The organism is Streptomyces sp. NPDC059957 (assembly GCF_042730015.1).
Taxonomy (GTDB): domain Bacteria; phylum Actinomycetota; class Actinomycetes; order Streptomycetales; family Streptomycetaceae; genus Streptomyces.
In genome coordinates this window covers 1-45782 of the sequence record NZ_JBHWMB010000055.1, presented here as the reverse complement: position 1 = coordinate 45782, position 45782 = coordinate 1, and the positions used below count along the sequence as shown (strand labels likewise).

General features: G+C 71.0%; 29 protein-coding genes, 1 pseudogene and 1 riboswitch. Of the genes and pseudogenes, 7 read left to right on the top strand and 23 right to left on the bottom strand.

Going from position 1 to position 45782, the window contains the following annotated elements; all coding sequences use genetic code 11:
• A pseudogene (locus ACFWBW_RS29915) lies at nucleotides 1-324 on the bottom strand (SAM-dependent methyltransferase); the annotation flags it as partial.
• Nucleotides 325-540: 216 nt separating this feature from the next.
• The gene (locus ACFWBW_RS29910; RefSeq protein ID WP_385378862.1) at nucleotides 541-1923 is read right to left on the bottom strand and encodes an NAD(P)/FAD-dependent oxidoreductase; all 1383 of its coding nucleotides are present in this window, start codon (nucleotides 1921-1923) and stop codon (nucleotides 541-543) included.
• Between the two features lie 474 nt (nucleotides 1924-2397).
• On the opposite strand from ACFWBW_RS29910, the gene ACFWBW_RS29905 reads away from it, so the two are divergent.
• Nucleotides 2398-3540 (top strand): MerR family transcriptional regulator, encoded by a 1143-nt coding sequence (locus ACFWBW_RS29905; protein ID WP_385378859.1) that lies wholly within the window; start codon nucleotides 2398-2400, stop codon nucleotides 3538-3540.
• A gap of 66 nt (nucleotides 3541-3606) precedes the next feature.
• Here ACFWBW_RS29905 and ACFWBW_RS29900 read toward each other — a convergent pair whose 3' ends face one another.
• The 7 genes from ACFWBW_RS29900 to ACFWBW_RS29870 all read right to left on the bottom strand — a co-directional run bounded on the left by ACFWBW_RS29900 (nucleotide 3607) and on the right by ACFWBW_RS29870 (nucleotide 10973).
• The gene (locus ACFWBW_RS29900) at nucleotides 3607-4548 is read right to left on the bottom strand and encodes an exopolyphosphatase (protein WP_385378856.1); all 942 of its coding nucleotides are present in this window, start codon (nucleotides 4546-4548) and stop codon (nucleotides 3607-3609) included.
• Nucleotides 4545-5105 carry a DUF501 domain-containing protein gene (locus ACFWBW_RS29895; protein ID WP_385378853.1) on the bottom strand — a complete coding sequence of 187 codons (561 nt, stop codon included), beginning with the start codon at nucleotides 5103-5105 and terminating at the stop codon, nucleotides 4545-4547. The genes ACFWBW_RS29900 and ACFWBW_RS29895 overlap by 4 nt, the downstream gene beginning before the upstream one ends.
• Before the next feature lie 40 nt (nucleotides 5106-5145).
• Nucleotides 5146-5634: a septum formation initiator family protein gene (locus ACFWBW_RS29890; RefSeq protein WP_385378850.1), complete on the bottom strand. Its 489-nt coding sequence runs from the start codon at nucleotides 5632-5634 to the stop codon at nucleotides 5146-5148.
• A 99-nt stretch (nucleotides 5635-5733) separates the two neighbouring features.
• The gene (gene eno, locus ACFWBW_RS29885; RefSeq protein ID WP_243335222.1) at nucleotides 5734-7020 is read right to left on the bottom strand and encodes a phosphopyruvate hydratase; all 1287 of its coding nucleotides are present in this window, start codon (nucleotides 7018-7020) and stop codon (nucleotides 5734-5736) included.
• A gap of 336 nt (nucleotides 7021-7356) precedes the next feature.
• Nucleotides 7357-8046, bottom strand: a complete 690-nt coding sequence (locus ACFWBW_RS29880; RefSeq protein ID WP_385378847.1) for a transglycosylase family protein — start codon at nucleotides 8044-8046, stop codon at nucleotides 7357-7359.
• A 2-nt stretch (nucleotides 8047-8048) separates the two neighbouring features.
• Nucleotides 8049-8220: riboswitch (cyclic di-AMP (ydaO/yuaA leader) on the bottom strand.
• A gap of 276 nt (nucleotides 8221-8496) precedes the next feature.
• Nucleotides 8497-9600, bottom strand: a complete 1104-nt coding sequence (locus ACFWBW_RS29875; protein ID WP_385378844.1) for a transglycosylase family protein — start codon at nucleotides 9598-9600, stop codon at nucleotides 8497-8499.
• 143 nt (nucleotides 9601-9743) lie between these two features.
• A complete protein-coding gene (locus ACFWBW_RS29870) occupies nucleotides 9744-10973 on the bottom strand; it encodes a cytochrome P450 (protein WP_385378898.1) in 1230 nt (409 codons plus the stop codon).
• A 247-nt stretch (nucleotides 10974-11220) separates the two neighbouring features.
• Between ACFWBW_RS29870 and ACFWBW_RS29865 the strand changes: the two genes are divergently transcribed.
• Nucleotides 11221-12432, top strand: a complete 1212-nt coding sequence (locus ACFWBW_RS29865; protein WP_385378842.1) for a globin domain-containing protein — start codon at nucleotides 11221-11223, stop codon at nucleotides 12430-12432.
• A gap of 44 nt (nucleotides 12433-12476) precedes the next feature.
• Here the strand turns inward: ACFWBW_RS29865 and ACFWBW_RS29860 are convergent, their stop codons facing one another.
• Nucleotides 12477-13466 carry a nucleoside triphosphate pyrophosphohydrolase gene (locus tag ACFWBW_RS29860; protein WP_385378839.1) on the bottom strand — a complete coding sequence of 330 codons (990 nt, stop codon included), beginning with the start codon at nucleotides 13464-13466 and terminating at the stop codon, nucleotides 12477-12479.
• A gap of 23 nt (nucleotides 13467-13489) precedes the next feature.
• Nucleotides 13490-14110 carry a SurA N-terminal domain-containing protein gene (locus tag ACFWBW_RS29855; protein WP_385378836.1) on the bottom strand — a complete coding sequence of 207 codons (621 nt, stop codon included), beginning with the start codon at nucleotides 14108-14110 and terminating at the stop codon, nucleotides 13490-13492.
• 176 nt (nucleotides 14111-14286) lie between these two features.
• Here ACFWBW_RS29855 and ACFWBW_RS29850 point away from each other — a divergent pair, with 176 nt between their 5' ends.
• On the top strand, nucleotides 14287-16761 hold the full coding sequence (locus ACFWBW_RS29850) for a YfhO family protein (RefSeq protein ID WP_385378834.1): 2475 nt from the start codon (nucleotides 14287-14289) through the stop codon (nucleotides 16759-16761).
• On the opposite strand, the gene ACFWBW_RS29845 is transcribed toward ACFWBW_RS29850, so the two are convergent.
• The 8 genes from ACFWBW_RS29845 to ACFWBW_RS29810 form a co-directional block, all read right to left on the bottom strand.
• Nucleotides 16700-16984, bottom strand: a complete 285-nt coding sequence (locus tag ACFWBW_RS29845; RefSeq protein ID WP_385378831.1) for a hypothetical protein — start codon at nucleotides 16982-16984, stop codon at nucleotides 16700-16702. The two genes, ACFWBW_RS29850 and ACFWBW_RS29845, sit on opposite strands and share 62 nt — an antisense overlap.
• Nucleotides 16984-24672: a LamG-like jellyroll fold domain-containing protein gene (locus tag ACFWBW_RS29840; RefSeq protein WP_385378895.1), complete on the bottom strand. Its 7689-nt coding sequence runs from the start codon at nucleotides 24670-24672 to the stop codon at nucleotides 16984-16986. The genes ACFWBW_RS29845 and ACFWBW_RS29840 overlap by 1 nt, the downstream gene beginning before the upstream one ends.
• Nucleotides 24673-24687: 15 nt before the next feature.
• On the bottom strand, nucleotides 24688-27504 hold the full coding sequence (locus ACFWBW_RS29835; RefSeq protein ID WP_385378828.1) for a DUF6531 domain-containing protein: 2817 nt from the start codon (nucleotides 27502-27504) through the stop codon (nucleotides 24688-24690).
• 233 nt (nucleotides 27505-27737) lie between these two features.
• Nucleotides 27738-28343, bottom strand: coding sequence for a BMP family ABC transporter substrate-binding protein (locus ACFWBW_RS29830; protein ID WP_385378825.1), 606 nt, complete (start codon nucleotides 28341-28343; stop codon nucleotides 27738-27740).
• Nucleotides 28340-28693: a hypothetical protein gene (locus tag ACFWBW_RS29825; protein ID WP_385378822.1), complete on the bottom strand. Its 354-nt coding sequence runs from the start codon at nucleotides 28691-28693 to the stop codon at nucleotides 28340-28342. Before ACFWBW_RS29825 ends, ACFWBW_RS29830 begins: the two co-directional genes overlap by 4 nt.
• Nucleotides 28694-28809: 116 nt before the next feature.
• Nucleotides 28810-30318: a protein kinase gene (locus tag ACFWBW_RS29820; RefSeq protein ID WP_385378819.1), complete on the bottom strand. Its 1509-nt coding sequence runs from the start codon at nucleotides 30316-30318 to the stop codon at nucleotides 28810-28812.
• Nucleotides 30315-30908, bottom strand: a complete 594-nt coding sequence (locus ACFWBW_RS29815; RefSeq protein WP_385378817.1) for a hypothetical protein — start codon at nucleotides 30906-30908, stop codon at nucleotides 30315-30317. The genes ACFWBW_RS29820 and ACFWBW_RS29815 overlap by 4 nt, the downstream gene beginning before the upstream one ends.
• A gap of 211 nt (nucleotides 30909-31119) precedes the next feature.
• Nucleotides 31120-33270, bottom strand: coding sequence for an N-6 DNA methylase (locus ACFWBW_RS29810; protein ID WP_385378814.1), 2151 nt, complete (start codon nucleotides 33268-33270; stop codon nucleotides 31120-31122).
• A gap of 146 nt (nucleotides 33271-33416) precedes the next feature.
• Here ACFWBW_RS29810 and ACFWBW_RS29805 point away from each other — a divergent pair, with 146 nt between their 5' ends.
• Nucleotides 33417-34160: a hypothetical protein gene (locus ACFWBW_RS29805; RefSeq protein ID WP_385378811.1), complete on the top strand. Its 744-nt coding sequence runs from the start codon at nucleotides 33417-33419 to the stop codon at nucleotides 34158-34160.
• Nucleotides 34161-34356: 196 nt separating this feature from the next.
• Here the strand turns inward: ACFWBW_RS29805 and ACFWBW_RS29800 are convergent, their stop codons facing one another.
• Nucleotides 34357-35073, bottom strand: coding sequence for an HNH endonuclease family protein (locus ACFWBW_RS29800; RefSeq protein WP_385378809.1), 717 nt, complete (start codon nucleotides 35071-35073; stop codon nucleotides 34357-34359).
• Nucleotides 35074-35183: 110 nt separating this feature from the next.
• Between ACFWBW_RS29800 and ACFWBW_RS29795 the strand changes: the two genes are divergently transcribed.
• The gene (locus ACFWBW_RS29795) at nucleotides 35184-35345 is read left to right on the top strand and encodes an Rv0909 family putative TA system antitoxin (RefSeq protein WP_250737350.1); all 162 of its coding nucleotides are present in this window, start codon (nucleotides 35184-35186) and stop codon (nucleotides 35343-35345) included.
• 111 nt (nucleotides 35346-35456) lie between these two features.
• On the opposite strand, the gene mfd is transcribed toward ACFWBW_RS29795, so the two are convergent.
• The 3 genes from mfd to ACFWBW_RS29780 form a co-directional block, all read right to left on the bottom strand.
• Entirely contained in the window at nucleotides 35457-38993 is a 3537-nt protein-coding gene (gene mfd, locus ACFWBW_RS29790; protein WP_385378806.1) for a transcription-repair coupling factor, read from the bottom strand.
• Between the two features lie 245 nt (nucleotides 38994-39238).
• On the bottom strand, nucleotides 39239-41812 hold the full coding sequence (locus ACFWBW_RS29785) for an ABC transporter permease (protein ID WP_385378803.1): 2574 nt from the start codon (nucleotides 41810-41812) through the stop codon (nucleotides 39239-39241).
• The gene (locus tag ACFWBW_RS29780; RefSeq protein WP_385378800.1) at nucleotides 41809-42585 is read right to left on the bottom strand and encodes an ABC transporter ATP-binding protein; all 777 of its coding nucleotides are present in this window, start codon (nucleotides 42583-42585) and stop codon (nucleotides 41809-41811) included. Before ACFWBW_RS29780 ends, ACFWBW_RS29785 begins: the two co-directional genes overlap by 4 nt.
• Before the next feature lie 344 nt (nucleotides 42586-42929).
• Here ACFWBW_RS29780 and ACFWBW_RS29775 point away from each other — a divergent pair, with 344 nt between their 5' ends.
• Both ACFWBW_RS29775 and ACFWBW_RS29770 read left to right on the top strand, forming a co-directional pair.
• Entirely contained in the window at nucleotides 42930-44552 is a 1623-nt protein-coding gene (locus tag ACFWBW_RS29775; protein WP_385378797.1) for an MFS transporter, read from the top strand.
• Between the two features lie 71 nt (nucleotides 44553-44623).
• Entirely contained in the window at nucleotides 44624-45463 is an 840-nt protein-coding gene (locus tag ACFWBW_RS29770) for an IPT/TIG domain-containing protein (protein WP_385378795.1), read from the top strand.
• Nucleotides 45464-45782 lie beyond the last annotated feature (319 nt).

Genomic DNA, 45782 nt, shown 5'->3' with positions numbered 1-45782 from the left:
GTTTTTTTGGGTGGTCGGGGTTGTTTGGGCGTCTGGCGGGGGAAGGGTCCCGCGTCCCCCCCCCAAAAACACCCCCCCGACCCGGTCCAGGAGCTCGAACAGGTCCCCGTCCGAGGTGATGTCCCCGGCCACCCAGGCGCGGGCCAGACCGAGTTCGCCCGGCTTCCACAGGACCCGGCGCAGGGCGCGCCGGTTGTTCAGGACCAGGACGGGTCCACCGAGCGGGCCGGCCTCGCTGCCGTCCCAGGCCCGGATCCGGACGGGGAGAGGGGCTCCCAGCAAGATTTCGGCTGAAGCGGCGAGCCGCGGCGCGGCATCGTTCATGCAGGACCCTCCAACAGGCGCTCCGATAAGTTCCGACCGCACGGCATACCCGGATCCGGTCCCGAGTATGCCGAAGGGGCCGCCCGCACCACGGATGGCGGGCGGCCCCTTCGGGGACACACTGGGTCGTACCGGTCCTGCTGGTCCTACTGTCCTACTGGTCCTGCTGGTGCTGCCTGTACCGCTGGTCCTGCCGGTCCTACGGGTCCTACCGGGTCAGGAGGCCTTGGCCTTCTCGGCCGGGGCCGCGGAGACGGCGGCCGGAGCCGGCTTGGCGGCCTCGTAGAACTCCTCGCGGGGGGTTTCCAGGGCGCCGAGGGAGACGACCTCGCGCTTGAGGAACATGCCGAGGGTCCAGTCGGCGAAGACGCGGATCTTGCGGTTCCAGGTCGGCATGGCCATGCCGTGGTAGCCACGGTGCATGTACCAGGCGAGCCGGCCCTTGAGCTTGATCTTCATCTTGCCCATGACGATCATCGCCACGCCCTTGTGGAGGCCGAGGCCCGCCACCGCACCCTTGTTGGAGTGCGAGTACTCGGTCTGCGGGAAGCCCCGCATGCCCGAGATGACGTTGTCGCCGAGGACCTTGGCCTGGCGCAGCGCGTGCTGGGCGTTCGGCGGGCACCAGGCGTTCTCCACGCCGGCCTTGCGGGCGGCGAGGTCGGGCACCTGGGCGTTGTCGCCGGCGGTCCAGATGTAGTCCGTGCCCTTGACCTGGAGGGTCGGCTCGGCGTCCACGTGGCCGCGGGGGCCCAGCGGCAGGCCGTAGCGGGCCAGCACCGGGTTGGGCTTGACGCCGGCGGTCCACACGAGGGTGTTGGAGTCGACCTCGAGGCCGTTCTTCAGCACCACGTGGCCGTCCACGCAGGAGTCCATGGAGGTGTTCAGGTAGATCTCGATGCCGCGCGACTCGAGGTGCTCCTTGCCCCAGGTGCCGAGCTTGGGCCCGACCTCGGGAAGGATCTTGTCGGCCGCGTCGACCAGGATGAAGCGCATGTCCTCGCGCTTGATGCTGGTGTAGTACTTCGCGGCGTCGCGGGCCATGTCCTCGACCTCGCCGATCGTCTCGGCGCCGGCGAAGCCGCCGCCGACGAAGACGAAGGTGAGGGCCTTGCGGCGGACGTCCTCGTCCGTCGTGGACTCGGCCTTGTCGAGCTGCTCGAGTACGTGGTTGCGCAGGCCGATGCCCTCTTCGACGCCCTTCATGCCGATGCCCTGTTCGGCGAGGCCGGGGATCGGGAAGGTGCGGGAGATGGCGCCGAGCGCGATCACCAGGTAGTCGAAGGGCAGCTCGTACGCCTCGCCGACCAGCGGCGTGACGACGGCGACCTTGCGGTCCTGGTCGATGTTCGTGACCCGGCCGGTGAGAACCTCAGCCTTGGGCAGCACGCGTCGCAGCGGTACGACGACGTGCCGAGGCGAGATGCTGCCTGCGGCCACTTCAGGGAGGAAGGGCTGGTAGGTCATGTACGAGCGCGGGTCGACGACCGTGACGGTCGCCTCGCCGTAACGCATCTTCTTCATGATGCGCTTGGCTGCGTACAGGCCTACGTACCCACCTCCTACAACGAGGATCCTGGGACGCTCCGTGGTGCTCATGGAACGAGTATCCAGCACCCCAAGGGGTGACGCTCGTGAGCCCCTTCACAAGGACCTCTGGACCCTCTGCTACACTCCGCGGCCCACGTGACCGAGGTCATGGCGCGAAATGGGAACCAGGGTGTAACGGGAGTCGTTGAACACCAGTCCCGACCTGGCCTCCATGCCCTCAAGCGGAGTAGACCACAGCCTTCGTGGATACCTACCGCCAGAGGCTCGCGGCGTCCGCCAATCGCACGAACGCGAGCGAAAAGAAGGCCCGGGGCGCTCGAGACTCGCCCAAAAGGCTCCTCCGGAGCCCTCACAGGCACCTTTTCCTTGTGAAGAACTTCACGAAGTTCATGTGGACGACGGGACCTAAGCCCCCCGAACGGCCCCCCGGGACGGCCCTCGGCCCCCTGCCGACCCCTGCCGACCCCGCTGTTTGACCCTCGACCTGGTCGAGGGACCAGTGTTCGGAACGTGGAGAACGAGATGCGCAGTATCGGCGAGACGGCCCGCGAGAGCGGCCTGAGCGTGAGCGCCCTGCGGTTCTACGACGGGGCCGGCGTACTGGTGCCCGTCGTGGTCGACCCGGCGAGCGGGTACCGCTGGTACGGGCCCGAGCAGGTCGAGGAGGCACGGCTGCTGGCCCGGCTCCGGCGGGCCGGGATGCCGGTGGCGGACATCCGGCTGGTCCTGGCCGGCTGGGCCGGCGCGGACACCGATCTGGTGCGCGGCCTGCTCCGGGCGCACCTGCTCCGGCTCGAACGGGGCCTGTCCGATACCCGCGGCGAGTTCTCCGCGATCCGCGCGCTACTCGAACGCAGGGAGAACCCCATGATCAGCTCCATCGGCACGCCCAACGACACGTCCCACGGCGCGTCCGCGAGCACGCCCCGTCCCGGCGCCGCCCCGACCGCCCGGCTCACCGTGTCCGGGCCCGAGCTGGCCGCCGCGCTGGACGCCGTCCGGTTCGCCGTCGCCGCCGATCCCGAGCTGCCGGTGCTCGGCGGCATCCTGTTCGACATCGAGGGCGGGGCGCTGCGCGTGGTGGCCACCGACCGGTACCGCCTGGCCGTCGCCCGCGCGGGCGCCACCGGACACACCGGGCCCCGTCTGCAGCTCCTCGTACCCGCCCCGCTCGCCGACGCGATGCGGGCGCTGCTGAGCGATGACGCTCCGGTCCTGCTCACCGTGGACGGCGACCGCGTGGTCCTGGAGACGGAGACGGCGGACCGCCAGGCGGCCGGCCGGTGCCTGGACCACGAGTTCCCCGACTACCGCCGCCTGGTCAGCCTGCCCGCGGGGCGCCGGGTCCCCGTCGACGTACCGGCCTTCCGCGATGCCCTGGAAACGGGCCCCGTCCGCCCGGCCGAGCGCGAACAGGACGGCGTGACCGGCGACGTCAGCGTGCTCAAGGTGACCGACGGGGGCGCGGTGTCACTCGGCGACGACGATGACGACGACCCGGCTGCCGTCGGCCTGAACCGCGCGTTCCTGCTGGACGCCCTCGCCGCCGGCGCCCGGGACCGGCTGATCCTGGAACTCGGCGCCCCCAAGGCCCCCGTGGTGATCCGCCGCCCCGACGACGAGGAGTCCTTCTCCCTCCTGATGCCGGTCCGGCTGGACGGGTGACCCGCACGACACGGTGCCCCCGGCGGGATCCGCCGGGGGCACCGTGTCGTGCGGTCGAGGCTGTCGTCAGGCGATGGACCAGGCGATGCCGTCGAGGATGTCGTGCTCCGAGACCAGGACCTCCGAGGCGCCGATCCGTTCCATGATCGCCAGCAGGACCAGGGCGCCCGCGCCGATCACGTCGACCCGTCCCGGGTGCATCACCGGGATGGCCGCGCGCTCGGCGTGCGTCAGCGTCAGCATCCGCCCGCTGATCTCGCGGACCGTCTCGTACGGGATCCGGGAGTGGTGGATCCGCGCCGAGTCGTACGCCTGGAGGCCCAGCGCGATCGCGGCGACCGTGGTCACCGAGCCGGCCAGCCCCACCAGGGTGCGCGCCTCGGCCAGCGGGACGCTCTCGCCGGCCAGGTCCAGCGCCGCCTCGATGTCGGCCCGTATCGCGGCGATCTGCTCCGCGGTCGGCGGGTCGGTGACGACCCCGTCCACCGTCAGGTGGCGCTCGGTCATCCGGACACAGCCCACGTCGACGGAGCGGGCCGCCCGGACGTGTTCGGTGCCGACCACGAACTCCGTGGAGCCGCCGCCGATGTCCACCACCAGGAAGGGCCGCTCCAGGTCGGTGTGGCCGGTCAGCTCACCGGTGGCGCCGGTGAAGGAGAACTCGGCCTCCTGGTCACCGCTGATCACCTCGGGCTCGACGCCCAGGATGTCCAGCACGCCCCGGACGAACTCGTCCCGGTTCTCCGCGTCCCGGGAGGCCGAGGTCGCCACGAAGCGCACCCGCTCGGCGCCGAGCTCCTTGATGACCGCCGCGTACTCGCGGCAGGCCGCGAAGGTGCGCTCCAGGGCCTCCGGAGCCAGCCGGCCCGTCTTGTCGACGCCCTGGCCGAGCCGGACGACGATCATCCGGCGGTCCAGCTCGATCAGCTCGCCGGTGGCGCGGTCGAGGTCCGCGACGAGGAGCCGGATGGAGTTCGTACCGCAGTCGACGGCCGCGACGCGGGTCACGCGCCGGCCTCCTCTGCTGCGTTCTCTTCGGTCTTCTTCTCACCGCACGGGGTGACGCAGGCGCCCTTGGCCCACCACTCGGGCAGCATCGCCAGGGCCTCGTCACCGAACGGGTTCACGCCCGGGCCCGCGGCCAGGGAGTGGCCGACCAGCACGTGCAGGCACTTCACCCGGTCCGGCATGCCGCCGGCGCTCGGGAAGCCCTGGAGCACCTCGATGGCGTCGCGGCGGGTGATGTAGTCCTCGTGCGCGGCCCGGTAGGCGTCGGCCAGCTCCGGGTCCACGGCGAGGCGGGCCTGCATCTCCTTCATCACGCCGTTGGCCTCCAGCGTGCCGATCGCACCGGCGGCCCGCGGGCAGGTCAGGTAGTACAGCGTCGGGAAGGGGGTGCCGTCGGGGAGCCGCGGGGCGGTCTCCACCACGTCCGGCTGCCCGCAGGGGCAACGGTGCGCGATGGCGCGCAGCCCGCGCGGGGGGCGGCCGAGCTGCTGTTCGAACGCCTCGATGTCGGCGGCGGTCGGCTCGGTCCGGTCGGTCTGGGGCGGGGGCGTCTGCATGCCTGGAGGAAGTCTTTTCGTTCTCGTGGATGGGTGGGACTCAGTCGCCCGGGCGGTCGGCCTTGTCGACGCCGTCCCAGACGTTGGAGTACCAGGGCCGGTCGGTGGCGGCCTGTCCGCCGCGGCGCTGCTCGGCGCCGCCGGCACCGGGGTCGGTCATGATGTAGCTGATCTCCCCCGGCCGGACGAAGTGCAGGTGCTTGCGCGCCTGCTGCTCGGCGTACGCGTTGTCCTGCCAGCGGGCCTTCTCGTCGCGCAGCCGTTCCAGCCGGTCCCGCGCGGCGACGGCGTCCTTCTGCTGCTTCGCGATCTCCGAGCGCTGGGACACGTACTGGCGCATCGGATACGCGAGCGCGACGACCAGGGTACAGAGGACGAGCACCAGCAGGGCTGCCCGGCCGGTGAGCCGGCTGCGGCGGACCTGCCGGCGGGACTGCGAGCGGTACACGTGCGCCGCGGTCCGCTCACCGAGCTGCTTGAGCCTGGTCGCGGTCGAGAACGTGGCGAACCGGTCCCGGTTCCCGGCCATTGATCCGCCTCCCCTATATGCGCACGACGCACTACGTCCCCGCACACGGTACGGGACCGAGTGCGGGGACGTAGGGAGGCTTGCGCCCTGAAGGACTGATCAGCCCTTGAAGCGCGGGAAGGCGGAGCGACCCGCGTACACGGCCGCGTCGTCGAGGATCTCCTCGATGCGCAGGAGCTGGTTGTACTTGGCGACGCGGTCCGAGCGGGCCGGGGCGCCGGTCTTGATCTGGCCGCAGTTCACGGCGACGGCGAGGTCGGCGATGGTGACGTCCTCGGTCTCACCGGAACGGTGCGACATCATGCACTTGAAACCGTTGCGCTGGGCCATCTCGACGGCGTCCAGGGTCTCGGTCAGCGAACCGATCTGGTTCACCTTGACGAGCAGGGCGTTCGCCGAGCCCTCTTCGATGCCGCGGGCGAGACGCTCGGGGTTGGTGACGAAGAGGTCGTCGCCGACGATCTGGACCTTGGAGCCCAGGCGGTCGGTGAGGGTCTTCCAGCCGGCCCAGTCGTCCTCGAACAGCGGGTCCTCGATGGAGACGAGCGGGTACGCCTCGACGAGCTCGGCGTAGTAGTCGGTCATCTCGGCGGCCGAGCGGGACTTGCCCTCGAACTCGTAGTTGCCGTCCTTGTAGAACTCGGACGCGGCGACGTCGAGCGCGAGCGCGATCTGGGTGCCCGGGACGTAGCCGGCCTGCTTGATGGCCTCGACGATGAGGTCCAGCGCGGCGCGGTTCGACTCGAGGTTCGGCGCGAAACCGCCCTCGTCGCCCAGACCGGTGGAGAGGCCCTTGGTGTGCAGGACCTTCTTGAGGGTGTGGTAGACCTCGGCACCCCAGCGAAGGGCCTCGGAGAAGGACTCCGCGCCGATCGGGGCGATCATGAACTCCTGGATGTCGACGTTGGAGTCGGCGTGCGACCCACCGTTCAGGATGTTCATCATCGGAACGGGCAGCAGGTGCGCGTTCGGGCCGCCGAGGTAGCGGAAGAGCGGGAGGTCCGAGGCCTCGGACGCGGCGTGCGCGACGGCGAGGGAGACGCCCAGGATGGCGTTGGCGCCGAGGGAGCCCTTGTTCTCGGTGGCGTCCAGGTCGATCATCGCCTGGTCGATCAGGCGCTGCTCGGTGGCGTCGTAGCCGACGAGCTCCGGGCCGAGCTGCTCGATGACGGCGAGGACGGCCTTCTCTACGCCCTTGCCCATGTAGCGGTTGGGGTCACCGTCACGGAGCTCGACGGCTTCGAACGCTCCGGTGGAGGCGCCGGACGGGACTGCAGCACGGCCGGTGCTGCCATCGTCGAGGCCCACCTCGACCTCGACCGTGGGGTTGCCTCGGGAGTCCAGGATTTCCCGGGCTACGACGACGTCGATGGACGGCACGAGCATCTCCTTCTGGGATGTGACGCTGGGTGTGCGGTGGCATGTCAGGCCGTGGGATGGCCTTGCCGCTTAGAGCCTAACCGCCTCCGGGCACTCGGCCGGCCGACCGCCCGGGGGCTGGGACGAAAAAGGGCCTGAATGCCCCTCTTACAGGACATAGGACCCTTGATCATCGGCCTTTCGGAGGCCCCGTCAGACCGTCGGCACCCGCACACAGCACCGCCCGGCGCGAAGGGGGTTGCGCGCCGGGCGGTGGAATTACGCGGTGGAACTACTGCGTGTCGCGAAAGCGGACACGACCGTTCTCACAGGTTTCAGCTGGGGTTCAGCTTCAGCTGAGCTTCAGCTGAGCTTCAGCTTCTGGCCCGGGAAGATCAGGTTGGCGTCCGTGACGATGTCCTTGTTGAGCTCGAAGAGCTTCTCCCAGCCACCGGACACGTTGTTCGCGTCGGCGATCGCACCCAGCGTGTCGCCGGACTTGACCGCGTAGGAGCCGTTGCCCGTCTTGGGGGCCTCGGCCTTCGGGGCGGCGGCCGGACGCTCGGAGCGGGTGGTCGGAGCCTCGACGCGCTTGGTCTCCTTCTTCGCCTCGGTCTTCTTCTCCTGCTTCGGCTGCGTCTTCGGCTTGGCGGGTGCCTGCGCCGATCCGCCGGTGTAGGAGGAGTTCGACAGGCCGACGCCGCAGTGCGGCCAGGCGCCCTTGCCCTGGCCCTTGAGGACCTTCTCGGCGATGGCTATCTGCTGCGACTTGGAGGCCTGGTTGGCCTGCGAGGCGTACGCCTTGCCGCCGTACGCGGCCCACGTGGAGGACGAGAACTGCAGGCCGCCGTAGTAGCCGTTGCCCGTGTTGATGGACCAGTTGCCGCCGGACTCGCACGAGGCGACGCGGTCCCACTCGGAAGCGGTCGCGGCCGAGGCGGTGCCCGCGGCCATCAGCGGAGCCGCGACGGCGACACCGGCGACACCGGCGAGCGTGACGATGCGGACGGCCTTGGAACCGCGACGGTGCTTGCCCTTGCCCGAAAGCAGCATGGAGTTCTCCTCACCGACGCCTACGAGGTGAGCTGTCGGGTTCGGGCGAGTGAGTGCCCGGCCGAGCGACCTAGCGCTTGGCTTAACCCCTAGCCGGTTCCGTGACCGTCTCTCAACGGCCCTTCCCGGCGCCTACCTTGGTTCCCCCGCTCCTGCCTTCGGCGCTTTACGCGACGAGTGTTCCCTCCGTCCGCCGGCAGGATTCGGCGATGCGGTCGAAGGAGCCCGCGGTGGCGGGCGATTCAGAAGGTAGACAGGTCTCCCCCCGATGTTCAACGAGCGACATCGGGGGGAAACGGTGCCTACTTGCGCTCCCCGAAAGGGCGTTTGCGCAGGTGAGGGCGGGGTTTGCGGAACCCTCCGGGCCGGACACGCCAGTTGACCTGAAGAGACACATGTCTCACTTACAGAAAACGGACAATCAGCTGGTTCCGGGCGCCTCAAGTGTCCTTATTGATGCGTTAGATCCAGGTTCTGACCGGGCTTGATCAGGTCCGCGTCGTCGCCGATGACCTGCTCGTTGGCCTCGTAGAGGCCCTTCCAGCCGCCCTTCACTCCGTTGGCGTCCGCGATCGCGATCAGACTGTCGCCCGCCTTCACGGTGTACGTCGGCTCCGACGCGGCGTCAGACGCGGCGGGCGTCTCGACGGCGGCCGGGCCGCGGTGCTTGCCGCCGCCCTCGCTCGCGCCGGGGGCCGCCGGAGCGGTCGGGGAGGCGGACTCGCCGGGTGCGGCCGGAGCCGTCGGGGCCGTGGGATCAATCGGGTTGACCGGGTTTGCCGGGTTCTCCGAATTACCCGGGTTCGTCGGCTTCGCCCCGTTCCCAGGGTCGGACGGGGTCCCAGGGCCTGACGGGGTCTCCGGAGACGACGGGGCCACCGGAAGGGTCGGGCCCACCGGAAGGGTCGCGTCCGCGGACGGCGGTGCGGGAGTGGCGGGGTCCGTCGGGCTCGTGGGAGGCGTCGGGTCGCCCGGGAGGCCGGGAGGCGGCGTCTGGGCGTCCGGCGGGGGCATGACGGGCAGTTCGCCGGGCACGCCGATCGGATAGTCGGGCAGCACCGAGGCCGGCGGGGACGTCGGGCCCCCCTGCGACGGAGCCCCGAAGTCCGTGGACGTGCCCGAGCCCGTGTGGGGCACGGAGTCGTCGGGGCGGGACGGGGCGGGGGTCGCGGACGCGGAACCACCGGGCAGGCCCGGGTTCACCTCGGCGGCGGGCGCGTCCTGCGTCAGACCGGCCTGCACCGCGCACAGCGGCCACGCCACGGGGCCCTGGGAGGCCAGGACCCGTTCGGCCACGGCGATCTGCTGGGAGCGGCTGGCGAGGTCGGCGCGCTCGGCGAAGTCGAGCCCGCCGGCGCCCTTCCACTGCTCCTGGCTGAACTGCAGCCCGCCGTACGCGCCGCCGCCGAAGTTGGCGCTCCATGTACCGCCGCTCTCACACTCGGCGACCCTGTCCCAAGTCGAGGTCTCCGCGGCGCTCGCGCCGGTGGCGGCGAGCAGGGGCAGGGCGAGTGCGGTGCCGGTGACTCCGGCGGTGACGACAAGTGCGGGCACTTGTCGGGGGCGTCTGTGGCGGCCGTTCCCGGAACGCATGAGGCTGCACCTTTCGCATAACGGCGGGGTAACGGCAGAACCTAGCGGCCTTCGAACGCCAGTCACAAGTTTGGGCAGCGAACTGACTTCCGGTCAGGGTGGTTTCAGGTGTTTTGGGACTTTGATTCGACGGTGAAGCGGACCGGAAGCGTCCGCAGCCCCCGCATGATGAGCCCGCCGCGCCAGCGCAGCTCCTCGGGAGCCACGGCCAGTTCCAGATCGGGCAGCCGCGTCAGCAGGGTCGCGAGCGCGGTCTGCCCTTCGAGCCTCGCGAGCGGGGCGCCCAGGCAGTAGTGGATGCCGTGCCCGTAACCGAGGTGCTGATTGTCGGCCCGGGAGAGGTCCAGGGTGTCCGGTTCGTCGAACCGTTCGGGGTCCCGGTCGGCGGCCGCCAGGACCACCAGTACGGGATCGCCGGCCGCGATGCCCCGACCGCAGAGCTCGAAGGGCTCGGTGGCGAACCGCCAGGTGGCCAGCTCCACGGGGCCGTCGTAGCGCAGCAGCTCCTCCACTCCGGTGGCCAGCAGGCCGCTCTCGCCGGCGGCGAGGGATCGCTGGAGGCGCTCGCGCTGCTCCGGGTTCATGAAGAGGGAGTGGACCCCGTTGCCGATCAGGTTCACCGTGGTTTCGAACCCCGCGAACAGCAGGATGAAGGCCATCGCGGTGGCCTCGGCCTCGGTCAGGTGGTCACCGTGGTCGCTGGCCCGGATCAGATCGGAGATCAGGTCGTCGCCGAGGTCGTCGCGCTTGCGGTGGATGAGGTCCCCGAGATAGGTGCGCATCTGCTTCACGGACCGCGCCACCCCGCCGCGCGGACCGCCGCCGTGCCGGATCATCATGCCCGCCCAGTCGCGGAAGTCGTCCTGGTCCTCTCGCGGTACGCCGAGCATCTCGCAGATGGCGTAGATGGGGAGCGGGAAGGCGAACTCGTGGATGAGGTCGGCCTCCCCCTTCTCGCAGAACCGGTCGATGAGGTGGTCGGTCAGCTCCTGCACCCTCGGGGTGAACTCGGCGACCCTGCGCGGGGTGAACGCCTTCGACACCAGGCGGCGCAGCCGGGTGTGGTCCGGCGGGTCGATGTTGAGGAGGTGGGTCATCAGCTCGGCCTTGCGCTCGCCCGGGATCCCGGTCCGGCCCTTGGCGTGCGCGGAGCCTTCGTGGTGGGCCGGGTTCTTGCTGAGCCGCTGGTCGGCGAGGGCCTGGCGGGCGTCGGCGTACCGGGTGACGAGCCAGGCCTCGACCCCGCTGGGGAGCGTGGTGCGGTGCACGGGCGCGTGCTCGCGCAACCAGGCGTACGCCGGGTACGGGTCGGTCGCGAACTCCCAGTCGAACAGGGTCGGCGGTGGGGCGGATCCGGTGGGGGATCCGGTTGCGGATCCGCCCGTGGATCCGCCCGTGGATCCTTCCACGGACGGGTCGGCGGCGGTCTCTTCGGGGGCTGCGGGGGTCTGCTCGTGCACCCGGAGACCGTATCCCGCCCGCCGCCCATCACCCCATATGGACCATTTATCGCGGCTGTCCGTAGATCGGCCCTGGCTTGACCTCACGTTCTCCGGCGTTCCTACTTTCGGTTTTGTGGATGTGAGGATCTTGAAAAGCAGCTTCGCGGTGGTGGAGAGACGGGCCGAGCACGCGGTCAAGTTCTTCTACTCCCACCTCTTCTGGCACAACCCCGGAGTCCGTGAGCTCTTCCCGGCCTCCTTCGAAGACATGGAACGACAGCGGGACCGGCTCTTCGCCGCGCTCACCCATGTGATCGCCCACCTGGAGAACGAAACGCTCGTCCCCTATCTCCGCGACCTCGGCCGCGACCACCGCAAGTTCCTGGCGGGGCCCGAGCACTACGCGGCCGTGGGCACGAGCCTCATCGCCGCGCTCGCCGAAGCCTCCGGGTCCGCCTGGCACCCCCAGGCCGAGAAGGCCTGGTCAGAGGCGTACCAGGTGATCGCCGACGCGATGATGGCCGGCGCCGCCGACAGCGAGGACCCGCCCTGGTGGGACGCGGAGGTCGTACGCCACCTGCTGTACGGACAGGACATCGGCGTCCTCACCCTCCGCCCGCACGCCCCCTTCCCCCATCTCCCCGGCCAGTACGCGAGCGTGAGCAGCGACCGGGTGCCGACGACCTGGCGCACGTACTCCCTGGGGAACGCGCCCCGCGCCGACGGGACGCTCGACCTGCACGTCAGCCGGATCGAGGGGGGCCGCCTCAGCACCGCCCTGATCCGTGAGACGCAGCCCGGGGACGTGCTGCGGCTCGGTGCGGCCGGCGGGCAGATGACCTTCCGCCGCGAGGACCGCCCGGTCAGCTTCATAGCCGCCGGCACCGGCTGGGCACCGGTCCGCGCCATGCTGGAGGACCTGGCGGACCACCCTCCCGATCAGGACGTACGGCTCTTCGTGGTCGCGCGGGACGCCGCCCACCTCTACGACCGCCCACTGATCGACGAGTACGCGGCCTCCCTGGCCTGGCTGAGCGTCACGTACATCACCCCCGCCCCCGGTCAGCACCGCAACCAGGCCACCGACCGGCTGGCGACCGCGCTCAGCAACCGCGGGCTCTGGCCCGACCAGGACGTCTACCTCAGCGGTCCGCCGCAGTTCATTCGGGAGACCTCGGAGCTCCTGGAGGGGCTCGGCGCGCTCCCGGACCGGATCTTCCACGACTCCGTACCTGCCGGTGGCAAGGGCCCGGACCAGGGGAACCGGCCGATGGGCTTCGGCGAATGGTTCCTGAACCGCCCGGACCCGCACTGGCACAACCCGTCGGGCCGCGCGCCCCGCGGGTATTGAAAACATCGCCGCCTGACGCAGTCGCGGCCTCCCGCCGCTGAGGGCTACTCTCCGACGCCCTCGGCCGCACGGATCGCGTCCCGGTAGGTCCGGGCCGCCGCGCGCAGCGCGGTCTCGGGGTCGGTCCCCGCCGCCTCGGCACGCGCCGCCAGGTCCAGCAGTTCGTACCCGACGCCCTCTCCGCGGGGCAGTTCCACGGGCACCTCCCCCGCACGGGCGCGGCCCGCCAGCTTGGCCGCGAGCGCGAGACCGGGCTGGCCGAGCGGGATCCCGTCGGTCACCGACTCCCGCTGCTTCTCCACCTGCTTGGTGCGCTGCCAGTGTGCGTTCACGTCCTCCGGGGTTTCCGCGGTCGCGTCGCCGAAGACGTGCGGGTGGCGGTGGATCAGCTTCTCGACGAGGGCCCCGGCCACGTCGTCGATGGAGAACGGCTCGTCCTCTTCACCGGGGCCGCCCTCCTCCGCGATGCGCGCGTGGAAGACCACCTGGAGCAGGACGTCCCCGAGTTCCTCGCGCAGTTCTTCGCGGTCCCCGGCCTCGATGGCCTCGACCAGCTCGTAGGCCTCTTCGATGGCGTACTTCGCCAGTCCCTCGTGCGTCTGCTCCGAGGTCCAGGGGCATTCGCGCCGGACCCGGTCCATGACCTGGACGAGGTCGAGCAGGCGTGCGCCCGGCAGGTCGTACGAGCCCGGCAGCAGCTCCAGGTCCGGTACGGCGACCCGGCCCGAGCCGGCGAAGCGGGCCAGCCCGTCCGTGAGCCGCCGGTCTCCCTCGCCGCTCAGCAGGACGACGACCGTGTGCCCGCCGGCGCACTCCTCGATCAGCGCCTGGGCGTCGGGGGTCTCCAGCGCCACGTCGACGCCCGCCTCGCGCAGGTACGGGAGCTGGACGTGGCCCGGGTCGGCGCACAGCACCCGGTCCGCGGCGTGCAGGGTCTGCCAGGCCGGCCAGGACAGCATGCCGGGGGCGACCCGGTGGCTCGTGGTCAGCAGCACGATGCGGCCGGTGGGCTCGGAGGACACGTCGTCAGTCACCCTCCGAACCTACCTCCCCCGGCCTAGGCGCCGGCCGGGGGCTGCTCGGGCCGGGTGACCTGGGTGATCCACGGGGTGGAGTGCTCGCCGAGGGTGACCCGCTGGGGGTCCCAGACGCCGTAGCGCGGGTTGACCTCGATGCCGAGCGCGGCCGCGGCCTTCGCGGCGGGCTCGGCGAGCTTGCCCTCGCCGAACTTGGCGTTCAGCTTCTCGAAGAGCACCTGGTCGCGGACCCAGCGCTCGATCTGGTCGGGGGCGACGGCGGCCTTCTGCAAGATCGCCTCCTCGAACGCCGCGGCCCCGCGGTTGCCCTCGTCGTAGGCCTTGCGGGCCTCCTGGAGCTCCTTGGGGGTGACCTCGAGGCCGGCGTCCTTCGCCATCCGGTCGAGGATCCGGCTCTGCAGCATGGTGCTGAGCTTGACCCGGTCGAGCTGCGGGACGGCCGCGATGAGCTCGGCCGCGTGGTCGGAGCGGTTCTGCGCGGTGCGGACGTCGTTCACCTGGGCCTGGAGCGCGGAGGTGGTGATCCGTTCGCCGCCGATCACGGCCGCGGTGCCGGGGCGGGCTTCGCCCGAGCACGCGGACAGCAGAGGGGCCGCCAGGAGCAGGGCGGCGGAAACGGAGAGCGCTGTGCGACGGTGCAAAGGAGCCTCCAGGGCCGGGAGATTGTGCTTCGGTGCACAAGGGCCGTGCGGTGATCGATGTTATGCAGTCGAGGTGATCAGAGCCACCGGTTCGACCAACGATTCCGAGGGTGTTGGGGTTCGCGTCCACCGATGGCCACCCTTCGGCCCACCGGGAGTGCCAGGGTCGGCCCACCATGTCGACACCGCACCGCTCCCCGCGCCGCCCCGGTCTGCTCGGCTCGGCGCTCGCCGCCCTGGTCACGGTGGTGGCCGTGTGCGCCGGAGACGCCGTGGCGCGCGTCTTCCCGTACGGGCCGCGCCACCGCAGCATCAACGACCTCGGCAACCAGTTCGTGCCCTTCCACGCGCACCTGTGGGACCTGCTGCACGGGCGCGCCGGGGGCGGGCTGCTGCTGAACTGGCAGTCCGGGTACGGGACCAGCTTCCTGCCCGACTTCGGGACCTACCTGGCCAGCCCGTTCGCCGTCCTGGTGGGGCTGTTCCCGCGCCAGGACATCGACCTCGCGGTGTACGTGGTCACCGTGCTCAAGACGGCGGCCGCGGCGGCGGCGATGGCCTGGCTGCTGCGCACGCAGCGGCGCGGGCCGGCGTGGGCGGCGGGGCTGCTCGGGGCCTCGTACGCGCTGTGCGGCTGGTCGGTGATCGAGGCCTCGTACAACCCGATGTGGCTGGACGGACTGATCGCCTTCCCGCTCCTGTGTCTGACGGGTGAGTGGGCGCTGCGCGCGCGCCGGCCGGTGGCGGCCGTCGTGGTGGTGGCGCTCTGCTGGACGGCGAACTTCTACACCGCCTACATGGCGACGCTGGGCGCGGTCCTGGTGCTGCTGGTCCGACTGCTGCTGATCCGCTCGGGCACGGCCCGGTCGCTACGGGCCCTGGCGCGGGCGGCCCTGACCACGGTGTTGGGCGTCGCCCTGTCGATGCCGGTGCTCCTCCCCCTCTTCCTCAGCTCGAAGCAGGCCTACCCGGGGTGGTTCAAGCCGTTCGTGCCGGTGGCGACCGAGGACCTGCTGGCCCGGCTGCTGCCCGCCACCTACTCCTTCTCCTCCCCCGCCCTGTTCATCGGCACCGGGGCCCTGCTGCTCGCGGCGGCCCTGCCCTTCCACCGGACGGTGGCGGGGCGGGAGCGGCTGCTGTGGACGGGGCTGGTCCTGCTGGTGCTGCTGTCCTTCCAATGGATGCCGACGCACCTGGCCTGGCACCTCTTCGCGACGCCCAACGGCAGCCCGTACCGGCAGACCTTCGTGCTGGCCGGGATCGTGGTGATGGCCGCCTGGGCGGGGCTGACGTCGGCCGGCCCGCCGCGGCCGTGGGCACTGGCGGGCGGCGCGGCGGTGCTGGCGGCCGTACTGCTCGCGGCGAGCGGGAGCGGGCTCGCGACCCCGTGGGGGCTCGCCCTCTTCGGCGGCGGCCTGGCGCCGGCGGGCGCGGCCTGGTGGGCGCTGCGCCACCGGCGCCTGGTCCTGCCGGCGGTGGCCGTACTCGCGCTGGTCCTGGTCGCCCAGGCGGCGGCGACCACCGCCCACGGACAGCGGGGCAAGCTGGCGGGGCTGGACGACTACCCGGTGTGGGGCGCGGCGCACACCGCACGCGCCGGGGCCCTGGAGGCGGCCGGGGGCTGGCCCGCGTACCGCACGGACGCGGGGCGGCCGGCGCTGACGGGCAACGACCCGATGCTGCTGGGCGGGGAGGGCGGCGCGTACTACAGCAGCCACACCCCGGACCTGTTCACGCGGACCATGATGGCCCTCGGGGCGGGCTGGACCTCGCGGGGCCGCAACGTACAGAGCCTGGACAACCCGGTGACGGACGCCGTCTTCTCGGTAGGCGCCCGCCTGCGGCCGGACGGCACGATCGCCCGCGCGGAGGTCCCACCGCTGGTCACGGTCCGCCCGCCCGGGCCGGAACCGGCCTATGGGGCATCGCCCTTCGCCAACCAGGAGCTGCTGCTGGGCGCGCGGGTCTACGAGGCCCCGGTCTCCCCCGGCGTCTGCCGCGCGGGCACGGAGGCCTTCCTCTGGGCCCCGGAGTACAACGCGACGGCCCGCCTCGCGGACGGCCCCTCCTTCCGCCTGAACGCCAACCCGCCGCGCAACAGGGCGGCCCTGCAGCCGATGGGCGTCTCGCAGGGCCGCCCCTCGCAGCTGGTCTTCGACGCCCCCGCCCCGACCCACTGGGAACTCTCCTGCCTGGACCGCCCCCGCCTGGAGGCGGCGGTGGCGGCCTTGCGCGCATCGGCGGCGACCTCGCTGCGGGTCACCTCTTCGGGCATCCGCGCGGAGCTCCCGCCGAACACCACGGGCACGGCGGTCCTCGCGGCCCCGGCGATCGCAGGCTGGACCTGCAACGGCCGCCCGGCCGCCGCCCGCCTGGGCCTGGTGGCGATCCCCCTGGACGGGCACACCGCGGTCATCGCGTGCACCTTCCGCCCCCCGGGCCTCGTCCCGGGCCTGGCGGTCGCGGGCGCGTCGCTCCTGGCACTCGTGGCCTTTGTCCGGGCAACCCGCCCGGCCCCGCGGGACGGACGACGAAACGCCCCGCCGATTTCTCGGCGGGGCGTTTCCAGGGGTCATTCACTCAGTCAGCTCATGAAACGTCCGCAGACCATTCCAGCCACTCGTCGAGGCTCTCGGTCAACGACGCCGTAACGATGGTTTGCTCTGTCGACATCAGAGCATCGCGCATCGCTTCAACGGTTTCCCGGTCCAAGTGGAGGGTCAGCCACAGCTTCGGATTGACCAGAGTTGGCACAATGTCCGCATCCGATTGCCGAATCAGATCGGCCACATCGAAGGCCTGGCGCTCACGGAGTCCAGGCATGTCGATGCCCCAATAGGGGAAATCCGGATCGGTATCCACGTCGTTGTCCATCAGCAACCAATCGGGGTCAGGAGGGCGTCAGTGGTGGCGGTACGGGTAGTTTTCTGGCCGAGTGCCTCAACCGAATCTGCAATCTTCCACGTTCCGCCGTTGTGGGAGCCGTCCCCGTTTCCGATGTCCTGAGTGATGTAGGTCTTCTTCTTCTTGTCGGTGAACACCAGCTGGCCACGCATCTTGAAGTTGGTCTTCGTGTACTTGAGGTACTTCGCCAAGTCGATCGCCTGCTTGTTGGTCAGCGGCTGATTCCGTCCCGCCACCTGCGTGGGCAGCGGATCGTCATTGTGGACCAGGACTGGCGTATTGCCGGCGAGCACATGGTACGTGTGCAGACCCTCGACGCTGAGGTCGTAGGTGACGCGCTCCGCCGTGTACGACTTGACCTCGACGATGGCTGTCGGTACACCGTCGCCGTTCTGGACCTGCTGGCCGGCCTTGAGGTCGCCGGCCTGGGTCCAGGCGTTCTGCGTGGCCTCGTAGAACTGGTGGTGCTTGGTGGTCTGGATCGTCTTCGGACCGTCCTTCGTGGCTACGACGACATCGACGTAGTCACGGTCGGTCTTGGTGACGATCACTTCCTTGACCCGGTGCTTCTCCTTCTCCTTCTTGCCGGGCTCTGCCGTCAGGACGTAGTCCCCGGCCTTGACCTCCGAGATCGGCTTCGTCATGCCGTTGGCCAGCAGAACGGCCGTCGCGCCGGTGAAGCTGTGCGGAGTCGGCACGCGGCACTGGGTCGGGCGCGGAGCGCCCGGCGAGTCGTCCGCTTGCCGCTGCTGCTTCGACTTGGGGCCCCACTTGCCGGCCGCCGCACCGAAGACGCCGCCTGTCGCCGCGCCCACGGCCGTGGCCGTGGCCGCGCCGCCGACGCTGCAGCCCTCCCTGCTGCTGACGCAGGAGACGCCGTAGCCGACTGCGCCTTCCGCGGCGCCGCCCGCAGCGCCCATGACACCACCCTGGAGCGCCTTGCCGCCGACACCGGCGAGCAGACGGCCCACCGCGCCCGCGGCGAGACCGCCCGCCGCGCCACCGAGGGCACCGGTCACGGCGCCCACGCCGACCGCCATGGCGAAGCCGCCCAGGGTCTTGGGGCCGTCGCTCATCATGTAGCCGACGCCGTTGGCCGCGGCGCCCGCGAGGGCCGCGCAGCCGATCGCGCCGACGCCGGCCGTGATGGCCGTGCATCCCGCGAAGACCGCGACTCCGACCGCCACCGCGGCGATCGTCGAGGCGTGTTGTTTGACGAAGTTGGCTGTGGCCTTGGCTGCCTTCTTGACGGCTGTGCCGACCTTCTTGGCTGCCTTGACCACCTTCTTCGCCACGTGCTTGACGGCCTTGGCGACCTTCTTGACCTGCTTCTTGACGTGCTTGACGACCTTGTGGGCGACCTTCTTCACGGCCTTGTACGTCCGTTTGACGTATCTCTTGACCTTCCGGACGCTGTCGTTGACGTAGCGCACGGTCTTCTTGACCGCCCGGTACGTCCGGTAGACGGTCTTCTTGACCGCTGCCTTGACCTGCCGCGCGGCCTGCTTGACCACCACGGCGGCCTTCTGGACGGTCGCGACCGTCGCGTGCCAGGCCGTCGAGACGGTGTGCGTGACCTTCTGCGTGACCTTCTTGGCGATCTTCTTGAACCAGTCACCCCAGTGACCCGTCGGGTCGGTGACGGTCATCGGGTTGGCGTTGGCGTACGCGTAGCTGTTCGCGGTCACCGAGGCCGGGAGCGGGTTCTGGGCGACCGTGTCACGGCTGTTGAACTGGCCCGTCTGCGGCGAGTACCACCGCGCGGCCATGTTGACCTTGGACGTCTCCGGGTCCGTCCAGCCCGACTGGTAACCCAGCTGGCCGGCCATGCCCTGGGTCGAGACGACCTTGCCGAACGGCGAGTACGTCGTCGAACCGGTCAGTGCCTCGCCCGTGGCGGTGAACTGCCCCACCACGTCGGTGTGGAGGTCCGTCAGTGCCAGGACCGACGACACCCCCGTCTTGATTCCGACCAGCGACCCGTCCGTGTCACGGCTGTAGGTCGCCAGGCCGTCCGATGCGACGTCGTTGCCGGTGCCGCTGTACTGGAGCGTGAACAGCGGACCCGAGGTCGGGTTGCTCGCGCTCAGCACCCGGTCGAGGCCGTCGTACGCGTACGTACGGTCGCCCTCGTTGATCACGCGGTTGAAGGCGTCGGCCTTGATCGAGGTCGTCCTGCTGCCCTCGTCGACGACCGAGCTCATCGTGCCGCGCGCGGTGTACGCGTACGTGCTGTGCCCGTCTGACGTGAGCCGGTTGCGGGCGTCGTAGGTGTACGTGTCACCGCCGACGCGCGTGCGGTTGCCCGCCCCGTCGTAGCCGTAGACCTCCGTCGCCGTCCCGTTGTTCCAGGAGGACAGCCGGTTCGCCCAGTCGTACGTGTAGGTGTTCGCGGACGAACCCGCGAGACCCGCCGTCGTCTTCGACGTCTCGTTGCCGTTCTCGTCCCAGCCGTAGGTGATGGACGACAGCTGCGTGCCCGAGGGCGAGGTCAGCTTGTCGTTCGTGACCCGCTGCAGGGCGTCGTACGTGTACGAGCGCTTCGCCTTGCCGGTGCCGTAGTCGATCGACGTGACGTCGCTGTTGACGTTGTAGCCGTAGGTCAGCGTGCCGCCCGTGGCACCGTCGTTGACCGTCTTCAGCCGGCCGGCGGTGTCGTAGCCGAAGCTCGACGTGCCGGACGCGTCCGTCCTGGAGGTCATCGCCCCGTCGCCGTTCCAGGCGAAGGAGGAGGCTCCCGAGGGCCCTGCCGCGGACAGCAGCAGACCGCGGTCGTCGTAGGCGAAGGTGTTCTTGTCGGTACCCGTGCCCGCGACGGCCGTGATGCGGTCGTCGGCGTCGTAGTCGTAGGTGCGGGAGATGGTGGAGACTTCCGCGCCCGTACCGGACTGAGTGATCAGCCGGCCCTTGACGTCGTACTCGTTGCTGGCGACCACGCCGCCCGGGGAGCGCTGCTCCTTGGGCCGTCCCGCGCCGTCGTACACCGTGGTGAAGGTGCGGTCCGCCGCGTTCGGGTGGGTCGGGGTGGAGGGCTCGATGACCGATTCCGGCATACCCCACGTGTTGTATGTCGTGAGGAACGGGTTACCCCGGCCGTCGGTGAAGCGCGTCCGGTTGCCCGCCGCGTCGTAGCCGAAGGTCGTGGTGATCGACTCGGTCGCCGAGACCGGCTGGACCGCCTTGGTGATCAGGCCGGTCGCGTCGCTGGTGAAGGTGGTGGTGTGACCCCGGGCGTCGGTGAGAGACACCGGGTTGCCCGCCCGGTCGTACGCGGAGCTGCTGCTGCGCAGCACCGTTCCGTTCGTGTCCAGGTCGCTCGACGTGGTGAGCTGGCCGAAGCCGTCGTACGTGTTCTTGGAGCTGGTGCCGTCCGGGTCCGTCGCGGTGAGGACCTGACCGTCCATGGTGTAGGTGAAGCTGGACTTGGCACCCGTGCCGTCGGTCGCCTCGGTGACCTCGCCCACGTTGTTGTACTTGTAGGACTGCGTGATACCTGTCGGGCTCACGGTCCGGGACAGGTTGCCGCCCGGCGCGTCGTACTCGTTGATCGCCGTGTAGGCACGCTGCGTCGGCTGACGCTCGATGTCCGTGCTCGTCAGCGGTCGTTCCAGGTAGTCCCAGGTCGTCTCTTCGCGGGCGCCGTTCGGCCGGGTGGCCGAGAGCTGGTCGCCGTTGGTGTCGTAGACGTACTTGGTCGTACCGCCGCCCGGGTCGGTGACCGAGGCCAGGTCGCCCAGCTGGGTGTAGGTGTAGGTCCTGCGGGCACCCAGGGGGTCGATCTCCGCCGTGACCTGGCCGAGCTTGTTGTACTCGTTCCAGCTCGTGGCGGTGATCGGGGTCGAGGCTCCCGGCGCCGTGTAGTTCGGCGAGGTCGTCGAGGACTCCTGGCCCTCGGCGTCGTACGCGGTGACCACGACGTTGCCGAGCGGGTCGGAGGACTCGGTCGGCTCGCTGAAGGTGTTGTAGCCGGTCATCGACACGGGACGGACGGAGACCGGGGTCCCGCCGTTCTGCTCCGCGCTGACGGTCGGCTCGGTGACCGTGGTCTGCTGGCCCGCCTCGTCGTAGCCGTAGTCGGTGGTGCTGCCGTTGGCATCGGTCATCGACAGCGGCAGACCGCGCTGGTCCAGCTTCCAGGTGTTGGTGCGGACGGCGCTGCCCGCTGCCGGGAGCGTGCCGCCCTTGACCGCGGAGACCTGCGCCGCGGTCAGTGCCTCGCCGTAGACCTGGACGTCGCTGAGGGCGCCCTTGTGGTACTCGCCGTAGGAGCCGGCCGCCTTGCGGCGTCCGATCTGCAGCGGCCCCGTGGCCTCCCAGGGTTCGGTGAACGCGGTCTCCTGGGCGAGCGTCCCGTTGACGTAGAGACGGATCTTGCCCGCCTCCGCGTCGTACATGCCGAAGAGGTGGGTCCAGGTTCCTGCCGTCACCGCGGCGGTGCCGGAGACGGCCCGGGTCAGGGTCAGTCCGGACTCGTCCTTGTTCGGCCGGTTGAACGTCCAGCCGAACGCGGTGGAGTAGTAGAGCTGGAAGCCGTTGCCGTACACCGCGTCCTGGGACAGGAAGGTGTGGTTCGCGGTGGTGTCGTCCAGTCGTACCCACGCCCCGACGGAGAAGCCGCCGTTGGTGTTCACGACGGGGCCGGACGTCTTGCCGTAGCTGCTCGACGTGCCGCCGAAGACCGCGGATCCGCCCTGTTCCGTGGAACGGGTCACCCCACTGGTCAGAGTGACCTTGTTGGTGCCACCGGAGGAGTCGTCGGCGGTCGTGCCGGCGCTCTCGGCCAGCTTCCACCGGGCCACCGGGGCCGTCGTGCCGTCGTGGACGGTCTTGCCCGTGACGTTGCCGAGCTGGTCGTAGCGGGTGTCGGACGTGGAGACGTCACCCGTCGCCGGGTCCTTCTCCGTCTCCGTCACGACGTTGTCGTCCGGGTCGTAGGAGACCGTCGTCGTCCGGGCGAGCCCGGCCGGGTCCAGTACCGACTTCGTCGTGCGGTCGGCCGCGTCCACCGTGAAGGCGGTCGTGGTCTTGCCGTCGTTGGTCACCTGCTGGATGAGGTTTCCGGCGGCGTCGTAGGTGTTGGCCTGCTGCGTGAAGGACTTGCCGGTCTGCGGGTCCTTGCGGACCACGGTGGCCGACAGGCCGTCGTCGGTGTAGGTGTACGCCGTCACCCAGCCCATCGAGTCGGTGATCGACGCGAGGCGGCCGGCGGGGTCGTAGGCCCGCGACTCCTGGACCAGGGTGGCCGGTGACGAGGGGTTGTTCGGGTCGCCGGTGTGGTTCAGGAGGCTGGTGGTGAGCGGGCGGTTCTCGCCGTCGAAGGTGTAGGTGTTGACGTTCCCCGCGGGGTCCGTCTCCTTGACCTTGTTGCCGTAGCCGTCGTACTCGAACGACGTGGTGTCGCCGCCCGGGTCCGTGCGGCCCGCGAGGCGGTTGTACGGGTCGTACGTCATGGTCGTCGTACGCGCCGCGTCGCCGCCGGTGACGTCCGAGACCGTCTGGGACAGGATGTTGCCGTCCGCGTCGAACCCGGTGGTGGTCCTGGCCTGGTGCACCGCGCCGGTGACCCGGTTGGTGACCGCGGGGCCGGTTTCGGTGAGGACCTGGTCGTTCTTGTCGTACGTCTGGGACGTGACGAGTCCGGCCGGGTTGGCGTCGGATATCTCGGTCCGGGTCAGCTGCCGGCCGAGGTTGTCGTACGTGACCTTCGCCTTGGCGCCGTTGGCGTCGGTGATCTCCGCGAGGTCACCGTTGGCGAAGTAGCTGTACGTGGTCTTCTTGCCGCCGGCCGTCGTGACCTGGCTGACCAGGCCGGCCGGGGTCACGGCGGTGCCGCCCTCGGCCGCCGGGGTGGTGGCCGTGGTGTAGGTGGTGCTGGCGGTGCGGCCGTTCGGGAAGCCGGGCACCGGCGGGGTGGTCACCGCGGTGAGCTTGCCGCCCGTGTCGTAGGTGTAGCTGGTGAGATAGGTGTTGTCCGTGGGGCTCGCGGAACGGCCGTCGCGCTCGGTGAGGAGCAGGTCGTTGCGCAGGTCCATCGGCGGGAACGCCGTGGTGGCGTCCGGGTAGTAGCTGTAGTACGCCGTGGAGCACTTGTTGGCGGCCGTGTCCTGGCAGACGGTCTGGGAGACCGTGTTGCCGCGGATGTCGTGGCCGGTGACGCTGCGGTTGCCGTTGGCGTCGGTCACGGTGTGCAGGAAGCCCGCCGTGTCGTAGCCGTAGGTGGTCCGCTTGCCGTCGGTGCCGACCGTGGCGAGCATGCGGTTGCCCAGCTCGGCGTCGTACACGTACGTCAGCGTCTTGTTGGTGGGGTCGGTCAGGGTGACCGTACGCACCGGGGCGACACCGGAGGACGCCTTGTAGGCGGACCAGTGCTGGCCGACCTCGGCGTCGCTCAGGCCCTTGGAGTGGACGGCGACCTCGGCGATGGAGCCGGTGAAGAAGCTGACGTCACCGGGTGAGCTGGTCCACTTGCTGAAGCCGGCTCCGACGAACGTCCGCGACGTCGTCTGGTCGTCCGGGGCGCCGGTGCAGGTGCTCTGCTTGGCGCCGTCGAGGTAGAGCGTCTGCGTGGTGCCGGCGGCCGAGAGGACCGCGTGGTGCCAGGCGTTGTCGGTGACGGTCGCCGTGGACGCCACGTTCGCGTTGCCGTTGCAGGTACTGCTCCACCAGTGGCCGCGCAGCTTGCCGTCCGCTCCGACGTAGAGCATGTCGCTCCAGGAGCCGCTCACTCCCGCCGGGTCGTTGGGCGCCTTGGACTGGTCGCTCATGATGACGCCGGGCTTGGTGGTCTTGAACCACAGCTCGACCGAGCGGTCCGCCTTCGCGTGCAGCGGCCCGTAGGGCAGTTCCACGAAGGAGCTGGTGCCGTTGAACTGCGCCGCGCTCACGTCACCGGCACCGAACGGTCCCGCCACGCCCTGCGTGACGGTGTTGTACGTGCCGAAGCCGGTGTGCAGCTCGTTGGCCGCCTGCGCCGCGCCCTGCGTGTCGTCCAGGCGCCAGTAGCCGCCGGGGGCGGAGCCCATGACGGCCGAGCGGTAGACCTGCGAGGAGCCGGTGACGGTGGCCGGGTTGAGCTTCCAGGTGCCGCCGTTGCCGTCGGTGGCCTGCTGGACCAGGTCGTCGGTGGTGCCGTAGGTGACGGACGCCTGGGTCTTGCCGCCCGGGGTGGTGATCTTCTGCAGCAGACCGGCGGACCGCTTGGCGGCCTGGTACTGGGCCCCGATGACCTCGGGGGTGAGGGGCTCGGTGTAGATCGCGGCCTCGGCCAGCTGGCCGGAGAAGTGGCCGAGCTGGTCGTTCGCGTTCATCGCGGGCCAGTTGCGGTTGTTCACGCCCGCACCCAGGGAGATGTACGGGGTGTTCCAGTCCTTGATCTGGCCGGACTTGGTGCCCTGCGAGACGCCGTCCAGGTAAAGGGTCTGGATGGTGCCCGCACCGGTGAGGGTCGCCTGGTGCCACTGTCCGTCGTTGACGGAGGCGGCCGAGGTGATCGTCGTGGTGCAGCTGCCGGTGGCCAGGCAGCCGCGCAGTTTGCCGTCGGTGCCCACGTAGAGCGCCGGGGTGTTGTACCAGGTGTTGGCGACCGGGTCGGTGATGCTCAGCGGCTTGTCACCGTAGTAGAAGAGGACGCCGCCGGCCTGGGTGGTCTTGAACCACAGCGAGATCGTCGTGTACTAGGGCGTGGCGCCGGGGGCGCTCGGCATCTCGACGTACGAGGTCGTGCCGTTGAAGGTGGCCGTCTTCTGGGTGGAGCCGGCCAGCAGACCGCTGCTGCCCAGGGTCACGTTGCGGTACAGGGCGTTGTACTTGCCCTGGTTGGTGTCGACCGTGTCCTTGGTGACGGTCGCGCCCGAGGCCTCGCCGAGCCGCCAGTACGCGTACGGGTCGGCGTCCAGGACCGTGGTGCGGTGGTGGTTGCCGGTGGCGTACGTGTACTGCGTGCACTTGGACCAGTCTGCGGGCGGGCACACCGTGGCGAGCTGGTCGCCGGTGTAGGTGTACTTCCACGTCTGGGCGGTGTTCGGCTCGATCAGCACCGACGGGTCGGTGTACACGGTGTCCACGTGCGGGACGGTGGCCCCGGCCGGAGTGGCCCAGGTCAGACCGAGCGAACGGCCGGCCGTGGTGTTGGTGATCTTCGTCAGCTGCTTGGAGGCGTTGTACGTGAACGTCTCGCCGCGGCCCGCGAAGTCCACGATGCCGGAGATCGCGTAGACACCGGTCTTCGCGGTCGCCTGCGTGAAGGAGTAGGCCGTGAAGTCCTTGTCGGTCAGCTTGTAGCCGCCGCTGACCGTTTCCAGGCGGGCGTAGCGGCCCAGCGGGGGCACGAAGCTCCCGTCGGTGTTGCGGCCGAAGGCGACCTGCTCACCGCCCGGGTAGGTGATCGCGACGCTGGTGACCGTACCGGCGCCGTCCTTGGTCTCGGCCGCCTTCATGTCGACGACCGTGGACCAGCCGGCGCCGAAGGCGCTGTCGATCCGCGGGTCGATGCTGTTGTACGAGCGGTCGATCTGCAGGGACGGGCCGACGACGGGGACGTCCGCGTCGGTGTCGTCGGTGGTGTAGTTGCCGTCCGACGGGTCGAACTCGTGGCCGTCGTTGTTCTGGGCCAGGCGCGAGGTGACGGGCGGCTGCGGCACCGCGGTGGAGAAGCGGCTCGCCGAGTACATCACCGAGTCGTATCCGTCGGTGACGCTCACGTACCAGTTGTAGTTCTTGCTCCAGCTGAGCTTGCCCGCCGGGACCTTCCAGCCACGGTCGGCCGTCAGACCGGACGTGGCGACGGCGGTCGTGCTGGTGCTGTCGGCGTCGTACACCTCGAAGGAGTACGACAGCGCCCCGGGCCAGTTGTCGGCGTCGCTCGCGTTGACGAGCAGCTCCGGCTGGAGGGTGTGCGCCTGGAAGTTCTCCGGCGGGTACTGGGCGTCGACCTGCGGCTTGGTGTTGGGCGAGTAGGTCAGTTCCAGGGCCGGCCGCCATCCGGAGGTCGCCGAGTTGTCGGAGTGGAACTTCTTCCAGTGCAGCGCGTCGCCGGTCGGCGCGGTCAGCGCCAGGCCGTGGTTGGCGCCGCCGAGGGCCACCTGGTCGAACCAGGCGGTCTGGAGCGGCACCGCCATCTTCACGCCGACGTTGGTGGCGCCGGTCGTGTTGGAGCAGGAGGCGCCCGGCGCGGGCGTGGCCGACCCGATGGCCGTGCCGTAGCTCGGGCCCGGGTAGCTCGTGACGCCGGAGGGCGTCCACGACTGCGTGATGTGGTTGACGGAGAACGACGACGCGGTGCAGGTCGAGGACCAGAGCGCGTACACGTTCAGCGTGGCGGCGGTGACCCGCTGACCGGCGAGCGTGCTGCCCAGCGAGGAGAACTGCAGGAACGAGTTCGCCTTGTTGGTGCCGGAGTCGTACGAGCCGACCTTGATCTGGTTCTCGGTGGAGTGGTCACCGCCGATCGTGTTCTGGCTGTACGTGGAGTTGCTGGAGGTGACGGTCGGGTCGACGGTCACGGGGTAGACCCGCTCGGGGGCGTCCAGCCAGGCGCGGTCCGCGGTCATCCGCAGGGCCGGCTTGCCGTCCGCCTCGATCAGCTCGTAGGTGACGGCCCGGGACTGGGCGGCGTCGCCCGAGCGCGGGTCGATCTTGGAGTCTTCCATGAACGCGTGCGGGATGGTGGCGGTCACCTTGCCGTCGGCGTCGGTGAACTCCACGTCTCCGTCGGCCGCGATCCGCGGCGTCAGTCCCTTGGCGTCCAGGAGGAAGGTCCAGGAGTTCGCCGCCTTCGGGGACCTCAGGACGAGGTTCTCCTTGAAGCCCTCGCTGAGGGGTACCAGCTCCACGTCGGTGTCGGGCAGTACGCCGGCGTAGGTCGTGGTGCCGTTGGCCGCCACGGTGGGCGTGGCCTTCGCGGCGCCGCTCAGCGCGTAGGCGAGGGAGCGGCCGGAGCCGAAGTCGATGGAGGCGAGCTGCTGGTCGGCGGCGTTCGGGGCGAACTCGACGTCGAGCGAGTTGGCGCGCTCCTGGAGCCGGCCGTCCTTGTCCGCGACCAGCGCGGTGTCGATCTGCTTCCAGGCGCCGTCGGCGTCCTTGAAGTTGGCCCGGCCGGAGAAGTGGCGGACGGTGGTGGAGCCGTCGGCGTTGACGTAGTGGTCCGACGTGGCCGTGGACTTCTTGGCGTCCCGCTTGCTGGTCCGGGCGTCGAAGCTCTTCGCCGTTCCCTTGGCCTTGCCGGTCGTGGCCGTTTCGGGCTGGTCGGTGAACCGCTTGTACGGATCCAGTTCGCCCTTGCCCTTGCCGGGCTTGCGGCCGGCGCCGCCTTCCTCGCTGGTGTCGTCGGCGGAGGCCTGGTGGCCCTTGCCTCGGGCGGTGCCGCCCTGCTGGTCGGGGGTGTCCAGCGGGGACGTACCGGCCCAGCCCATCAGGCCGGACAGGGAGAATCGGGGCATGCTCAGCGCCGGAAGCGTGACGCCACTGGCGGCCGCGGTCTCGGTGGTGAGCATGCAGGAGAAGGAAATCAGGACGGAAAGAGCGGTGACCCTCGCTCTTCGCCTACCGGTACGACCCGGTGGGAAGAGGCGCGAGCTACGAACCCTACGAACACGCATGGGCGAGCCTTACTTGCGCGAAATCGATAAAATCTTCGCGAGACTGCCCGATCGCCGAACACGGGCGTGAGCCGGGGTCAGCGCTTTTACCAATTCTTTATCCGCCACGCGAGATCGACGCTTGACCGTTACGCGCCCGACGCCTCGACGGCCTGTCGAACGGCCTCTGCCACGGCGTCCTTCAGCCCGTCACCGGACTTCACCGCCGTGACGTTCCCGGCCGCCTGCGATCCGTCCACCACGACGAACCGCGCCTTGGGATGGCCCTTCGCCCCCGCCTGCGTGGCCTCCACCTGGGCGGCGCCGACGGCCAGCACCACATCACACTTGCGCTGCATCAGGCTGTTGAAGAACGGCCGGGCGTTGTCGGCCGAGGACTCCCCGACGACCGGCACGTAGGTGACGCGCGCGCGGGTCTCCAGCGAGGCCGCCTGCATCCCCTCCCACACCGGGGCGGCGGGCGCACCGGTCACGATGCCCTTCTCGTCCGTCAGCAGGCAGGCGTCGAACTCCTTGTACTGGCGCGCCCTCGGGTCGGGCGGGCCGTCCTGCCCACTGCCGACGAACACCCACGCGCCCACCAGGGCGAGCACCAGCACGGCCGCACCGCCCAGCGTCCATCCCGTACGGCCGCGCAGCGTGCCGCTCACCGCGGCCAGCACCCGCCCGAGGAGCGTCCCGCTCCCGGATTCGGGGTGATCCGTCCGGTTCCTCCACGTACGGCGCGTCTTCATCGGGGCCCCGCCGCACATCTCTTGGCGAACAGGCAGTGCAGCGCGGCGCCCGCCGTGGAGAGGAACAGCAGCAGCACGTCGATGCCGAACTGCCAGCCGTGGGTCTCCTCCGGCGTCAGGGCTATCTGGAACCACCAGGCGACGGTCACGCAGCCGAAGAGGAGGGCGGCGAGCCAGTCGGCGCGCGCACCCCGGCGCCGGGCGATGACCAGCGAGGGCACCGCGCCGAGGACCCCGAGGCTCAGCACCGGGACAGCGGCCAGCAGGGCCCTGGGAAGGAGCCCGGGCAGGGTCCTTTCCCGCGGCGGGGCCGCACTCTCGACGGCCGCGGTGGCGGCGGTGTCCTTCACGATCGGCTACCTCTCGGGAACGCTTTGACGCACAGGGATGCTGACAGGACGCCGTACGGTACACCGCCGACCGGAACCTCCCGTTCCCGGGTCCTTGATCACGACAGCGTGCGTTCTCAGCGCACCTGGCCCAGCCACTGGAGGGTCCGGCGGACCTCCGCCGTGAAGGGGTGCGCCGTGCCGTGCAGGCGTTCCGCGTCGAAGAGCAGACGGGCCAGGGTGTCGTGGGCCGCCGGGCGGTCGCCGAGGGAGAGCAGCAGGTGGGCCATGCGGCGGCGGACCTCCAGGGGGAGGCCCGGGTCCGGGTTCGCGTAGTGGTTCTCGAACAGCGGCAGCAGCGCCCGGTACTCGGCCAGGGCGGCGGCCGGTTCGCCGAGTTGCTCCAGGCACTGGGCCGCGTCGTAGCGGAAGCGCAGGGACTGCGGGTCGCCGGCCGGGAACTCGTCGGACAAACGGCGCAGTTCGGGCAGGGCCCGGCGGTACTGCCCGTCGTCCATCAGCGTGGCCGCGTACTGCTTGCGCAGGGAGCGGACCACCGGCGAGCGTTCGCCGTGCTGCTCGGCCGCGGCCGGCAGGATGCCGCCGAGGATGTCCACGGCCTGGGTGAGCATGCCCTGGTCCAGGAGCTTCTTCGCCTCCTCCACGGCCGCCGGCACGTCCGGCCTCGGCGGTGCGGGCGGGGTCGCGGGCCGGGGCGGGATCACGGTGGCACGGTCGGGCCAGGGGGCCTGCGGGCGCAGGAAGGGGCGGGTCGGATCGAGCGGGCCGGTGGGGGCGCCCGAGCCCGGGTGCGGCAGCAGCGGCGCGAGGGCCGCGTACACCGCCTGCGCGGAGGCCGGCCGCTCCTGCGGGTCCTTCGCGAGCAGCTGGAGGAGTACGGCTTCCAGCTGTTGCGGGACCTCCGGGCGCAACTGGCGCACCGGGAGCGGGGGTTCGTACAGGTGGCGGTGGAGCACCCCGAGCGCGGTGGAGCCGGCGAAGGGGACGTTGCCGGACAGCAGCTCGTACAGGACGACGCCGAGCGCGTAGAGGTCGGTGTGCGGGCCGACGGCACCGCCCATGGCCTGTTCGGGGGCCATGTACGCGGGGCTGCCGATCGGTGAACCCGTGCTGGTGAGGCGGGTGGTGTCGGTGTCCATCACGGAGGCGACGCCGAGGTCCAGGACCAGCACGGTCCCGTCGGGACGGACCATGACGTTGCGCGGCTTGAGGTCCCGGTGGACGATCGGCACCGCGTGCACGGCCGACAGCACCGAGCACAGCTGCGCGATCACCGACACCGCCCAGGGCCACGGGTACGGATCGTGCTCGGCGAGGTGGTCGGCGAGGTCGGCGCCCTCCACGTACCCCATGACGAGGTACAGCTCGTCGCCGTCGCTGCCCGCGTCGTGCACGGTGACCAGCCCGGGGTGGTCGACCTGCGCCGTGACCCGGCATTCGCGCACGAAGCGGCGGCGCAGCTCCTCGGCCACGGAGCCGGGGCCGGCCACCTTGTCGGGGCGCAGCAGTTTGACCGCGACGCGGCGGTCGAGGCGCCGGTCGTACGCGGTCCAGACCTGGCCCATGCCGCCCTGGCCGAGGATGGTGGCGAGCTGGTAGCGGTCGCCGATGAGCCGGTCCGTCACGGGCGGGGGCCCTCGTTGTGGGGCGGTTGCTGCTTGCGCAGGAGCTCGCTGAGCTCGTCGAGTTCGGCGCGGACCTGCCCGATGCGCGGGGGCGGCGTCGGGGCGGGCGCGGGCTCGGGGATGACCTGCTGGGGGGCGGGCGGGTAACCGTACGCGGGAGCCTGCTGCTGCTGCGGCTGCGGCTGCGGCTGGTGCGGTACGTACGGCGCGGGCGGCGGCGGATACCAGGCGGCGTGCTGCCCCGCCCTGGCCGCGGCGTGGTGGCGGATGTCGGCCGCGAGGAAGTACGCGGTGACGCTCAAGCCGGTGAGGATCGTGAGGGAGGCACCGACGTTGGCCTGCCAGCCGCTGTTGTCGGGGGTCGGGTCGAGCCCGCTCAGCAGCACCCAGAAGAACTCGGTGACCACGGACGCGCCCATCAGCCACCAGTCCCTGCGCCGGCGGGTGACCAGCGCGAGCCGCAGCATCGTCCCCCAGGCGAAGAGTCCGCAGCTCAGGACGGGGAGCAGCGCGAACAGCACGCGGAGCGTCACCACGCTCCCGGTACTGGGCCGGTGACCGAGGGGCGGCGGGGTGCCGGGGCCGTGCATCGCTGCTCCTGACGGGCCGTGCGGAGGAAGGGCGGGGAAGCGTGAAGCGGGGGACTGCGGGAAATACGGGGTGGTGCCGGGTCTGAGCGTATACAGCGTTTCCGGCCGGGAGTGAGGGGATGCGCGAACCGTTGTACGGTCGCCGCCCGGGCGGCCCGCCCACCGGTTCGCCCACCGGTTCGCCCACCGGTTCGCCCACCGGCCCGCGCGCTCATTCCGGCCGGACCGTACCGTCCGACAGCCCGTCGTACAGCCCCTGTACGAGCTGTTCCCCGAGCCGGGCGGCCAGCCTCAGGGCGTCCTCGAACTCGGCGAGCGCCCGGAACCGCGCCCCGTAGACCTCCTGCTCGGTCCGTGGCAGCCGGGGCAGTTCGAGGCGGCGCACGTCGAGCCGGGTCGTGGTGGAGGCGTGGCTGCTGGCGCGGCGGTTGTTGGCGGTGGCGCGCAGGAAGCCGGCCAGGAACCAGGGGTCCAGGGCGGCCGGGTCGGGCCGCAGCAGTTGCAGGCCCCGGCCGAGCGCCGCCCCGGCGGTGGCCGCGTCGACCACGCGGGCCACGCCCGCGCCTCCGGTGAGCGGGACCACCACGTCGCCGGGCGCGGTGAGCAGCGGCGTCTCCGTGGCGGCGGCCAGGGTGCCGGAGGGTCCGGTGCCGGCGTTCACGTCGTACTCGGTCAGGACGGGGGCCCGGCCCGCGCCGCTGCCGGTGCCCGTGTACAGGAGCAGGGCTCCGGCGCGGGCGAGTTCGCCGACGGTGGTCATCGGCAGCCGGGCCGGCTCCGCGGCGGGCCGGTCCGGGGAGGCGGCGGGCGGGGCCGGCGGGGTGAGCCGGGCCGCGCGGGTCAGCGTCGAGTCCAGCCGGTCCCGTACGGCGGTCAGTTCGGCCACGCCGCCGCCCGCGGCGGGCGGCGGCAGATGGCGGGCTGGGGTCAGGTCCACGTCGTCGTCGAGCAGGTCCACGACGGGCACCACGCGGCGCACGCCGGGCACGTCCGTGACGTCCGGGGACGGGCCGCCGCGCTCGTACGCCGTCCAGGCCTCCTCCACCGCGCTGTGCACGGCGGCCCACCCGGACCGGCCGGGCCCCTGCCCGGACCCGTCGGTGAGTGCGGCGGTGTCCACGAGGAGCAGCCCGGAGGGGGGCGCCGCGTGCGGGGCGGGCCTGCGCAGCACCCACAGGTGCAGCGGGATCCCGTACGGCGGCGCGGCGCCGGCCGGGAGGGCGACGACGGCCCGCAGCGCGCCCCGGCGCAGCAGGTCGGCGCGGATGCGGCGGCCGGAGCGGCGGGCGGCGGCGGCGGGCGGCATGAGCAGGACGGCGGTGCCGCCCTCGCGCAGGTGGGCCAGGGCGTGCTGGACCCAGGCGAGTTCGGATTCGGCGCGGGCGGGCAGTCCGTACTCCCAGCGCGGGTCGTAAGCCAGCTCCTCGTGGCCCCAGTTGCGTTCGTTGAACGGCGGGTGGCAGAGCACGGCGTCGGCCGGTTCGGCGACGGGGCGCGCGAAGGCGTCGGCGCGCAGGCTGTCGGCGGCGGCCGCGCGGACCGGCGCGTCCGAGTGCAGGGCAAGGCGCAGGGCCGCGAGGGAGGCGAGTTCGGGCGAACTGTCCTGCGCATACCGGGCGGTGGCCCCGGGGACGGCGCGCAGCAGGGTGCCGGTGCCGCAGGCGGGGTCCAGGACGGTCTTGACGGAGGGCCCGGCGAGGGCGGCCATGAGGGTGGCCAGACCGTCCGGAGTGAGCGTGTACTGGCGGGGGTTGACCTCGAGGTGGCGGCCGAGCAGGAACTCGAAGGCGCCCCTGGTGCCCAGTTCGGCGGCGAGCTCGGCGGCGGCACGCAGGAAGGGCATCGAGGCGGGCCGCAGGGGGCCGACGGCTCCGAGCGCGTGCGCGGGCCCGAACCGCAGGGCGAGCACCCGGTCGACGGCGGGCGCCAGCAGGGCGGCCATCCGCACGTCGGAGACGGCCGAGGCCTCCAGCCACTCCATGGGCCGGTCCCGTACGAGCAGCAGCGCGCTCCCGGCCTTGACGAGCGCGGCCACGGAGCCGCCGGGGTGCGCGGCGACGTACTGCCAGACGCGTTCGCGCAGCGGGACTTCGGCGAGCTTGCCCTGGGCGCGGAGCCAGTCGGTGACCTCTGCCAGCGCGAAGGAGGGGCTGGTGTCGGTGCCGCCGACGGGGCGGGGGAAGTCGGTGTGGCGGCGACGCCAGTTGCTCACGGCCGCGCGGCCGACTCCCGCGAGGCGGGCGATCTCGGCGGCGGTGACCTCGGGGGCGACGGCTACGGGGACGACGGCTTCGACTTCGGTGGTGTGCGGGGTGGTTGTGGGGGTGGCTGGGGCCTCGGTGGGGGGCTTCTGCTCCGGCATGTGCGCGAGCATACAGCCGCAAAGAGGAGAGACCACTTCACAGTGTGAATTTAACAACCTCCCAGAAACTCGTTGACTCGGTTCACAGGCTCTGCTGTGATGTTCACACCGAACAGGCCGTCAGATTTCAGGCAGGAGCCACACACATGTCCCGCACCACGCACACCAGTTGGATCGCCCGGACCACCCGCACCTCCCGCACCTCCCGCACCTCCCGCACCTCCCGCACCAAGGTCCTGACGGGCTGCGGGGCGGCCATCGCCCTCGTGACGCTCACCGCGTGCGGCGGCACCGAACCCAGCGCCGACAAGGGCGCCGACGCGGCCGCCTCGAAGCCGGCGAAGTCGTCGAGCAGCGCCCCCGCCGCCGACGCGGGCAAGGCGAAGTCGGCCATCAAGGGCACCGGCACCTTCCAGGTCGGCTCCGACGTCCAGCCGGGCCTCTACCGCTCGACGGGCAACACGGCCAACGACAACTGCTACTGGGAGCGCGCCAAGGACTCCAAGGGCGAGCCCGAGTCGATCATCGACAACGACAACGCCGTCGGCTCCACGTACACGGCCATCGTCGCCACCGACAAGATCTTCAAGACCGAGGGCTGCAAGGGCTGGGAGCTCGTGGACCCGAAGGCCAAGGGCACTCCGAAGGCCGGGATCTCCGGCAAGGGCGGCACGCTCAAGGTCGGCGTCGACGTCGCACCGGGCACCTACAAGTCCGCCGGCTCCACCGAGGACGGCAGCGGCTGCTACTGGGAGCGCACCAAGGACGCGTCCGGCAGCATCGAAACCGTCATCGCCAACGAGAACCCCGAGGGCCAGGCCGTCGTGACGATCGCCGCCGGGGACGGCTTCTTCAAGACGGTCGACTGCCAGGACTGGAAGAAGGCCTGATCAAGGCCCAGATTCAGATGCCCTGATGCAGGTGCAGACGTAGTTGTAGTTGTAGTTGTGGTTGTGGTTGTGGTTGTGGTTGTAGTTGTAGGGGGTGGTCCGGGGCCCGGCACAGGGTGACCCAGGACCTGATGCAGGGGGGTGGTCCGGGGCCCGGCCGACACGGCGGCCCAGGACCCGACCCCCAGGGGATGGATCAGCGCAGCCGCTCCGGCGGGCGGGTGGGGTTGCCCCCGGTCGGCAGGCGCTCCGCGGGACAGCCGGCCAGTACCCGCCTCATCGCGTCGCGCTCACCGGCCGTGACCCACAGACCGTACTTCCGCTTGACCGCGATCTGGGACGCGACGTAGCGGCAGCGGTACCCGCGGTCGGGCGGAAGCCAGGTGGCCGCGTCGCCGTCCCCCTTCTTGCGGTTGGCCGCGGCGTCGACCGCGAGGAGATTCAGCGGATCGTTGGCGAAGGCGATCCGCTTGCCCTTGTCCCAGCCTCCGGCCCCTTTCTGCCAGGCGTCGGAGAGCGCCACGACGTGGTCGATGTCCACGCCGGTGCGGCCCCGCTCGTGCGTGATGCGCGCGCCGGTATAGGGGTCCCTCTCCAGCACCCCGGTCAGCACCTTGCAGCCGTCCTTGAAGGTGGTCCGGACGAGGTCCCGCTTGAGGATGTCCTCGCGGGTCCCGCAGCCGCTGCCGTCCGTGTCCAGCCAGCCCTTGCCGAACTGCTCGCGCGCGTACCCGGTCTTCGGCGCCCGCCCCTTGACCGCGAGCCCGTCCACCGAGGTCAGGGCCACCGGCCCGTTCGCCGGGCCCGGGACGTCCGCATCCGCACCGGCGCCGGGCCCGGTGGGCACCGTACATCCGGAGAGGGCGACGGCCGAGGCGAGCAGGACGGCGTGAAACAGCAGGTGGGGACGCATAGGACAAGATCATAAACTCCATGGCTTTACGGGACGTACCGACTCTCCAGCGGGCGAACCACCCCAAACGGGCGTAGCGTCGCAACCGGGACTACGGAAGGAGCCCGAGCATGGGGATTTTCGACAGGTTCAAGGACAAGGGCAAGGACATCTCGGACAACCTCGAGCAAGAGGTCAACGAGAAGACCGGCAACAAGTACGCCGACCAAGTCGACAAGGCCCAACAGCAGATGGAAGAAAAGCTCGGGATCGACGACGACCCGAATAAGTAGCCCCCGCGAGAACGCGAACGGCCGCGACCCGGGACCGGAAAGTCCCCGTCGCGGCCGTCGCCGTGTCTGCGCGCGCCCTGCCCACGGGCGCCGTGTCTGCGCGCGCCGCGCCTACGAACCGAGGATCGTGGCCAGGAACTCCCCGGTCCAGCCCAGCAGTTCCCGTCCGACCAGCGGCTTCCCGCCCACCCGGGCCGTCTTCGGCCGCGGCACCAGCACCTGCGAGGCGGCCGGCTTGATGACCGACCCCGGGTAGAGCCGCTTCAGCCGCAGCTCCTGCGATTCGCGCAACTCCACCGGCCCGAAGCGGATGTTGGGGCCCTGGAGGGTGATGTCGCCGACCCCGCAGGCGCGGGCGAGCATCCGCAGTCCGGCCACCAGGAGCAGGTTCTCCACCGGCTCCGGCAGCTTGCCGTAGCGGTCGGTGAGTTCCTCGCGGACCGCCTTCACGTCCTCCTCGGAGTTGGCCGACGCGATGGACCGGTACGCCTGGAGCCGCAGCCGCTCGCCCGGCGCGTAGTCGTGCGGTACGTGCGCGTCGACCGGCAGCTCGATCTTGACCTCCAGCGGCGGCTCCTCCTCCACTCCGCCGTCGATCGCGGCCCGGTAGTCGGCCACGGCCTCGCCGACCATCCGGATGTAGAGATCGAAGCCGACACCCGCGATGTGGCCGGACTGCTCGCCGCCGAGCAGGTTGCCCGCGCCGCGGATCTCCAGGTCCTTCATCGCCACGTACATGCCCGCGCCCATCTCGGTGTGCTGGGCGATCGTGGCGAGCCGCTCGTGCGCGGTCTCGGTCAGCGGCTTCTCCGGCGGGTACAGGAAGTACGCGTACCCGCGCTCGCGGCCACGGCCCACGCGGCCGCGCAGCTGGTGGAGCTGGGAGAGGCCGAAGTTGTCTCCGCGCTCGACGATGAGGGTGTTGGCGTTGGAGATGTCGATGCCGGATTCGACGATCGTCGTGGAGACGAGGACGTCGAACTTCTTCTCCCAGAAGTCCACCACGACCTGTTCCAGGGCCTGTTCGGACATCTGGCCGTGCGCCGTCGCGATGCGCGCCTCGGGCACGATCTCGCGGAGCTTGGCGGCCGCCCGGTCGATGGACTCCACCCGGTTGTGGATGTAGAAGCACTGGCCCTCGCGGAGCAGCTCGCGGCGGATCGCGGCGCCGATCTGCTTCTCCTCGTAGGGGCCGACGAAGGTCAGGACCGGGTGGCGCTCCTCGGGCGGGGTGGTGATCGTGGACATCTCGCGGATGCCGGTCACCGCCATCTCCAAGGTGCGCGGGATGGGGGTCGCGGACATCGTCAGCACGTCGACGTTGGCACGCAGCTTCTTGAGCTGCTCCTTGTGCTCGACGCCGAACCGCTGCTCCTCGTCGACGATGACCAGGCCCAGGTCCTTGAACCTGGTCTCCTGTGAGAACAGCCGGTGCGTGCCGATGACGATGTCGACGGAACCCTCGCGCAGGCCCTCCAGGGTCGCCTTGGACTCGGTGTCGCTCTGGAAGCGGGACAGCGCCTTCACCTTGACGGGGAACTGCGCGTACCGCTCGGAGAAGGTCCCGAAGTGCTGCTGCACCAGCAGCGTGGTCGGTACGAGGACGGCGACCTGCTTGCCGTCCTGGACCGCCTTGAAGGCGGCGCGCACCGCGATCTCGGTCTTGCCGTAGCCGACGTCGCCGCAGATCAGGCGGTCCATCGGGACCGACTTCTCCATGTCCTCCTTGACCTCGGCGATGGTGGTGAGCTGGTCGGGGGTCTCCGCGTACGGGAAGGCGTCCTCCAGCTCGCGCTGCCAGGGGGTGTCGGGGCCGAAGGTGTGGCCGGGGGCCGCCATCCGGGCGCTGTAGAGCTTGATCAGGTCGGCGGCGATCTCCTTGACCGCCTTCTTGGCGCGCGCCTTGGTCTTGGTCCAGTCGGCGCCACCGAGCCGGTGCAGGGTCGGGGCCTCGCCGCCGACGTACTTGGTGACCTGCTCCAGCTGGTCGGTGGGGATGTAGAGGCGGTCGCCGGGCTGGCCGCGCTTGGCCGGCGCGTACTCGACGAGCAGGTACTCGCGGGTCGCGCCCTGCACGGTGCGCTGCACCATCTCGATGTAGCGGCCGACGCCGTGCTGCTCGTGGACGATGTAGTCGCCGACCTCCAGGGTGAGGGGGTCGATCGTCTTGCGGCGCCGGGTCGGCATCCGGCCGAGGTCCTTGGTGGCGGTGCGCTGGCCGGTCAGGTCGGTCTCGGTGAGGACGGCGAGCTTGAGGGCCGGGTCGACGAAGCCGTTGTCGAGGGAGCCGCACGAGACGTGGACGAGCGAGGGCTCCAGGACGGTGACGTCCGCCTCCAGGCGGGCCGCGATGCCCTCGCCGCCGAGCACCTCGACGGTACGGGCGGCCGGGCCGTGGCCCTCGGTGAGGTAGACGGTGCGCCAGCCGTCGGCGATCCAGGCCTTGGTGTCGGCGAGCGCGCGGGCGGTGTCGCCGCGGTAGGCCTCGGGGGCGTGCATGCCGAGGGTGAGGCTGTCGCTGCCGAGCGCTGCGTCCTCATCGGCGGCGAACGGGGACACCGACCACCACATCATGCCGAGCTCGCGCGCGTGCTCCCGTACGTCGGCGATCCCGCGGAGCGAGGCCGCGCCCACGTCGATGGGGGCCTCGCCGCCGCCGGCTGTGGCGGCCCAGGAGGCCATCAGGAACTCCTGCGAGGTCGCCACCAGGTCGGAGGCGCGCGTGCGGACCCGCTCCGGGTCGCATACGACGGCCATCGACCCGGCCGGCAGTACGTCGATCAGCAGCTCCATGTCGTCGACCAGGACCGGGGCCAGGGACTCCATGCCCTCGACGGCGATCCCTTCGGCGATCTTGTGGAGCAGCTCCCCGAGCTCGGGGTGGAGCTCGGCGAGGGCCGCGGCGCGCTCGCGCACCTGGTCGGTGAGGAGCAGCTCCCGGCAGGGCGGTGCCCACAGGCCGTGCTCGGCGACCTCCAGGGAGCGCTGGTCGGCGACCTTGAAGTAACGGATCTCCTCGACCTCGTCGCCCCAGAACTCCACGCGCAGCGGGTGTTCCTCGGTGGGCGGGAACACGTCGAGGATGCCGCCGCGCACCGCGAACTCGCCGCGCTTCTCGACGAGCTCCACGCGGGCGTACGCGGCGGCGGCCAGTGCCTGCGTCACCGCGCCGAGGTCCACGCTCTCGCCCTGGCGCAGGCTCACCGGGACCAGGTCCCCGAGCCCCTTGACCTGCGGCTGGAGCACGGAGCGGATCGGCGCGACGACCACGGAGACCGGGCCCGCGGCCGGGTCGTCCTTGCTCGGGTGCGCGAGGCGGCGCAGTACAGCGATGCGGCGGCCGACGGTGTCGCTGCGCGGGCTCAGCCGCTCGTGCGGGAGCGTCTCCCACGACGGGTACTCGGCGACCTCGTCGGGGTTGAGCATCGAGCGCAGCGCGGCGGCCAGGTCCTCGGCCTCCCGCCCGGTGGCGGTCACCGCGAGCACGGTGCGCCCGGTACGGGCGGCCAGCGCGGCGATGGCGAAGGGCCGGGCGGCGGCCGGGCCGACGAGGTCCACGTGCATGCGGTTGCCGTCCCCGGCCGCGGTGACCGCCTCTGCGAGTGCGGGGTCCCGGGTGACGGCGTCGAGCAGTCCGTGCAGGCTCATGAAGGCGGCTTTCCGTCCGGTGAGGTGCGGCGAGTTCCCGCGGGGCGGCAACGCGAAGGACCCGACACGTCGAACGGGCCGGGGGTTCCCACCCTACGACGCGGGTCCGACAGCCGCGCGTGGGATTCGGACGGCCGCCGGTGGTGGCGGCGGGACACCCGGTCCTTCCGCGGACGACCGCGGCCCCGCCCCACCCGAACGGGTGAGACGGGGCCGCGGCGTTCCCCCGTACGACCGCCCGGCGACTACTCGCTGGCGATCGCGTTCAGGACGTTCATCCGGCCCGCCCGGAAGGCCGGGACCAGTGCGGCCAGCAGACCGACCAGGGCGGAGCCGGCGAACACGCCGAGGATGGTGGGCCACGGGATCTCGAGGATCTTCATGCCCTGCAGCGCGAGGAGCTGGTGGGCGGTGGCGCCCCAGCCCATGCCCAGGCCGAGGCCGAGCAGGGCGCCGAAGAGGGCGATGACCACCGACTCCAGGCGGATCATGCGGCGCAGCTGGCGGCGGGAGAGGCCGATGGCGCGCATCAGGCCGATCTCGCGGGTCCGCTCGACCACCGAGAGGGCCAGGGTGTTCACCACGCCCAGGACCGCGACGATGATCGCGAGGGCGAGGAGGGCATAGACCACGTTCAGCAACTGGCCGACCTGGTCCTTCAGCGCCTGCTTGTAGTCGGTCTGGTTGAGCACCTGGTACTGCGGGTACTCGGCCAGATCCGCCTTGACCGCCTTGTACGCGGCATCGTCCTGGCCGTCCTTCGCGGTGGCCAGCAGCATGAAGGGCCTGGGCATCTTGTCGGCCGGCAGATTCGCCTCGGCGACGGCGGTGCTGACGTACTTCATGCCCTTGTCGAGGTTGCCCTCGTCGCTGGTGATCGCCGCGACCTTGAGCTTGGCGGTCTTGCCGCCGGTGAAGGCGACCGTCAGCTCGTCACCGAGCTTGATCCGGTGCTTGGTGGCGTATTCGGAGCCCACCGACATCGAGCCCGGCTTGTACGCGTCCGCGTGCTCGCCGGCGGTCGTCTTGCGCCGGACGTCCTTGGCGTAGGTGGGGTCCATGGCCCCGATGCCGTCGGACTCGGTGGTGCCGTCGGGGGCGGTGATCTTGGCGTCGACCTCCCGGTAGGCCGTGACGTGCTCCAGACCCTGCATGGCCCGCAGCGCCTCCTCGGCCTGCGGTACGACCGGCTGGCCCGTCATGGACTGGACGATGAAGTCCGCGCCGACCGACTTGTCGAGCTCGTCGGTGGCCGAGGCCACCATCGAGGAGCCGACCACCGACAGGCAGGCGACCAGCGCGAGGCCGATCATCAGCGCGGCGGCGGTGGCACCGGTGCGGCGCGGGTTGCGCAGGGCGTTGCGCTCGGCGAGACGGCCTATGGAGCCGAAGGGCCGCAGCACCGGGGCGGACAGGGCCCGGACCACGACTCCCGCGAGGAGCGGGCCGATCACGATGAAGCCGATGAGGGTGAACAGCACGCCCAGACCCAGCCACTGCGCTCCGGGCCCGGCGGTGTCCGCGGTACCCGCGAGGTACAGGGCCGCGGCGCCGATGCCGGTGAGGCCGAGGCCCAGGGCGGCGCGGATCCGGCCGGCCTTCTTGTCGCCGGGGGTGCCCGACTCGCGCAGGGCGGCCATCGGCGAGACCTTGCCGGCCCGGCGGGCCGGGATGAAGGCGGAGATGACGGTGACGACGACGCCGAGGACGATGCCGATGACCGGGGTGGTCCAGGCGATGGTGAGGTCCTCGGTGGACAGGCTCATACCGAGCCCGCTCATGAGCTCCATCAGGCCGACGGCCAGTCCGATGCCGGCGGCGACGCCGAGGATCGAGCCGACCACGCCGAGCAGCAGGGCCTCGATGACCACCGACTTGAGGACCTGGCCGCTGTCGGCGCCGATGGCCCGCATCAGGCCGATCTCACGGGTGCGCTGGGCGACCAGCATCGAGAAGGTGTTGAAGATCAGGAAGATCCCGACGAGGAAGGCGATCGCGGCGAAGCCGAGCATCACCCACTTCATGATGTCGAGGAAGTCCATGTTCTTGCGGTTGGCGTCCGCGGCTTCCTTGGCGGTCTGCAGCTGGTAGGCGTCGGCGCCGACGACGGAGGCGACGTTCGCCTTGAGCTGGGCGTCGCTCACCCCGTCCTTGGCGGTGACGTTCAGGTGCGTGAAGCCGTCCGGGGCGCCGAGCAGCTTCTGCTGCGAGGTGGCGGTGTCGAAGTAGACGACGGTCGCGCCCGGGTTGGTCACGGTGAAGGCGGCGATGCCGGTGATCTTGGAGCGGATGTCGCCGGTGACGGCGATGGTGCGGATGTCGTCACCGAGCTTCAGATGGTGCTTCTTCGCGGTGTCGGCGTCGATCATCACGTCGGTGGGGCCGCGCGGGGCCTGCCCCTCGATGATCTTCATCGACCGCAGTTCGTTCTCGGTCCAGTTGCCCGCGAAGGTCGGGGCTCCCGTGGTCGAGCCGAGGTTCTCGTTCTTGGCGTTGACGACGGTGACCGCCATCGAGGACACGCCGCCCTCGACGGACTTCACGCCCTCCGCCTTCTTCACCTGCTCGACGAGCGAGCCGGCCAGTGCCTGCGGCTTGCCGGTGTCGGGGGTCTCCCCGCTGTTCTCGGCCTCCTTCGGAGTGACCGTGACATTGGAGTTGGTGACCGCGAAGAGCTTGTCGAAGGTGGTGTTCATGGTGTCCGTGAACACCAGCGTCCCGCAGACGAAGGCGACGGAGAGCAGGACGGCGACGGCGGAGAGCGCCATCCGCCCCTTGTGCGCGACGAAGTTGCGCCGCGCGGTCTTCATGACGGTCATGACGTCCGCCCACGGGCGTCGAAGTCCTTCATGCGGTCCAGGACCTGGTCGGCGGTGGGCGTGTGCATCTCGTCCACGATCCGGCCGTCGGCGAGGAAGATGACGCGGTCCGCGTAGGAGGCGGCGACCGGGTCGTGGGTGACCATGACGATGGTCTGGCCCAGCTCGTTCACCGAACGGCGCAGGAAGCCGAGGACCTCCGCGCCGGCCCGGGAGTCCAGGTTTCCGGTGGGCTCGTCGCCGAAGATGATCTGGGGCCGGGAGGCCAGGGCGCGGGCGACCGCCACGCGCTGCTGCTGGCCGCCGGAGAGCTCCGTCGGACGGTGCTTGAGGCGGCCCGCCAGACCCACGGTCTCCACCACCCGGTTCAGCCACTCCGCGTCGGCCTTGCGGCCGGCGATGTCCATGGGGAGCGTGATGTTCTCCAGGGCGTTGAGCGTCGGCAGCAGGTTGAAGGCCTGGAAGATGAAGCCGATCCGGTCGCGGCGCAGCTGCGTGAGCTTCTTGTCCTTCAGGCCGGTGATCTCGGTGTCGTCCAGGAAGATCTGGCCGCTCGTGACCGTGTCCAGGCCGGCCAGGCAGTGCATCAGCGTGGACTTGCCGGAGCCCGAGGGCCCCATGATCGCGGTGAACTGGCCGCGCTGGATGTCCACGTCCACCGCGTCGAGGGCGACGACCCGCGTCTCGCCGGAGCCGTAGGCCTTGACGACCTTCCGTGCCCGCGCCGCGACGGCCTCATGCCCTCCAGTGCCCCCGTGCCTGGTTTCGGTCATAGCCGTTGTCACGGTGTTTCCCCTCGTGTCGATGCGTGGTGCGAAGCATGTGATGCGCTTCATTCGAAGTCTGCTGGCCGGGGGTACCGCGGCACGCTGGTGCCAATCGCCGTATCCATAGGGGTGCTAGCCCTACCCCCCGGACTCCCGCCCTGTAGAAACCAGTTAAGAAGAGCCGCGCCCTTTCCTCCTCCTCCCCCGGGACGACCCGTCCCTGGATCCTTGTGAGGACCAACCCCTAGGGGATCTCGCCCGTTGGGACGAGGCGCCCTGAGGGGATACCACCCCGCAATCCGGCAGTGAGAAGGTGTCCGCGCAGGTACGGACGGGGGGAGGGGTTTCTCATGGGCTCAGGGGAGAGCACGGGCGCGAGTACCGACGACAGCGCCGGAGGCATACCGGGGGGCGACCCCGCCGGAGGCGGAGGCAAGTCCTCCGCCACAACAGGCACGGGCACGCGGGCGGCCTCACCGCCCGGGCGGCCCCGGAAGGCCGTCGTCGCCGCCCTGATGCTGACCATGGGCCTCGTCGCCCTCGACAGCGCCATCGTCGCCACCGCCGTCCCGCAGATCGTCGGCGACCTCGGCGGCTTCGCCGTCTTCTCCTGGATCTTCTCGGGCTACATCCTGGCCGGAACGGTCACCCTCCCCGTATACGGCAAGCTCTCCGACACCTACGGCCGCAAGCCCGTCCTGCTCCTCGGCATCAGCCTCTTCCTGCTCGGCTCGCTGCTGTGCGCCGCCGCCTGGAACATGGCCGCCCTCATCGCCTTCCGGATCCTCCAGGGCCTGGGCGGCGGCGCCCTGCAGGGCACCGTCCAAACCCTGGCCGCCGATCTCTACCCGCTCAAGGACCGGCCGCGCATCCAGGCCCGGATGTCCGTGGTCTGGGCCACCTCGGCGCTGGCCGGCCCCGCGCTCGGCGGGCTGATCGCCACGTACACCGACTGGCGCTGGATCTTCCTGATCAACCTGCCGCTGGCCGCCGCCGCCCTGTGGGTCATCAGCCGCCACCTGGTCGAGCCCAACCGGGCCCCCGGCCGCACCGGCCCCGTCGACTGGGCGGGAGCCCTCGCCGTCTTCGCCTGCGGGGGGCTGCTGCTGTTCGCGCTGGTCCAGGGCGGGGTCGCCTGGCCCTGGCTGTCGGCGCCCTCGCTGGGACTGTTCGCGGCCGCCGTCGTGCTGGGCGTGCTCGTCGTCCGGATCGAGCGCCGGGCCGAGCAGCCCATCCTGCCCGGCTGGGTGTGGCGCCGGCGCACCATCGCCGCCGTCAACCTGGCCATGGCCGGGCTGGGCCTGCTGATGGTCGCCCCGATGGTGTTCATGCCGACGTACGCCCAGTCCGTACTCGGCCTCGGCCCCACCGGCGCGGGCCTGGTCACCTCCGCGATGACCCTGAGCTGGCCGATCAGCGCCGCCCTCGCCCAGCACGTCTACCGGCGCATCGGCTTCCGCAACACCGCCGCGACCGGGGTCTCTCTGGCCGCCCTCATCCTCGGCTCCTTCACCCTGCTCCCCTACCCCGCCCCGGTCTGGCAGCCCGTACTGATCATGCTGCTGCTGGGCGCGGCCCTCGGCCTCTTCCAGCTCCCGCTGATCGTCGGGGTCCAGTCCACGGTGGGCTGGGAGGAGCGCGGAACCACGACGGCCTCGGTGCTGTTCTGCCGCAACGTCGGGCAGAGCGTCGGAGCGGCCCTGCTGGGCGCCGTGGCCAACGCCACCCTTGCCGGCCGGCTGGCGCAGGCCCCGGTGCCCGGACTCCCCGCGACCCTGGACGACGTGTCCAAGGCCCTGACCCACCCCGAACTCCTCCCCCCGGAGGCCGGCGAGTACCTGCGCCGGGCCGTGGCCGCCGCCGGGGACCACATCTTCCTCGGCGCGACCCTCGCGGCGGTCGCGTCGGCGCTGGTGCTGCTGCTGGTGGCGCCGCGGCGGTTCCCCGTACTGCCGGAGCAGCGGGAAGGCTGAGAGGCAACTTGTCATGCTCGGGCCGAGACGGTAACCCTCTTCGGAGACACCGCACTCCCGGGGGGACCCACATGACGTCCGCACTCCTCGCCCTCGCCTTACTGGCCGCTCTGGCGGGCCCGATAGTCCTGCGCCTGCTCCGCCACCCGGGCTTCGTCACCGGCCGCGACGGGCGCCTCTCCACCTCGATCACGCTCGCCCTGGCCTGGACGGTGATCCTGCTCTGGCTGCTCCTGGCGACCCTCGGCTACGGGCTCACCGCGGGCGGCGGCGTCGCCTGGTTCCAGGGCCCCGACGGCCCCCTGTCCTCCCTGACGACCGTCTACCTCCCGCTGCTCGGGGGCCCGTACGCCGCCCTGATCGCGGCGAAGGCGGTGGTCGGCATGCGGGTGGAGCGGGGCTCCATGGCCAAACCGGCGCCGAAGGGCACGAAGCGGCGCCCGGTGCACGACCTGATCTCGAACGACGGCGGGCGGACCGACCTGGTCGACCTGCAGTACGTGGCCCTGAGCGCGGTCACGATGCTGTACGTGGTGGCCTTCTTCCTGACCGACGTGGGCGGCGGGCTGCCGAAGCTGCCGGCGGAGATGTGGGCGCTGACCGGGGCGCCGGCCGGAGCGTACCTCCTGAACAAGGTGGCCGTGCGGGGGAACCCGGTGATCACCGGCGTCTCCGTGACCGATGGTCTGCTGACCATCGCGGGCGGCGGCTTCGGGGACAACCCGCGGGTCGAGGTGGACGGCACGCCCCTCCCGACCACGGTCGTCCCGGACGGGACCCTGACCGCGCCCCTCCCCGCGACGGCGCCGCCCGCCTTCGAGGTCGTGGTCACCACCCACGGCCTCCGCAGCGACCCTGCCCCCTACGCTCCGCCGACGGATCCGCTGCGCGGGGCGAAGTCCCCGCTGTGACCCGTGCCGCTGCGCGGGGCGAAGTCCCCACTGTGACCCTTGCCGCTGCGCGGGGCGAAGTCCCCGACCCGCCCTTCCACCGTTCCCAGGGCCGGCCCTGCCCCGGTCCTCAAACGCCGGACGGTCTGAAGCGGGGGGCCCGGGCTGCGCCCGGACCCCCTGGGGCTCCGCCCCAGACCCCGGTCCTCAAACGCCGGACGGCTGAAAAGCCCGGAGACGGCCCGGGCCGGGGACGGGGGCGGGGTGGGGTGTCGGCCTGGACGTAAAGCGTGATTTGTGGCGCAACAGTGGCCCGCGCCCTGTCGGAGTAGAGCAGAGG

Coding starts and splice junctions, on each gene's coding strand:
- ACFWBW_RS29880 (WP_385378847.1), bottom strand. CDS start 8,046: ATGCTGCTTTCGGGCAAGGGCAAGCACCGTCGCGGTTCCAAGGCCGTC.
- ACFWBW_RS29775 (WP_385378797.1), top strand. CDS start 42,930: ATGGGCTCAGGGGAGAGCACGGGCGCGAGTACCGACGACAGCGCCGGA.
- ACFWBW_RS29770 (WP_385378795.1), top strand. CDS start 44,624: ATGACGTCCGCACTCCTCGCCCTCGCCTTACTGGCCGCTCTGGCGGGC.
- ACFWBW_RS29780 (WP_385378800.1), bottom strand. CDS start 42,585: ATGACCGAAACCAGGCACGGGGGCACTGGAGGGCATGAGGCCGTCGCG.
- ACFWBW_RS29800 (WP_385378809.1), bottom strand. CDS start 35,073: ATGCGTCCCCACCTGCTGTTTCACGCCGTCCTGCTCGCCTCGGCCGTC.
- ACFWBW_RS29845 (WP_385378831.1), bottom strand. CDS start 16,984: ATGGACAACGACGTGGATACCGATCCGGATTTCCCCTATTGGGGCATC.
- ACFWBW_RS29785 (WP_385378803.1), bottom strand. CDS start 41,812: ATGACCGTCATGAAGACCGCGCGGCGCAACTTCGTCGCGCACAAGGGG.
- ACFWBW_RS29910 (WP_385378862.1), bottom strand. CDS start 1,923: ATGAGCACCACGGAGCGTCCCAGGATCCTCGTTGTAGGAGGTGGGTAC.
- mfd (WP_385378806.1), bottom strand. CDS start 38,993: ATGAGCCTGCACGGACTGCTCGACGCCGTCACCCGGGACCCCGCACTC.
- ACFWBW_RS29805 (WP_385378811.1), top strand. CDS start 33,417: ATGTCCCGCACCACGCACACCAGTTGGATCGCCCGGACCACCCGCACC.
- ACFWBW_RS29815 (WP_385378817.1), bottom strand. CDS start 30,908: ATGCACGGCCCCGGCACCCCGCCGCCCCTCGGTCACCGGCCCAGTACC.
- ACFWBW_RS29895 (WP_385378853.1), bottom strand. CDS start 5,105: ATGCAGACGCCCCCGCCCCAGACCGACCGGACCGAGCCGACCGCCGCC.
- ACFWBW_RS29795 (WP_250737350.1), top strand. CDS start 35,184: ATGGGGATTTTCGACAGGTTCAAGGACAAGGGCAAGGACATCTCGGAC.
- ACFWBW_RS29905 (WP_385378859.1), top strand. CDS start 2,398: ATGCGCAGTATCGGCGAGACGGCCCGCGAGAGCGGCCTGAGCGTGAGC.
- eno (WP_243335222.1), bottom strand. CDS start 7,020: ATGCTCGTGCCGTCCATCGACGTCGTCGTAGCCCGGGAAATCCTGGAC.
- ACFWBW_RS29810 (WP_385378814.1), bottom strand. CDS start 33,270: ATGCCGGAGCAGAAGCCCCCCACCGAGGCCCCAGCCACCCCCACAACC.
- ACFWBW_RS29890 (WP_385378850.1), bottom strand. CDS start 5,634: ATGGCCGGGAACCGGGACCGGTTCGCCACGTTCTCGACCGCGACCAGG.
- ACFWBW_RS29850 (WP_385378834.1), top strand. CDS start 14,287: ATGTCGACACCGCACCGCTCCCCGCGCCGCCCCGGTCTGCTCGGCTCG.
- ACFWBW_RS29835 (WP_385378828.1), bottom strand. CDS start 27,504: ATGCTCACCACCGAGACCGCGGCCGCCAGTGGCGTCACGCTTCCGGCG.
- ACFWBW_RS29830 (WP_385378825.1), bottom strand. CDS start 28,343: ATGAAGACGCGCCGTACGTGGAGGAACCGGACGGATCACCCCGAATCC.